Source organism: Streptomyces sp. S6, from assembly GCF_054880855.1.
Window position 1 is genome coordinate 1 of the sequence record NZ_JBTYMC010000005.1, and the last position, 54,223, is coordinate 54,223.

Annotated in this window: 57 protein-coding genes, 2 tRNA genes and 1 riboswitch (1 of these 60 cut by a window edge); of the genes, 21 read left to right on the forward strand and 38 right to left on the reverse strand. The window is 69.8% G+C overall.

All coding sequences use genetic code 11. From position 1 onward, the window contains the following. The first annotated feature begins 354 nt into the window (after positions 1 to 354). Both ACVNF4_RS01235 and ACVNF4_RS01240 read left to right on the forward strand, forming a co-directional pair. Positions 355 to 428, forward strand: a tRNA-Lys gene (locus ACVNF4_RS01235). 120 nt (positions 429 to 548) lie between these two features. Further along, on the forward strand, positions 549 to 1,340 hold the full coding sequence (locus ACVNF4_RS01240; RefSeq protein ID WP_461800726.1) for an ANTAR domain-containing protein: 792 nt from the start codon (positions 549 to 551) through the stop codon (positions 1,338 to 1,340). A gap of 443 nt (positions 1,341 to 1,783) precedes the next feature. Here ACVNF4_RS01240 and ACVNF4_RS01245 read toward each other — a convergent pair whose 3' ends face one another. The 5 genes from ACVNF4_RS01245 to ACVNF4_RS01265 all read right to left on the reverse strand — a co-directional run bounded on the left by ACVNF4_RS01245 (position 1,784) and on the right by ACVNF4_RS01265 (position 6,728). Next, positions 1,784 to 2,440: a class F sortase gene (locus ACVNF4_RS01245; RefSeq protein WP_461800727.1), complete on the reverse strand. Its 657-nt coding sequence runs from the start codon at positions 2,438 to 2,440 to the stop codon at positions 1,784 to 1,786. 3 nt (positions 2,441 to 2,443) lie between these two features. Then, complete coding sequence (locus ACVNF4_RS01250) at positions 2,444 to 3,163, reverse strand: hypothetical protein (protein WP_461800728.1); 720 nt, start codon at positions 3,161 to 3,163, stop codon at positions 2,444 to 2,446. Between the two features lie 191 nt (positions 3,164 to 3,354). After that, complete coding sequence (locus ACVNF4_RS01255) at positions 3,355 to 4,134, reverse strand: HAD-IIA family hydrolase (RefSeq protein ID WP_461800729.1); 780 nt, start codon at positions 4,132 to 4,134, stop codon at positions 3,355 to 3,357. Positions 4,135 to 4,318: 184 nt separating this feature from the next. After that, complete coding sequence (locus ACVNF4_RS01260) at positions 4,319 to 5,251, reverse strand: hypothetical protein (RefSeq protein ID WP_461800787.1); 933 nt, start codon at positions 5,249 to 5,251, stop codon at positions 4,319 to 4,321. A gap of 232 nt (positions 5,252 to 5,483) precedes the next feature. Then, positions 5,484 to 6,728: an ROK family transcriptional regulator gene (locus tag ACVNF4_RS01265; protein ID WP_461800788.1), complete on the reverse strand. Its 1,245-nt coding sequence runs from the start codon at positions 6,726 to 6,728 to the stop codon at positions 5,484 to 5,486. A gap of 113 nt (positions 6,729 to 6,841) precedes the next feature. Here ACVNF4_RS01265 and ACVNF4_RS01270 point away from each other — a divergent pair, with 113 nt between their 5' ends. Both ACVNF4_RS01270 and ACVNF4_RS01275 read left to right on the forward strand, forming a co-directional pair. Next, complete coding sequence (locus ACVNF4_RS01270; protein WP_461800730.1) at positions 6,842 to 7,921, forward strand: Gfo/Idh/MocA family oxidoreductase; 1,080 nt, start codon at positions 6,842 to 6,844, stop codon at positions 7,919 to 7,921. After that, positions 7,921 to 8,400: a heme-degrading domain-containing protein gene (locus ACVNF4_RS01275; protein ID WP_461800731.1), complete on the forward strand. Its 480-nt coding sequence runs from the start codon at positions 7,921 to 7,923 to the stop codon at positions 8,398 to 8,400. Before ACVNF4_RS01270 ends, ACVNF4_RS01275 begins: the two co-directional genes overlap by 1 nt. Before the next feature lie 81 nt (positions 8,401 to 8,481). On the opposite strand, the gene ACVNF4_RS01280 is transcribed toward ACVNF4_RS01275, so the two are convergent. From ACVNF4_RS01280 to ACVNF4_RS01295, 4 genes are all read right to left on the reverse strand, one after another. Then, complete coding sequence (locus ACVNF4_RS01280) at positions 8,482 to 9,339, reverse strand: fumarylacetoacetate hydrolase family protein (RefSeq protein ID WP_461800732.1); 858 nt, start codon at positions 9,337 to 9,339, stop codon at positions 8,482 to 8,484. 128 nt (positions 9,340 to 9,467) lie between these two features. Next, positions 9,468 to 10,175 carry a YidC/Oxa1 family membrane protein insertase gene (locus tag ACVNF4_RS01285; protein WP_461800733.1) on the reverse strand — a complete coding sequence of 236 codons (708 nt, stop codon included), beginning with the start codon at positions 10,173 to 10,175 and terminating at the stop codon, positions 9,468 to 9,470. A gap of 125 nt (positions 10,176 to 10,300) precedes the next feature. Continuing rightward, complete coding sequence (locus ACVNF4_RS01290) at positions 10,301 to 10,612, reverse strand: DUF6412 domain-containing protein (RefSeq protein ID WP_461800734.1); 312 nt, start codon at positions 10,610 to 10,612, stop codon at positions 10,301 to 10,303. Positions 10,613 to 10,775: 163 nt separating this feature from the next. Continuing rightward, positions 10,776 to 11,540, reverse strand: a complete 765-nt coding sequence (locus tag ACVNF4_RS01295) for a class E sortase (RefSeq protein WP_461800735.1) — start codon at positions 11,538 to 11,540, stop codon at positions 10,776 to 10,778. Positions 11,541 to 11,787: 247 nt separating this feature from the next. Here ACVNF4_RS01295 and ACVNF4_RS01300 point away from each other — a divergent pair, with 247 nt between their 5' ends. From ACVNF4_RS01300 to ACVNF4_RS01310, 3 genes are all read left to right on the forward strand, one after another. Further along, the gene (locus ACVNF4_RS01300; RefSeq protein ID WP_461800736.1) at positions 11,788 to 13,263 is read left to right on the forward strand and encodes a glycoside hydrolase; all 1,476 of its coding nucleotides are present in this window, start codon (positions 11,788 to 11,790) and stop codon (positions 13,261 to 13,263) included. 226 nt (positions 13,264 to 13,489) lie between these two features. After that, the gene (locus tag ACVNF4_RS01305) at positions 13,490 to 14,503 is read left to right on the forward strand and encodes an SEC-C metal-binding domain-containing protein (protein ID WP_461800737.1); all 1,014 of its coding nucleotides are present in this window, start codon (positions 13,490 to 13,492) and stop codon (positions 14,501 to 14,503) included. Between the two features lie 29 nt (positions 14,504 to 14,532). Beyond that, positions 14,533 to 14,997, forward strand: coding sequence for a very short patch repair endonuclease (locus ACVNF4_RS01310; RefSeq protein WP_461800738.1), 465 nt, complete (start codon positions 14,533 to 14,535; stop codon positions 14,995 to 14,997). Here ACVNF4_RS01310 and ACVNF4_RS01315 read toward each other — a convergent pair. The 4 genes from ACVNF4_RS01315 to ACVNF4_RS01330 all read right to left on the reverse strand — a co-directional run bounded on the left by ACVNF4_RS01315 (position 14,926) and on the right by ACVNF4_RS01330 (position 20,422). After that, complete coding sequence (locus ACVNF4_RS01315; protein WP_461800739.1) at positions 14,926 to 16,278, reverse strand: DNA cytosine methyltransferase; 1,353 nt, start codon at positions 16,276 to 16,278, stop codon at positions 14,926 to 14,928. The genes ACVNF4_RS01310 and ACVNF4_RS01315 overlap by 72 nt on opposite strands. 151 nt (positions 16,279 to 16,429) lie before the next feature. Continuing rightward, positions 16,430 to 18,235 carry a DEAD/DEAH box helicase gene (locus tag ACVNF4_RS01320; RefSeq protein WP_461800740.1) on the reverse strand — a complete coding sequence of 602 codons (1,806 nt, stop codon included), beginning with the start codon at positions 18,233 to 18,235 and terminating at the stop codon, positions 16,430 to 16,432. Further along, the gene (locus ACVNF4_RS01325; protein ID WP_461800741.1) at positions 18,232 to 19,677 is read right to left on the reverse strand and encodes a ParB N-terminal domain-containing protein; all 1,446 of its coding nucleotides are present in this window, start codon (positions 19,675 to 19,677) and stop codon (positions 18,232 to 18,234) included. The genes ACVNF4_RS01320 and ACVNF4_RS01325 overlap by 4 nt, the downstream gene beginning before the upstream one ends. A 46-nt stretch (positions 19,678 to 19,723) precedes the next feature. After that, positions 19,724 to 20,422: a hypothetical protein gene (locus ACVNF4_RS01330; protein ID WP_461800742.1), complete on the reverse strand. Its 699-nt coding sequence runs from the start codon at positions 20,420 to 20,422 to the stop codon at positions 19,724 to 19,726. 331 nt (positions 20,423 to 20,753) lie between these two features. Between ACVNF4_RS01330 and ACVNF4_RS01335 the strand changes: the two genes are divergently transcribed. After that, positions 20,754 to 21,770 carry a hypothetical protein gene (locus ACVNF4_RS01335; protein ID WP_461800743.1) on the forward strand — a complete coding sequence of 339 codons (1,017 nt, stop codon included), beginning with the start codon at positions 20,754 to 20,756 and terminating at the stop codon, positions 21,768 to 21,770. A 53-nt stretch (positions 21,771 to 21,823) separates the two neighbouring features. On the opposite strand, the gene ACVNF4_RS01340 is transcribed toward ACVNF4_RS01335, so the two are convergent. After that, a complete protein-coding gene (locus ACVNF4_RS01340; protein ID WP_461800744.1) occupies positions 21,824 to 22,672 on the reverse strand; it encodes an alpha/beta fold hydrolase in 849 nt (282 codons plus the stop codon). Positions 22,673 to 22,707: 35 nt separating this feature from the next. Further along, entirely contained in the window at positions 22,708 to 23,208 is a 501-nt protein-coding gene (locus tag ACVNF4_RS01345) for a DUF2267 domain-containing protein (protein ID WP_461800745.1), read from the reverse strand. Positions 23,209 to 23,367: 159 nt separating this feature from the next. Between ACVNF4_RS01345 and ACVNF4_RS01350 the strand changes: the two genes are divergently transcribed. Beyond that, positions 23,368 to 23,673, forward strand: a complete 306-nt coding sequence (locus tag ACVNF4_RS01350; RefSeq protein ID WP_461800746.1) for a hypothetical protein — start codon at positions 23,368 to 23,370, stop codon at positions 23,671 to 23,673. Positions 23,674 to 23,829: 156 nt separating this feature from the next. On the opposite strand, the gene ACVNF4_RS01355 is transcribed toward ACVNF4_RS01350, so the two are convergent. Next, entirely contained in the window at positions 23,830 to 24,810 is a 981-nt protein-coding gene (locus ACVNF4_RS01355) for a GlxA family transcriptional regulator (RefSeq protein WP_461800747.1), read from the reverse strand. A gap of 103 nt (positions 24,811 to 24,913) precedes the next feature. Further along, entirely contained in the window at positions 24,914 to 25,363 is a 450-nt protein-coding gene (locus tag ACVNF4_RS01360; protein WP_461800748.1) for a hypothetical protein, read from the reverse strand. 232 nt (positions 25,364 to 25,595) lie between these two features. Here ACVNF4_RS01360 and ACVNF4_RS01365 point away from each other — a divergent pair, with 232 nt between their 5' ends. Beyond that, positions 25,596 to 27,134, forward strand: coding sequence for an alginate lyase family protein (locus ACVNF4_RS01365; protein WP_461800749.1), 1,539 nt, complete (start codon positions 25,596 to 25,598; stop codon positions 27,132 to 27,134). On the opposite strand, the gene ACVNF4_RS01370 is transcribed toward ACVNF4_RS01365, so the two are convergent. The 5 genes from ACVNF4_RS01370 to ACVNF4_RS01390 all read right to left on the reverse strand — a co-directional run bounded on the left by ACVNF4_RS01370 (position 27,104) and on the right by ACVNF4_RS01390 (position 32,097). Continuing rightward, positions 27,104 to 28,534: a DUF445 domain-containing protein gene (locus ACVNF4_RS01370; RefSeq protein WP_461800750.1), complete on the reverse strand. Its 1,431-nt coding sequence runs from the start codon at positions 28,532 to 28,534 to the stop codon at positions 27,104 to 27,106. The genes ACVNF4_RS01365 and ACVNF4_RS01370 overlap by 31 nt on opposite strands. Positions 28,535 to 28,636: 102 nt before the next feature. Further along, positions 28,637 to 29,440, reverse strand: a complete 804-nt coding sequence (locus ACVNF4_RS01375) for a DUF1707 SHOCT-like domain-containing protein (protein ID WP_461800751.1) — start codon at positions 29,438 to 29,440, stop codon at positions 28,637 to 28,639. Between the two features lie 32 nt (positions 29,441 to 29,472). Continuing rightward, complete coding sequence (locus tag ACVNF4_RS01380) at positions 29,473 to 30,438, reverse strand: ABC transporter ATP-binding protein (RefSeq protein ID WP_461800752.1); 966 nt, start codon at positions 30,436 to 30,438, stop codon at positions 29,473 to 29,475. A gap of 2 nt (positions 30,439 to 30,440) precedes the next feature. Further along, positions 30,441 to 31,205 (reverse strand): ABC transporter permease, encoded by a 765-nt coding sequence (locus ACVNF4_RS01385; protein WP_461800789.1) that lies wholly within the window; start codon positions 31,203 to 31,205, stop codon positions 30,441 to 30,443. A gap of 91 nt (positions 31,206 to 31,296) precedes the next feature. Then, complete coding sequence (locus ACVNF4_RS01390) at positions 31,297 to 32,097, reverse strand: ABC transporter permease (RefSeq protein WP_461800753.1); 801 nt, start codon at positions 32,095 to 32,097, stop codon at positions 31,297 to 31,299. 308 nt (positions 32,098 to 32,405) lie between these two features. Here ACVNF4_RS01390 and ACVNF4_RS01395 point away from each other — a divergent pair, with 308 nt between their 5' ends. Then, positions 32,406 to 34,853: a transglycosylase domain-containing protein gene (locus ACVNF4_RS01395; RefSeq protein WP_461800754.1), complete on the forward strand. Its 2,448-nt coding sequence runs from the start codon at positions 32,406 to 32,408 to the stop codon at positions 34,851 to 34,853. Positions 34,854 to 34,930: 77 nt separating this feature from the next. Here the strand turns inward: ACVNF4_RS01395 and sugE are convergent, their stop codons facing one another. From sugE to ACVNF4_RS01410, 3 genes are all read right to left on the reverse strand, one after another. Further along, the gene (gene sugE, locus ACVNF4_RS01400) at positions 34,931 to 35,251 is read right to left on the reverse strand and encodes a quaternary ammonium compound efflux SMR transporter SugE (protein ID WP_461800755.1); all 321 of its coding nucleotides are present in this window, start codon (positions 35,249 to 35,251) and stop codon (positions 34,931 to 34,933) included. Positions 35,252 to 35,284: 33 nt separating this feature from the next. Continuing rightward, positions 35,285 to 35,362: riboswitch (guanidine-III (ykkC-III) riboswitch) on the reverse strand. 74 nt (positions 35,363 to 35,436) lie between these two features. After that, entirely contained in the window at positions 35,437 to 35,739 is a 303-nt protein-coding gene (locus ACVNF4_RS01405) for a GroES family chaperonin (protein WP_355873574.1), read from the reverse strand. A 98-nt stretch (positions 35,740 to 35,837) separates the two neighbouring features. Continuing rightward, positions 35,838 to 36,176, reverse strand: a complete 339-nt coding sequence (locus tag ACVNF4_RS01410; RefSeq protein ID WP_461800756.1) for a DUF3618 domain-containing protein — start codon at positions 36,174 to 36,176, stop codon at positions 35,838 to 35,840. A 126-nt stretch (positions 36,177 to 36,302) separates the two neighbouring features. Between ACVNF4_RS01410 and bcp the strand changes: the two genes are divergently transcribed. Together bcp and ACVNF4_RS01420 are read left to right on the forward strand one after the other, a co-directional pair. Beyond that, the gene (gene bcp / locus ACVNF4_RS01415; RefSeq protein ID WP_461800757.1) at positions 36,303 to 36,770 is read left to right on the forward strand and encodes a thioredoxin-dependent thiol peroxidase; all 468 of its coding nucleotides are present in this window, start codon (positions 36,303 to 36,305) and stop codon (positions 36,768 to 36,770) included. 133 nt (positions 36,771 to 36,903) lie between these two features. Next, positions 36,904 to 36,987: transfer RNA gene (locus ACVNF4_RS01420), tRNA-Leu, on the forward strand. A 48-nt stretch (positions 36,988 to 37,035) separates the two neighbouring features. Here ACVNF4_RS01420 and rdgB read toward each other — a convergent pair. The 4 genes from rdgB to ACVNF4_RS01440 all read right to left on the reverse strand — a co-directional run bounded on the left by rdgB (position 37,036) and on the right by ACVNF4_RS01440 (position 39,428). Further along, the gene (rdgB, locus tag ACVNF4_RS01425) at positions 37,036 to 37,638 is read right to left on the reverse strand and encodes an RdgB/HAM1 family non-canonical purine NTP pyrophosphatase (protein ID WP_461800758.1); all 603 of its coding nucleotides are present in this window, start codon (positions 37,636 to 37,638) and stop codon (positions 37,036 to 37,038) included. Positions 37,639 to 37,787: 149 nt separating this feature from the next. Continuing rightward, on the reverse strand, positions 37,788 to 38,195 hold the full coding sequence (locus tag ACVNF4_RS01430) for a hypothetical protein (protein WP_461800759.1): 408 nt from the start codon (positions 38,193 to 38,195) through the stop codon (positions 37,788 to 37,790). Positions 38,196 to 38,344: 149 nt separating this feature from the next. Next, positions 38,345 to 39,082, reverse strand: a complete 738-nt coding sequence (gene rph / locus ACVNF4_RS01435; protein ID WP_461800760.1) for a ribonuclease PH — start codon at positions 39,080 to 39,082, stop codon at positions 38,345 to 38,347. 112 nt (positions 39,083 to 39,194) lie between these two features. Beyond that, positions 39,195 to 39,428, reverse strand: a complete 234-nt coding sequence (locus ACVNF4_RS01440) for a glucose PTS transporter subunit EIIB (protein WP_461800761.1) — start codon at positions 39,426 to 39,428, stop codon at positions 39,195 to 39,197. A 127-nt stretch (positions 39,429 to 39,555) separates the two neighbouring features. Between ACVNF4_RS01440 and ACVNF4_RS01445 the strand changes: the two genes are divergently transcribed. After that, complete coding sequence (locus ACVNF4_RS01445; RefSeq protein ID WP_461800762.1) at positions 39,556 to 40,845, forward strand: PTS transporter subunit EIIC; 1,290 nt, start codon at positions 39,556 to 39,558, stop codon at positions 40,843 to 40,845. A 118-nt stretch (positions 40,846 to 40,963) separates the two neighbouring features. Beyond that, positions 40,964 to 42,220: a PTS transporter subunit EIIC gene (locus ACVNF4_RS01450; RefSeq protein WP_461800763.1), complete on the forward strand. Its 1,257-nt coding sequence runs from the start codon at positions 40,964 to 40,966 to the stop codon at positions 42,218 to 42,220. Between the two features lie 100 nt (positions 42,221 to 42,320). Here ACVNF4_RS01450 and ACVNF4_RS01455 read toward each other — a convergent pair whose 3' ends face one another. Further along, on the reverse strand, positions 42,321 to 43,073 hold the full coding sequence (locus ACVNF4_RS01455; protein WP_461800764.1) for an MBL fold metallo-hydrolase: 753 nt from the start codon (positions 43,071 to 43,073) through the stop codon (positions 42,321 to 42,323). A 348-nt stretch (positions 43,074 to 43,421) separates the two neighbouring features. Between ACVNF4_RS01455 and ACVNF4_RS01460 the strand changes: the two genes are divergently transcribed. Then, the gene (locus ACVNF4_RS01460) at positions 43,422 to 43,823 is read left to right on the forward strand and encodes a type II toxin-antitoxin system PemK/MazF family toxin (protein WP_461800765.1); all 402 of its coding nucleotides are present in this window, start codon (positions 43,422 to 43,424) and stop codon (positions 43,821 to 43,823) included. A gap of 30 nt (positions 43,824 to 43,853) precedes the next feature. On the opposite strand, the gene ACVNF4_RS01465 is transcribed toward ACVNF4_RS01460, so the two are convergent. The 8 genes from ACVNF4_RS01465 to clpS all read right to left on the reverse strand — a co-directional run bounded on the left by ACVNF4_RS01465 (position 43,854) and on the right by clpS (position 49,835). Beyond that, positions 43,854 to 44,804, reverse strand: coding sequence for a PLP-dependent cysteine synthase family protein (locus ACVNF4_RS01465; protein WP_461800766.1), 951 nt, complete (start codon positions 44,802 to 44,804; stop codon positions 43,854 to 43,856). Positions 44,805 to 44,811: 7 nt separating this feature from the next. After that, on the reverse strand, positions 44,812 to 45,090 hold the full coding sequence (locus ACVNF4_RS01470) for a MoaD/ThiS family protein (protein WP_461800767.1): 279 nt from the start codon (positions 45,088 to 45,090) through the stop codon (positions 44,812 to 44,814). 92 nt (positions 45,091 to 45,182) lie between these two features. After that, a complete protein-coding gene (locus tag ACVNF4_RS01475) occupies positions 45,183 to 45,278 on the reverse strand; it encodes a putative leader peptide (protein ID WP_355873262.1) in 96 nt (31 codons plus the stop codon). A 138-nt stretch (positions 45,279 to 45,416) separates the two neighbouring features. Continuing rightward, positions 45,417 to 46,448, reverse strand: a complete 1,032-nt coding sequence (locus tag ACVNF4_RS01480) for a LacI family DNA-binding transcriptional regulator (protein ID WP_461800768.1) — start codon at positions 46,446 to 46,448, stop codon at positions 45,417 to 45,419. 42 nt (positions 46,449 to 46,490) lie between these two features. After that, positions 46,491 to 46,913, reverse strand: a complete 423-nt coding sequence (locus ACVNF4_RS01485; RefSeq protein ID WP_461800769.1) for a M67 family metallopeptidase — start codon at positions 46,911 to 46,913, stop codon at positions 46,491 to 46,493. A gap of 140 nt (positions 46,914 to 47,053) precedes the next feature. Beyond that, on the reverse strand, positions 47,054 to 48,496 hold the full coding sequence (locus tag ACVNF4_RS01490) for an amino acid permease (protein ID WP_461800770.1): 1,443 nt from the start codon (positions 48,494 to 48,496) through the stop codon (positions 47,054 to 47,056). A 367-nt stretch (positions 48,497 to 48,863) separates the two neighbouring features. Then, positions 48,864 to 49,460: a DUF2017 domain-containing protein gene (locus ACVNF4_RS01495; protein WP_461800771.1), complete on the reverse strand. Its 597-nt coding sequence runs from the start codon at positions 49,458 to 49,460 to the stop codon at positions 48,864 to 48,866. 57 nt (positions 49,461 to 49,517) lie between these two features. Further along, on the reverse strand, positions 49,518 to 49,835 hold the full coding sequence (clpS, locus tag ACVNF4_RS01500) for an ATP-dependent Clp protease adapter ClpS (protein WP_187749401.1): 318 nt from the start codon (positions 49,833 to 49,835) through the stop codon (positions 49,518 to 49,520). A gap of 56 nt (positions 49,836 to 49,891) precedes the next feature. Between clpS and ACVNF4_RS01505 the strand changes: the two genes are divergently transcribed. The 5 genes from ACVNF4_RS01505 to ACVNF4_RS01525 all read left to right on the forward strand — a co-directional run. Continuing rightward, a complete protein-coding gene (locus ACVNF4_RS01505) occupies positions 49,892 to 51,238 on the forward strand; it encodes a nicotinate phosphoribosyltransferase (RefSeq protein WP_461800772.1) in 1,347 nt (448 codons plus the stop codon). Between the two features lie 69 nt (positions 51,239 to 51,307). Next, on the forward strand, positions 51,308 to 51,895 hold the full coding sequence (locus ACVNF4_RS01510; protein WP_461800773.1) for an isochorismatase family protein: 588 nt from the start codon (positions 51,308 to 51,310) through the stop codon (positions 51,893 to 51,895). A gap of 497 nt (positions 51,896 to 52,392) precedes the next feature. Continuing rightward, entirely contained in the window at positions 52,393 to 52,599 is a 207-nt protein-coding gene (locus ACVNF4_RS01515) for a cold-shock protein (protein WP_461800774.1), read from the forward strand. Between the two features lie 133 nt (positions 52,600 to 52,732). After that, complete coding sequence (locus ACVNF4_RS01520; protein WP_461800775.1) at positions 52,733 to 53,380, forward strand: dihydrofolate reductase family protein; 648 nt, start codon at positions 52,733 to 52,735, stop codon at positions 53,378 to 53,380. Between the two features lie 210 nt (positions 53,381 to 53,590). Then, on the forward strand, positions 53,591 to 54,223 hold the beginning of the coding sequence (locus ACVNF4_RS01525; RefSeq protein WP_461800776.1) for a WXG100 family type VII secretion target. The gene runs 864 nt beyond the window's last position; the window shows 633 of its 1,497 coding nt (coding positions 1-633); the start codon lies at positions 53,591 to 53,593; its stop codon lies off the right edge, out of view.

Below are 54,223 nucleotides of genomic sequence, written 5' to 3' on the forward strand. Positions count from 1 at the left end.
CGAGAGCGGCGGTGGCCGCCGACGCGGTGGCCACGACGATCACCGCGCGGGGGGTGACGGCGAGTGCCGGGCGGGCGGGGCCGCCGAGCCGCCGTCGTACGCAGCCCGTGCAGCCGCAGTCGCTCTCGGGATCGATCTCCTCGAACTCCGGAGTCTCCATGAGACGCCCCTCACACTCCGCCGGACATATCCAAACCTGTGCACATTCGTCAGTTTCTCAACTGTCGTCCCGGCTCGCATGTTGACGGTCCGAATGATGTACCCGCGAGGTATCACCCCGCCCCGCCGGTTCGGACGACAGTTCGGCCGGTCGGAAGCACCCTCCGTGGTCCTGTAGAGTTACGACGTCAGCAGGCGCCGCTAGCTCAGTTGGTTAGAGCAGCTGACTCTTAATCAGCGGGTCCGGGGTTCGAGTCCCTGGCGGCGCACAGACGAGAGAAGCCCTCCGAGCGATCGGGGGGCTTCTTCTTGTTCGGCGAAAGATTGCTGTTACGGCTGGCTCCGCCGGGGTAAGTGCCGCGCCAAAGAGCGGCCGAAGGGGAGCGCGCATGCAACACACCACCCGGGAAGGCCGGTTGACGGCAGCGTTGCTGGAGGCCGCCGACACCCTCACGGACGGCTTCGACACCACCGCCCATCTGCGACGCGTCTGCGGCCGGTGCGCGGAGCTGCTCACAGCTCGGGCCGTGGGCATCATGCTGTTCGACGACGCCGGGGAGACCGTCACGTCCACCGGCAGCGACCTGCCCGCACTCCTGGAGGCCCAGCGGGGCGGGGGCCCCTGCCCGGAGAGCCACCGCACCGGCCGGCCGGTACCGCCCGTCTCGCTGGACGACCCCGAAGTCGCCGCCCGCTGGCCCGAGTTCACCGCGTGCGCGCTGCGGCACCGGGTCGGTACGGTCTTCGCCGTGCCCTTACGGCGCGGCGGCGTCTCCCTCGGGGCGCTCGCCGTCTTCGACGCCGACCGGCAAGGCTCCGACGGGAGTTCGGCCTCGGTCGGGACGGCCCGGTCGCTCGCCGACGCCGCCGCGCTCGGCTTGCACAACCATCGCGTCCACGACCGGTTCCGCATCCTCTCCGGGCAGTTGCAGCACGCGCTGACGAGCCGGGTACGCATCGAGCAGGCGAAGGGGATGCTGGCCGAACGCCGGGGCATCGGCGTGGACGAGGCGTTCGACACCCTGCGCCGCTACGCCCGCCGCAACCGGCTGCCGCTCGACTCCGTCGCCCTCTCCATCGTCGAACAGGGCATGGACGGCGTGGAGTTGGGCCGCGACGAGGCGCGTCCGCCGCTCGGGCCCTCGCTCACCTGGCGGGACACCTGCGGAAGTGACGGATAGTCACCCACCGGGGACTTGGCGTCAAAAGGGCCTAGGCCCGAGGACCCCGCCCGCTCTACAGTCTTTCTCGGAACCGCCGCCTCTTCGGCTCTACAGCCTTGCGGCCCGGCTCCGTTACTCTTCTCAGACGGCCCCAGCCCCCGGCCGGAACACAACCCACCGAGGTTTCCACGAGCCTCCCGCGCCCGTCGCCGGGTTTCTCCCGCAGCCCGTGCGCGCGCGGTCGAGGACCTGCCCGGTCGGCGGTTTCGGGGGAGCGGGCCGCCGGCCGGGACAGGTGTGTTCTTCGGAGGGTCTCCGGGGCGTGCGGGGTGGCTGGGGACGAGAGGCGTGGGGCCGGGACAGGAGCGACTTCGGGGCCCGGCTCGCCGGTGACCAATTCGCCTGTTCCAGGGCCGTGTTCGTCGGCATCGGAACCCAATTCGCCGACGTCGCCGCCCTTTTCAAGGCCCTGTTCCCGTGAGGTACGCCGAGACGATCACGTTCGCCGTGTAGCTGCGGCTGACTCGGTCGAACGTGCCGCCGCAGGTGATCAGCCGCAGTTCCGCGCGATCCGACTTCCTTGTGCCGTAGGCGCGTTGGGCGTCGAAGTGGTCGCGCTGGACGACCTCGACGTCGTCCACCGTGAACTCGGCGACCTTTCCGTCGCCGCGCGTCACCCGGACCGTCTCGCCCGCCTTCACCGTACTGAGCTTGTAGAAGACGGCCGGACGGGTCTCCGTGTCGACGTGCCCCACCAGCAGCGCGGTGCCGCGGGCGCCGGGGGTGACGCCGGCCGCGTACCAGCCGACGACGCCGGCCTGGTCGTAGGGCGGGGGGTCGATCGCACCCCGGGGGTCGAGGCCGCGGGCCACCACGGGGGCCTGGACGCCGAGTTCGGGGATGTCGACGCGTTGTGGGAGAGCCGTTCCCAACGGGCTTGCGGCAGGCGGGAGTTGCCGGTCCGGTGGGCGGCCCACCGCAGCCATGTCGCCGGTTGCCGGGGACGATATGCCGTGGCGGACCTCGGTGACCTCCCGTCCCCAGAGCCAGAGTCCGAGCAGGAGGACCGCCCAGGCTACGCCGGTGAGGAGACGGCCGGAGTGGGGGTGGTCGGACACGGGTCAGTTCTTTTCCGGGGTGGGGGTGGAGGCCGGGGTGGAGGTGGGTGGAGGCGCGGGCGGAGTGTCGGAGCGGGCGCTCAGGGTCGCCGTGCCGATGCCGGTGGCGGTGCGGGCGCCGGTGCCTGCGCTCAGGGCCGCCGTGTTCCGTCTCCGCAGGACGCCCCGGAGGGCCAGGACCGCGAGGGCGGCCAGGCCGGCGAGGGTGAGGCCGGTGACGGTGTGGGCGGTGTTGGGGGCGGTGGCCTCGGGCTGGGCCAGCGTTCGGGTTCCGGGGGCGGGCCGCGCGTCCACCCTGCCCTCCGCCGCCAGCAGATCCGCCGCTCCGCCGCCGCCCGCGTGGACGGGGGCGACCGGGGTGGCGTGCGGGCTCGCGCCGGGACCGGCGACCGTGATCCGGCCCTTGATCTCGAAGTCCGCGCAGGTGATCGTCACGTCGTAGGCGCGCGGCTCGGCCGTCGAGCGGATCTTCGTCTCACCGGCGAGGGTGCCGTCCGTGCCGATCAGGCGGGCGTCCGAGACGAAAGCGTCGGACATCGCCTTCGCCGTCTTGCCGGTGCAGCCGCTGACCTTCAGGGCGACCTCGCCGCCGGCCACCGGCGTGGACGGGATCACCGAGACGCCCCGGCCTCCGTCCGCCGCGTGCGCCGCGTGCGCCGCCGGTGCGAGCAGGAGAGCGGCGGTCAGGACGCCGGTACAGAGTGTGAAGCGTGGTGAACCCATCGTGAAACCTCCAGTATCTGGAGGCTCTCTCACGGGGTCGGCTCGTGCACCCTCAGTAGGGGTGGGCTACGCCGTACGGGTGGATACCTGAGGGGGAGGAAGCGGGGCAGTTCCGGGCGCCAGGCGGGGCGGGGTGGTTGCCCAGCCCCGCTCGGCCACACCGTGCGGCAGCTCACTGCTCAGTTCGGTGTTCAGATCAACGCGACGAGGTCGGCGATCGAGTCGACGATCTCCGAGGGGCGGTACGGGAAGTCCTCCACCTGCTCGGGCTGGGTCAGCCCGGTGAGGACCAGGTACGTCCGCATGCCCGCCTCGATGCCGGCCAGGACGTCCGTGTCCATCCGGTCGCCGATCATCGCGCTGCTCTCGGAGTGCGCGCCGATCGCGTTCAGCCCGGTCCGCATCATCAGGGGGTTCGGCTTGCCCGCGAAGTACGGCTTCTTGCCGGTCGCCTTGGTGATCAGCGCGGCCACGGCGCCGGTCGCGGGGAGGGGTCCCTCTGTGGAGGGACCGGTCTCATCGGGGTTGGTGCAGATGAAACGGGCACCGTCGTTGATGAGCCGGACCGCCTTGGTCATCGCCTCGAAGGAATAGGTACGGGTCTCGCCGAGGACGACGTAGTCCGGCTCGTGGTCGGTCAGGACGTACCCGATGTCGTGCAGCGCGGTCGTCAGGCCGGCCTCGCCGATCACGTACGCGGTGCCGCCGGGCCGCTGGTCGTCCAGGAACTTCGCGGTCGCCAGCGCCGAGGTCCAGATGTTGTCGACCGGTACGTCCAGGCCCATCCGCTGAAGCCTGGCGTGCAGGTCACGGGGCGTGTAGATCGAGTTGTTCGTCAGCACCAGGAACGGCTTGCCCGACTCCCGCAGCTTCTTCAGGAACGCGTCGGCCCCCGGGATCGGGACACCCTCGTGAATCAGCACACCGTCCATGTCGGTGAGCCATGACTCGATGGGCTTGCGGTCTGCCATGTGCGGGGTCTCCTGCCGTGCCGTACGCGAACGCACCGTGAGTGCGGCGTGGGGCCAGACTAAGCACAGGTCGGATCTTGAGGGAATGGGTGGATTTTCCGGAGGTGGCCGGGGTGCGGGGAAGGGTGGGGTGAGGGGTAGGCCGCAGGGAGGGGGTACCGGAGAGGGAGGAGCCCTTGAGCCCCTACCCGTAGTACTTCCTGCGTACGACCATCAGGGCAACCCCCGCCGCGACGAGGCAGCCCGCGACCGCCGTCACCCCCGCGACGCCCGGCCGAAGCCCCGTACCGGCGAGTTCGTGAACCTCGGCGACGGGCGAACCGGTCTCGTGCGGGGAGGCGGGCGCGGTGGCGCCGGAAGCCGCCTGGACGGTGAAGCGGTACGCGTTGGACTGGCCGACCCAATCGCCGTCGTCGCCCCTCTTCTGGACGACTGCGGCGCGGGCGGTGATGTCGTTGGCGACGGCGTCGGAGGTGAGGGAGAGACGGAGCTTCACGGTGAGGGTGCGGTGGGCGGGGACGGAGAAGCCGGTGAACGCGGTGTCGAGGGGGACTCCGGCGGGGGTGCTGTCAGGGGTGTCGGCGGGAGTGCCGTTGGAGGTGCCGGCCTCGCGGGGTGTGCCGTCCTCACGGGTGCCTTGCCCGCTCCCGGTGCCTTCGCCACGGCCGGCGTCTCCGGTACCCCCCGCGTCTTCGCCGAACGGTCCCACCAGTTCGTCCGCGTCGGTCTCCTCGAACCGTACCGCGCGGGCCAGTTGACCGTCGTAGAACTCCAGTCGGGCCTGTCCCGCCTTCAACTCCCGTCGCCCGTCGACCAGTACGACCACGGGGTGTACGCCGGTGCAGTCCCGTCCGGTGGTGTTGACGAGGTCCAGGTACCAGACCCCGTACCCGCCGCCGGCCTCGTAGCTCTCAGGTCCACCCCGAAGCCTGGCGGTGAGGGGGAAGACGCGGGCGTCGGGGGCGGCGCAGGAGGGTGCCTCGGCCGCCTGCGCGGGGAGGGCGCCGGGGCCCAGGAGGAGGGCGAGGGCGGGGGTGCCCAGGAAGGCGGGGGCCAGGAGGGCGGGGCCGAGGAGGGGCCCGGCGAGTCGGCGGGCGAGGGGCGGGCGGGGTCGCATGGTCACGTGAGCCTGCCGCAAGGGGGGCCGGGTTTCCGCCGTGGCGCTCCGGTGCGAGGCCGGAGTCCATCCGTTCAGCTCATACGACGTACACATGATCGGCGTACGGGGCCGCAGAGGCGCGGAGTCCGGGGGCTCGGGCGCCCGGGGTGCGGCGGGGCGCGGGGGCGTCGTCGGAGGGGTACGTCAGCCCCGTACCCCTCCGGAGCCACACCCCTTACCCCTCAAGGCCCTACCCCCTCCCGAACACCGGCCCCAGCCACAACTGCGCCGCCCCTGCCGCGACGGCCCACGCGCCACCCCCGGCGACCCGCACCGGTACCTCCTCCCCCACCACGGCGGACACCCCTGCCACGAACTCCTCCGGCGCCTGCGCGATCCGTCGCCCGCCCAGCAGCACCTGGTCGATGTCGAGCAGCCCGACGAGGTTCGCGGCGCCCACCCCCAGCACCCGGGCCGCCTCTCCCAGGTCCCCCCGGCCGAGGGCGGCAAGGCACAGGACCTCGACGCAGCCGGACTTTCCGCAGGGACAGAGGGGGCCGTCGAGCAGAACCACCTGGTGGCCGAACTCCCCCGCCCCGGTCCGCGCGCCCCGGTGCACACGGCCGTCGACGACCAGCCCGGCGCCGAGGCCGGTACCGAGGTGGAGATAGGCGAAGGAGCCCCGCTCGCGCTCCCTGACAGACCCCGGCTCCCCCGCAGACCACCGCTTCTCGGCAGACCCCCGCCCCAGGGCAGCCCGCCTCTCCCCGGCGGAGTCTCCCTCTCCGGCGAAACCCCGTTCCGCATCAGCCCCGCCAGCCCCCGCAGCAGCCCCCTCCCCCGCGAGAGCCAGTCCGAGCGCTGCGGCATTGGTGTCCTTGTCCACCACGACCGGAACCCCCAGCTCACGCGCGAGGACATCCCGTAGGGGAAACCCCTCCCAGTCCGGAAACCCGGTGACCCGCCCCAGCACCCCGCGCGCATGGTCGAGCGGCCCCGGAAGGGCGATCCCCACCCCCAGAAGTCCTACGACCCCGCCCCCGAGCACCCCTCGCACCGTACGCACCACGCCCCCTACGACCTCGGAGGTACCCGCCCCCAGGTCCAGCGGGGTACACCTCTCGGCGACGACCCACCCGTCCAGCCGGACGAGCACCACCCTCAGCTCGTCCCGGTCGAGGTGCACCCCCACCGCGTGCCCGGCCTCGGGGACGAGCCGCAGGACGGTGCGGGGCTTGCCGCCGGTGGACGCCCGGTGCCCGGCCTCCGCAGCGAGCCCCTCCTCCCGCAGCCGTGCCGTGATCTTGCTGACGGCCTGCGGGGTGAGCCCGGTCCGCTCGGCGAGTTCGAGGCGGCTGATCCCGTCGGCGCCGGCCGTGCGCAGCAGGTCGAGCACGAGCGCGGTGTTGTGCCCGCGCAGGGCCAGGAGATTGGCGCCGGCCGCGCGGCTCACCGCGCTGTTCCCCGCCGTCCGGCTCGCCGCGCTCCCGTCCACCGGTCGGCCCGCCCTGTGAGCCCCCGTAGTACTCCCGGGGTCGTTCGTCCTGTTCACGTCTCCATTCTCGCCCGTACTTGCACTTTGGCAACAGCGTTGCGAAAGTGGACGGCATGAGTACTGGCGCTGCTGCGAACCCCCTCCGCGTGGGCCTGGTCGGCTACGGCCTCGCGGGCTCCGTCTTCCACGCCCCGTTGATCGCCGCGACGAAGGGCCTGGCCCTCGACACGGTCGTCACCTCGAATCCGGAACGCCAGGCGCAGGCGAGCGCCGAGCACCCGGGCGTCCGGATCGCGGCGACGCCGGACGAACTGTTCGCGCGGGCAGGCGAGTTGGACCTGGTGGTGATCGCCTCCCCGAACAAGACCCATGTCCCGCTGGCCACCGCCGCCCTCGACGCGGGGCTTCCGGTCGTCGTCGACAAGCCGATCGCGGGCACCGCCGAGGAGGCCCGCACGCTGGCCGCGCTCGCCGACGAACGCGGTCTGCTGCTGTCCGTCTTCCAGAACCGCCGCTGGGACAACGACTTCCTGACCCTCAGGGGGCTCCTCGCCGACGGCGCGCTGGGGGACGTCTGGCGGTTCGAGTCCCGCTTCGAGCGCTGGCGTCCACTGCCGAAGGGCGGCTGGCGCGAGTCGGGCGACCCGGCAGAGATCGGAGGTCTGCTGTACGACCTCGGCAGCCACGTCGTCGACCAGGCGCTGGTCCTCTTCGGCCCCGTGGAGTCCGTGTACGCCGAGTCCGACATCCGCCGGCCGGGCGCCGAGGCCGACGACGACACGTTCATCGCCCTGACGCACGCGAACGGCGTCCGCTCGCACCTGTTCATGACCGCGACGACCGCTCAACTGGGCCCGCGGTTCAGGGTGTTGGGGTCGAAGGCCGGGTATGTGAAGTACGGGCTCGATCCGCAGGAGGCGGCCCTGCGGGAGGGGGCGCGGCCGGGTGACGGCTGGGGCGTGGAGCCCGAGGAGCTGTGGGGGCGGATCGGCGCCGGGGAATCGCCGGTGACCGGGGGCGGCGAGGCCGTGCCGACCCTACCCGGGGACTACCCCGCCTACTACTCTGCGGTGACCGAGGCACTGGTCGGCGACGGTCCGAACCCGGTGCCCGGGATCGAGGCGGCTGCCGCCCTCGACGTCCTGGAGGCGGCCCGCCGTTCGGCACGAGAAGGATTGACGGTGACCCTGTGATGGCGACCCCCGAGATCACCCCGAGCCTGGCGGAGCTGGAGGCGCAGGAACGCCGCCTGGTCTTCCGGCAGTTCACCCATGACGACGCCTGGGCGCTGGGCTCGCTGCTGGTGGAGCTGGCCCGTGAGCGCCAGGCACCGGTGGCGATCGACATCCACCGCGCGGGGCAGCAGCTCTTCCACGCCGCCCTGCCCGGCTCGGCCCCCGACAACGACGCGTGGATCGCGCGCAAGCGCCGGGTCGTCGAGCGGTACGGGTCGGCGTCATACCTGGTGGGTATGCGGTTCAGGGTGAAGGGATCGAGCTTCGAGGAGTCCTCGCGGCTGGACCCCGACGAGTACGCGGCGCACGGCGGGTCGTTCCCGATCAACGTGGAGGGCGTCGGCGTGATCGGGGCCGTGACGGTGTCGGGGCTGCCTCAACTGGAGGACCACAGGTTCGTGGTGGAGGCGCTGGAGGAATTCCTGAACAAGGGCTGAAACGCTCTCAGCAATTCAGGGGCGCCTTCATTTCACGAGGGCGCCCTTTCCTGGAAGCCTCTTTTTCCGGGATCCGCCTCCTCACGCGTCCTTGAATTCCTGCCGCTGCCGCCCGAGCCCTTCGATCTCCAGTTCCACAACGTCCCCGGAACGCAGATAGGGCTTGGGCTCGGGCTCCCCCAGAGCCACCCCGGCGGGCGTCCCGGTATTGATGACGTCCCCGGGATAAAGGGTCATGAACTGACTCACGTACCGCACGACCTCGCCCACCGGGAAGATCTGCTCGGCCGTGGTCCCGTCCTGCTTCAGCTCGCCGTTGACCCATAGCTTGAGGGCGAGGTCCTGCGGGTCGGGGACCTCGTCGGCGGTCACCAGCCACGGCCCGAGCGGGTTGAACGTCTCGCAGTTCTTCCCCTTGTCCCAGGTCCCGCCCCGCTCGATCTGGAATTCCCGCTCCGACACGTCGTGCGCCACCGCATAACCGCCGACATGCGCGAGTCCGTCCTCGGCGGATTCCAGATAACGTGCGGTGCGCCCGATGACGACCGCCAATTCGACCTCCCAGTCCGTTTTCACGGAACCGCGCGGCACGAGAACGGTGTCATAAGGCCCTACGACAGTGTCCGCGGCCTTGAAGAAAATCACCGGCTCGGCGGGCGGTTCGGCACCGGTCTCCCGGGCGTGGTCGTGGTAGTTGAGCCCGATGCAGACGATCTTCCCGATCCGTGCGAGCGGCGGCCCGACCCGTTCCGCGCCGGCGTCGAGCGCGGGCAACTCGCCGCCGGCCAGGGCGTCCCGGACCCGGGTCAGGGCCGCGGCGTCCGCGAGGAGGGCGCCGTCGACGTCGTCCACGATCCCTGAGAGATCCCGTAGCACTCCGGCGGTGTCCAGCACCGCGGGGCGCTCCGCTCCCGGCTCGCCGACTCGCAGCAGTTTCATGGCCGTGCCTCTCCCTCACTGGCGGCGCGTGTCCCCGGCAGCACCAGTCATCCGATGTCTGCTCGATCCTCCGATCTCGCCGTTCAGTGCGCAATACCCCGTTCATCCACTGGACCGGAGCATCGGGGTCACCTGTGGAGCAGCACCCGCTCCGCCGTCCCCCACGCCGTGCTCGTCACGATGTACAGCGCGGCGGCCAGCGGTACGACGGCGACGCTCACCAGCGTGAAGAACGACATGAACGGCATCACCCGGGTGATGGCGCCGAGCGCCGGCACCGCGCCGTCCGGGTCCAGCGGCATGCTCGCGCTCATGGTGCGCCGGGTCTGCCGGTACCCGAACCAGGCGACGACCGCGACGAGGGCGAACAGCCCGAGGTAGACGAGGCCCGCCGGACCGAACAGCCCGCCGTCGCCCAGCGCGTCGGTCCATCGGTCGCCCAAGGGGGCGGCCAGCAGCTCGTGTTGGAGCAGGCCGTTGGTCTCGCCGCCGATCTCGCGGCGGGAGAAAAGGTAGAACAGAAGGAAGAACACGGGGAGTTGGAACAGTTGCGGCAGGAAGCCGGCGAACGGGGAGACCCGTTCCTTCGTGTGCAGCTCCAGCACCGCGCGCTTGAGTCGCTCCGGGTCCTTGGCGTGCCTCTTGTTCAGTTCGGCAATCTTCGGCCGGAGTGCCTTCTGCGCCTTCTGGCCTCGCGCGGACGCCCGGGACAGGGGGTGGACCAGGAGTCGTACGAGCAGGGTCAGCAGGATGATCGCGGCTGCTGCGGCGGAGGTGCGGAAGAGCGGTTCGAGCAGGTCGGCGAGCCGCTCGACCAGGGATGCGAGAACGGACAAGGTGAGCCCTCCGGGGGTCTCGTCGTGCCGGGGGTGGGGGTGGTGCGGCATGACGAACCCACGCGGGGCGTGCGGAGACTACTCGGTGACTCGGCCGATGGCCTCGCCCGTGATCTGTGCGCGCCCTACGCGGATGTCGTCCGGAGGGCGTGGCCGGGTGCTCGGGGGCGGGAGCGGCCCGAGGCGTCGGGGTCGCGCTGGGGCAGGAAGGCCGTACGGCGGGCCCGGTCCCGTATCGCCGTGCGGACGCGGGTGCCCGGGACAGGTGGGGCGCAGCGGGCGGCGAGGAGACAGCAGACGGCGAACGCCGAGCCGATCGCGGCGGCGACCGCGAGGGCGGTGAACAGGGTGCCGGTGTCGAGGAGGAGAGCGCCGGTGAAGAGGACGAGGAGGGCGGCGAGCGCCCGTACCGGGGGCCGGCCCTGGAGACGCTCCATCGTTCACTCCCTCCGCTGTCGCCCGGCCCTTCTCGGTGCCGGTCTGATCACTTCCTGTGCCCTGAAGACGAACGGGGCCGGCGAGTGGTTCCCGCGCCGGGACGATCTTTTTCGGCTCCGGGGAGGGCTCTCCTCACCCTCGGCTCCGAGGCTCGCCTCCCCCTCAGCTCCGGGTCTCGCTGGAGACCAGCTTCCCCCACACCACCAGCCGGTACCGGGACGTGTACTCCGGTGTGCAGGTCGTCAGGGTCACGTACGCCCCAGGTATGTCGTACCCGTACCCCGGGTGGACGGTGGAGCGGGGTACGACCCGTAGTACTCCGGAGTCACGGGCGGAGGTCTGTGGCAAGACGCGGTCGACGGTGTAGGTGTACCGCACGGCCGCCGTCTCCACCCGGACCGTGTCCCCGCGCCGGAGCCGGTCGAGCCGGCGGAAGGGCTCGCCGTGGGTGTTGCGGTGGGCGGCGAGGGCGAAGTTTCCCTGTGCGCCGGGCTGTTGGGTGCCTGGATAGTGACCGGCGTACCCCTTGTCGAGGACGTCCCGCTTCTCGATGCCCTCGGCGATCGGGACGCGGACGCCGATACGGGGGAGGACGAGGACGGCGTACGCCTGGGAGCGGCGGGGCGCCGACGTCGTACGCGGTGAAGTGCCGCTGCCGGAAGGGGAGTTGCCGGACGGTTCCTGGAGAGGCTCCGTACCGGGGGAGCCGCTCCAGTCCACCCCTCCGCTCCCCCACTGCCGCTCCAGCGCCCGGACCTCGCGTTCGGCGCCCGCTCGGGCCTCCTGGTTGGTCCACCACAGCTGGTGGACGACGAGCAGCAGACCCAACACGCCTGCGGTGACGAGGAGTTCGGCGCCGGTCCACAGGAATCGCCGGCACCGGGCACGGGGGCGCGCGACGCGGCGCCGTACGGCGGAATCCGGCACCCGGGATCACCTCCGCCACTTCCGGGTCCACGGACGATAAGGGCTGCGGGCGGAAGTCTCCAGACCCGAATGCGCACGGTGTCGCGTTCGCCCTGTCGAACCCTTCTTCCATGGGTTTGCGAAAGTAGTGTCAAAACTCTCGACAACACGCACGCCGCATCCGATGCTTCCTGTCACACCCCCACGGGGCCGGTCCGACCAGCCCTCCCCACCACCGTCGATCGACGACGATCGAAGCGGAGTAGCCATGATCCGACGCAGAACCCTGCTCGCCGCCACGGGCGGCGCCTTCCTCGGCAGCGCCCTGGCCACCGGCACGGCCCACGCCGACGCGACGATTGCCGTCAACCCCTCGACGACGTACGGCACTTGGGAGGGCTGGGGGACGTCCCTGGCCTGGTGGGCGAACGTCTTCGGCGGGCGGGACGACTTCGCGGACATCTTCTTCACGACCAAGTCGACGACGTACAACGGCACTTCGCTCCCCGGCCTGGGCCTGAACATCGCCCGCTACAACCTGGGCGCGTGCAGCTCGAACTCGGTGGGCGGCGAGTCGATGACGGCCTCGCCCAACATCCCCGCGTTCAAGCAGATCGAGGGCTACTGGCAGGACTGGAACAACGAGGACCCCGCCTCCTCGTCGTGGAAGTGGACGGCGGACGCCACCCAGCGGGCGATGCTCCAGAAGGCGGTCTCGCGCGGTGCGACGACCGAGCTGTTCGCCAACTCCCCCATGTGGTGGATGTGTTCGAACCACAACCCGTCCGGCGCGGCGGGCGGCGGCAACAACCTCCAGACCTGGAACTACCGCCAGCACGCCTCCCACCTCGCGGCGGTCGCCCTGCGCGCCAAGAACGAGTGGGGGGTGAACTTCGCGACCGTCGAGCCGTTCAACGAGCCGGCGTCGTCGTGGTGGACGTCGACCGGGACGCAGGAGGGCTGCCACATGGACGCGAGCGTCCAGGCCGCCGTACTCCCCTTCATGCGCAGCGAGTTGGACAAGCGCGGGCTGACCGGCACGAAGATCGCCGCATCGGACGAGAACAGCTACGACCTGGCCCGCACCACGTGGGGTTCCTTCTCCGGCACGGCCAAGGGGCTCGTCGACCAGGTCAACGTCCACGGCTACCAGGGCTCGGGCGGCCGGCGCGACCTGCTGTACACGGACGTGGTGACCACGGCCGGCAAGAAGCTGTGGAACTCCGAGACCGGCGACAACGACGGCACCGGCCTGACCATGGCGAGCAACCTGCTCACCGACCTCCGCTGGCTGCACCCCACCGCCTGGGTCTACTGGCAGGTGATGGACCCGTCGCCGAACTGGGCCATGATCGCGTACGACGCGAACACCCTCACGGCGGGCGCCGTACAGACGAAGTACTACGTGATGGCCCAGTTCAGCCGGCACATCCGCCCGGGTATGACGATCCTCGACACGGGGGTGGGCTACGCCGCCGCGGCTCTCGACAGGTCGGCGGGGCGTCTCGTGATCGTCGCGGCGAACACGTCCACGTCGGCGCAGACGCTGACCTTCGACCTGTCCCGCTTCACCTCCGTCTCCGGCGGCTCCGGGGGCGTCGTCCCCCGCTGGAACACGGTCACCACCGGCGGCGGCGACCTCTACACGGCCCGCTCCGACATCCGTCTCTCCGGCAAGACGGTCGCGGTGCCGTTCGCGGCGAAGTCGGTGCAGACGCTACAGATCGACGGGGTGGCGGTGTAGCGCGGAGGTATTACGGGTTGCAGGGGGCGGCCGAGGGTGGGTTCACGTCCGGCCGAGGGTTGGGCGTACGCCACGGCCAGGGGCTGGGCTCGCGTACGGCCGGCCACCCGCACTCCCTGCAACCCGTACACCGGGCGGCGTAGTCCCGTAGGTGGCCGGGCCGAGGAACCCACCCCGGCCTGCGGATACCTCACCTTTGTCACCAACGGGCAGTACCGTGTCGTCCATGCGCCCCGACACGCCCGCCGAGAACGTCGACCACACCGCCGAAGCCGCCCGCCTGGAACGCACCGTCGGCCTCCACCCGGAGGACGCGGAACCGCTCCTGCTGCGAGCGGCGGCCCATCTGGAACTGGCCGGCGACCGCCCCGCGGCAACCGCTCTCTACGACCGCCTGCTGGCGACCCCGGACACCCTGGACGCCCCGCACCTCACCCGCGCCCTGAAGGCGGCCAACCTCTGGGAGTACGGCCACGAGGCCGAGGCCCGCGCGATCATCGACGGCATCCGCGCGGCGGCTCCGCGCGACCCGGCGCCGTGGGTGATCGTCGCCGAGGCCCTGGAGTCGCACGACGAACTGGAGCAGGCGGAGGCGACGTTCACGGAAGCGGCCCGCATCCTCGTCCCGGACGGCTCCGAACCCCCGTACTCCGCCCACCCGTTGCTCTTCGGCCGGCACCGCGTACGCCGCATGCTGGGCGCCGGCCACGACGACTGGGACCGCCTCGCCGACACCCTCCACACCTCCCCGGTCACCCTCGACGAACTCCACGACCCCAAGCGGGTCTGGTCGTTGGGCTCGGAGAACCCCGCGGAGCTGGCGGCCGAGATCTCCCGCCTGCGCGCCGAACTCGGCGCCTACCGCGAGGAGTTGTCCCGTCCGTTCCCGGTCGCGATCCTCCACTGGCCCGCACCCGAACTGACGGAACTCCTCGCGGCGTACCCCGACCTCTCCGCCGAATACCCCTCCCACACCGCCCACTTGTCGACCATAGAGTCCTCCCTCCGCGAACTCTCCACCTCCGGCACCCCCAACCTCGGCATCGTCACCGGCACAGTCCCGTCGTACGAGGCGTTCGCGGCGTCCGAGGGGGCGTCCCCCTCCGACCCGACGCTCCTGCCGCAGTACGCGACGACCCTCGCGGCGAGGGGGCGGGCGGTGGCTTGGCCGCCGCAGCGGGGGGCGGAGTGCTGGTGCGGGTCGGGGAGCACTTATGGGGAGTGTCACGGGGCGGCCTGACAGCGATCGGCTGGCACTAGGCTCTGAGCGTGCCCGATGAACCACAGTGGGAAGCGCCGGAAGGCTCCTGGGCTTCGTCTGCGGCCCGGCGTCGCAATATGCAGGCGATCCGCAGCCGTGACACGAAGCCGGAGAGGCTGATCCGGCGGCTCGTGCACGCCCAGGGGCTGCGGTACCGCGTGGCGGCCCGCCCTCTGCCAGACCTTCGCCGGACGGCCGATATGGTGTTCCGTCCGGTGAAAGTCGCCGTATTCGTTGACGGCTGCTATTGGCACGGCTGCCCTGAGCACTACGTTCCGCCCAAAACCAATTCCGGCTACTGGTCGGAGAAAGTCCTTCGTAACGTCGCGCGGGATCGTGATACCGATCAGCGGCTCGAAGAAGCCGGGTGGCTCGTGCTCCGTTTCTGGGAGCACGAGCCATCAGATGCCTGTGCGGACCAGATCACCTCGGCGGTTAGCCGACGGCGTGCCGCCCGTACGCGACCCGGCTGAAACCGGTACCGGCAGTGCCATTTGCTCTGACTTCTCATCGTCTGCGGCAGAACCGTCGAGATCCAGTTCGTAGCCCTTGAGGAGTTCCTCACGCTGCTCGGGCCGGAGCACTGCGGAAATTGCCCGGCCTACCGCTTCGGCTACTGGGGGCGGGAAGGCGTTGCCTACTTGGCGATACTGGGCGGTCTTCTTCCCCTGGAATTTCCAGTCAGCCGGGAAACCCTGAATAATCGCCGCCTGCTCAACTGTCAGCATGGGGCCAGCAGGACGGAAAAGGTCACGCTCCGGATCGCAGTTCTCGGAGTCGTTGGCAACGCCCATCCCATCAACGCCCAGAGCAGCCCAGGCCCGCTTGGCGCGGGTAGGCCCAAGATCCGCTCCGCCGTGCTTCTTCGAGCCGCCCACGAGCGTGGGAGCCACACCCTTGCCCAGCGCTGCCGCTTCTGAAGCTTTGCGCAGCCATTCCTTGTAGATGTCTTCTCCGGTGAGTTCTCCTTGACTGGCACGCTCCCCGTGCACGTTCTTCGTCCAGTACTTCCGGCAGCGCGCCTTCATGCTGGGGGCAAGCTTCTCAGCTACCGTCGCCTGATTCCCTATCGCCCGGACCGGCCATACGAATTCAGCGCCCTTGAAGGCACTTTCATGGATCACGACCAAGATTGCACGCGGGCGGAGCTGCGGGACCCCGAAGTTGCTCGCGTCAATACGACGCCACACCTTCCGCATGACGCGGTCCTGCTGGACAGCCGACCAGCTCTTCTTGATCTCCGGGACCACATACCCTAGGTCCCGCAGGTCGCCAAGAATCTGCCTGCGGTAGTCGATGAAAACCTCCGGAGGCTCCAGAATCCCCCGGACGTTTTCGATCATTACCGCCTTGGGCAGAAAGTCCCCAATGATATCCAGAGCCGCCGGAAAGAGGTCACGCTCGTCGTCCTGCCCGAGCTGCTTTCCCGCGAGCGAGAAAGGCGGGCAAGGGACGCCTCCAGCCAGCAGATCAAGCCCGTCGTCGCCAACCTCAAGGTCGCGACGCACATCGGATTTGAGGAACTCCTTCACGTCCATGGGCTCAAGCGCTCCAGCGCGCGCTTTGTCCCACCCTGGCCAGCCGCCCACATTCGCCCGGAGAGTGTTCACCGCGTGCGGGTCCCACTCAACGAGACCCAGGTGGTCGAACCCCGCGTTATGCAGCCCGACGGCTTGTCCGCCCGCCCCAGCACAGATCTCAAGAGAGGTCAGTGGCAGGGTGAACTGCGGACGCTCGCGGCCGCTGGGACTCATTGGTGTTCCTTCCGGGCTTGACTCAAAACCGGCCCCAAGTGTTCCAGAGCCCTTGATCGCTTGCTGGCTCTTGGCACTCACGACACCACGAGTCTCCCACCTGCCTCACGAGGGACCTAACAGGGCCAGAGACAGGAAACCCCTGGCCAGGTCAGCCCCTGAAATGTCGCAACAGTGCCTCAACATCGCCAGGCGCGAGCCCCGCCGCCACAGACGGCTCCTCCTCCAGATCCGCCAGTTGCTGAACCGTGGGGTCGTCGAGGATCTTCCCCATGAACTCCAGCTTCTGGTCCAGCCTCACCTCAACCACCTCGTCGATCGTGTCGCGCGCCGCGAGCACCGTGACCCTCGTCTCAGTGTCCGGGGCGAGTCCCAGGCGGTGGATGCGGTCAAGGCTCTGGAGATAGCGGCCGGCCATGAAGTCCCGGTCCACGTACACGGCGTCGTGGCAGACGTGGTGGAGGCTGATCCCCTCGCCCAGTGTCGCCGGGTTGGAGACCAGCACCATGCAGCTGGGGTCCTCGCGGAACCGGCGGAGCTGTTCCTCCCGGTCGGGCGTCCCCCCGTACACGACTGCCGGACTGTACTTCTCCAGCATCTGCGCCAACGTCGTCAGGCTGCGCACGAAGGTCGTCCAGAGCAGGGTCTTGCGGCCCTGCGCGGCGTTCTCCGCGACAATCGCCAGTGCTTCCTTGTACTTGGGCGACAGCTCATAGTCGGGGAGGTTCTGCACCAGCGAGTACAGCGAACTGCCGGCCGGAATCTCCAGCGGGGGCAACTGGTAAGCCAGCGGCTCGTACTTGGTGGCGCCCTCCAGCAGCAGAGCCGGGCTGGTCGCCGCCATGAGCAGCCGCAGCGCCGTCTTGCCGAGCGCGCTGAGATCCTCCCGGGCGGTGCCGGCTGCCATGCCGCCGACCAGGGAGCTGTAGATCTCGGCGTGCAGGGCGGGCATGTCGACGTAGCGCATCCGCAGGGTCATCGGCGGCAGGCCGAGTTCCTGTTTCGTCGTACGGGTGAACAGGGGCCGCAGGACCGTGCTCGCGTAGGCGAGGTCGCCGCCGGCCACCGCGCGGGTCACCGTGCGCTGGCCGTGGCCCGGCCAGACGAAGCCCAGCAGGTTCTCCAGGTCCTTGGCACCGTTCGGAGCGGGCGTTCCCGTAAGGATCAGGCGGCGTTCCGCGAGGGGGCCCAGCGCCATGCACGCGGCGCCATATGTTCCCCGCGCTCCGAGTTTCATCCGGTGCGCCTCGTCGAGGATGATCATCGAGGGCGCGGACTTCAGCCAGTTCGCGAGCAGGGGCAGCGAGCGGTCCAGCCGTTCGTAGTTGACGATGAGGACCTCCGCCCATTCATCGAGCGAACCGTCCAGCACATGGGTGCGCAGCGGGTAGCTGAAGCAGACGGCGGTCTCGTAACGCCAGGACTCGTAGGCCGACTTGGGGCAGACGACGAGCAGCCTGGTGGCACTCCCCCGGGCCCGCTGCGCCGCGTACACGGCGAGTGCCACGCGTGTCTTGCCGGCGCCGGGCACGCTGAAGTTCGCCCCGTGCCCCAAGGAGAGCAGCTTGGCGATGTCCCGGCACTGGAAGGTGTTGAGGTCGGCCCCCCAGGTATCCCCGAGCAGGCCCAGCACCTCATCAGCGGTGACCTCCGGAGGAGCAGCCTCAGAGCCGGCGAGCCGCTCCTCGACCAGCCTGGAGTCCTTGACGACGCCGGATACCAGGTTGCGCAGTTCCGGCGCCCACTCGACGCCGGCATGGTCCGGCCAGGTACCGAGGAGGCTCAGGTCCGCGAGGAGTTCGTCGAGCGCGACCGAGGCGGAGAGCGGGCCCAGCTGGCCGCCGGTGCGGAACCGGCCGGCCAGCTGAACGAGGTTCTGGCGGTACTGCTCGGTGGTCCGCAGGACCACACGGGTCCGGGTGCCGTCGAACCCCAGGTGCAGAGACGTTTCCGTCACCGGGTGCCCTCCGCCGTGGCAGCGGCGATCAGCCAGGAGACGCCGTCGCCGGGGTTGGGGATGGCACGCCCGGCCTGCTGGGCAAGCTTGCGCAGGCTGGTCTGGAGCTTGAGGACGGCCTCGTCGAAGGCTTCCTCATCCAGGCTGTTGGAGGTACGGGACTGGACCAGCTCGATGACACACTGGTCGATGCTGGCGCAGGCGTCCGCGAGACGGGCGGGGGCCAGCTGCTTGCGTTTGCGCAGCCGGGCCTGGCGGCCGGCACTCTCGATCGCCTGGTCAAAGGCGTCCTTGGCCTGGTCAAAGACCGACTGGGCCGACGCCTTCTCGCTGTCGGGCACTCCCGACCTGGTGTTGCGTACCGTGGCCGTCGCCCGGAGGATGCGGTCGTTCAGGGCCCGTGCCGCCGACACAGCCGACGGCGCCGCCGGAACGTCAAGGCCGAGCCCGGGGATGGACACCGACGCGGCCTCCGGTGCCGTCCCGCCGTCCGCCAGCTCCGCCGGCAGCTCCTTCCCCAAGTACCCCTCCCTGAGGAAGTCCTCGTCGATGTGGCGAACGTCCGTCTTCGAAAAGCCGAGCAGGATCGCCGCCAGACGCCACTCCTTCAGGACCTCGGCCTGGTCCCGGTCAAGGGTCTCCAGCTTCACGTAGAGCCGCTGGAGCTCCTTCAGCCGCTCCTGCGCCCCCTCCCAGTCAACCAGCCTCAGCGCGGCCCCCCCACCGGCCGCACTGCGGTCGTTCAGCTCCTTGATGACGCTCAGGATCCACCGTTCCTGGTGGTACGTCGCCGGCTTGATCCGGAAGTCCCTGGCGATCTGCTCAGGCGTACGACCCCGCCCCGCCTGTTCCTCCATGGCGAGCAGCCGGTTGATGTATGAGTAGTCGCGCCGCTGGTCCTGACGGAGCTGCAGGGCCAGTTCGACGGCGTCGATGTCGTCCTGGGTGAACGACGCCGGGAGCACACCGACCCGCATCGACGGCTTGCCGAGCTCCCGCAGGGCCACAGCACGGGTGTTGCCGTTGACCAGCACGCCATGGTGGGTGACCAGCCCAGGATCGTTCTGGCCGAACTTCTTCAGATCCTCCATGAGCTTGTCGAAGTCAGGGTCCCTCGACTCCGGGTTGGCCGGCAGAGACCGGAGCAGTTCCGTCAAGTAATCCTGGCCGGCCTCCCCGAAGGGGTCCTGGTCCAGGTTCCGGTCCTGGTCTGGCCGGTGGCTCCGCTGGGCGCGGATGCGATGCGTGCCCGGGTTCAGATAGAGGTCGGCCAGCGGAAGATCGACCACATCGACGTGGATCTGCTGCCCGTTCCAGTCGACCGTGGCCGTCTCCCGGGTGCCCCCGGAGGACCTCACGTCCGCCAGCCTCTTCTTGATCAGGTCGCTGTTGTGCTCCGCGCGCGGCGGCGGCGGGAACTCCCGCACCATGGTCTTCCCCATACCTTTCTGTCGCCGGTCCTGCCAGTCTCCGTTGCCGGTCGCGGAATCAGTCGTCCATGTCCTCGATGGCCTGCTCCACCGCGTCACGCGAATCCTGGGGCAGCGTCCGGTAGATACCCCAGGTCTTCTCGATCGGGCTGAACGAACGCTGGTCGGCGGCCATCCACTTGACGAAGAGACGCCGTTCCATCGGGGAGAGGTTCTCCACCAGTTCCAGGAAGGCCCCGAGGTCGACCTCACGGTCAGCCCCGGCCCCCGTCCCGCACCTCTTGCACTCGGTGACGAGCTGGAACTCCTCGGTTCCGTCGGAGTGAAGCACCTTACGCCGGGAGACGTTGAGCTTCGACAGCTCGATACCGCCCTCCTCATACGTCTCGCCGGCCCCGATGCCACACGAGCGGCACAGGTGGTTGTCGTCCTGGAGAGCCTTCGTGCGCTGGGCGCCGGTGAGGCCGTTCTTGTGCTTCGGCGCCTTCGACTTGCCGGGAATCCAGACGTCAGCACCCCGGGTCACGAACCGCTGCTCCTGCTGGAGCAGGGTGGGGTCGTCTCGGCTCGTGTCAATCCGCCAGCCGTGATCCCGCAGGTCCCGCGCCCGGCGGTCGATCTGCGCGATGTCCGGGATCGCCTCACGGAGCTGGGCCTTGGTGAAGATTTCCCCCTCCCCCACCTTGGTGATCAGCCACAGCGCGGCCCGCACCATGCTGCCGAGCTGCTTGTCCTGATACGACGGGACGTTTTCCATGAGCGCCTCCTGAACTCGTGCCGACGGCACGCCAATTACTTCGGAGAGTGCCGCGACAACGACTGACTGTGCACGACAGATGAACTCCGTGTTCCCCCGCTCCTCAGCGGCTTATCCAGCTGACATCACACCCCGGGCGAAAGTCCAGGGGGATTCCCGCTTGCGCGGGTAAAGCAATTCACGGGGGCTGGACTTGCTCGCTGCGAGCAAGTCCAGCCCCCGCAGGAAATGCGAGAAAACGCAGACGCGAGAACGCCACATCTGGGGCACAATTGGCAGATCACTGGCAGGACTTGGGACAGCAGTCAGGCCCCCAGGAAGGCGCAACCGCATGCCATCAGCAAGAAGCGGCCTGGTCAGAGGCGGCTGGCTGAACCCCGAGAAGGGGTTCCATCACGACGTAGGGCCCAGGAAGCAGCGACTCGCGCTCGCCCTGCGGGCTCTGTGCCGCCTCCTGGGATCGGCAGACCCGGATAAACCAGGAGATACGCCGTACCTCCTAAGAGAGGCGGCGAAGCGGCTCGACTGCCGTCCGGATTCGCTGTCGCGGTACTTGAACCACACGAGGATTCCGCGCCAGGAATTCGTGGAGCGCCTGTACAAGGAGGCGTGCACCGATGCCGCCACCAGCGGGCAGGACATCGGCATCACTCTCGAAGCCCTGCTCGTTCTCCACACCAGCGCCCTGGATGAACAGCGGGGGCGCAACCGCCCTGACCTGGATGCCCAGATCGACGCGCTCACCCAGCAGGTCAAGGCCCCATGTGCGGAGTGCGCAGCCCTCCGGCGGAAGCAGGAACGGAACGCCTCGCGGCTGAGATCCGTCAGCAGGGAAGCCACAAGGCTGCGCGGGGAAGTAGCGGAGCTGAAGGTGGAAGTAGCAGAGCTGAAGGTTGAGCGGTCCGAGCTGCGAGCCATCGAGGCCGGCCTGCGGGAACTTCTGGCGGCATCAGACACCGGCGCTCTGCTGCCGGTCCCCCGCCCCCCGCGGGACCGGCAGCAGAGCACGCGGCAGCGGAGCTCGAAAGAGATCTTGGCGGCACGGCAGCTAGTGGCTCAGGCAACGAAGCTGAACGACACCGGGCGGGAAGACCTGGCGTCCACCCTGATCAGGCAGAGCACGGCCGAGGTCATGACCCCGGCCGAGACCGCGCTGGTCGTGGTAGGGCTGCGACAGCAGCCCGGGGGAAACCAGCTGGCCGACGACCTGATCCACGTGTACGGCCGGGATCAGGAGAAGGAGGACGTCATGGCGGTGGCCCTCGGACTCCACGAAGAAGGGGCGCCCGATGACGCCGGCGCGATACTGCGCGCCTCGCTCGGCCAGCGCGCCGGCGGCGCGTCCTGAGACCTGGCGACGGCGTTGTCGAGGCGAGGGCCGGGGGTTGGTCTCCAACGCCCTTACATGTCAGGGAAGTACACGCTGAGGAACCCCGAGATCGCCCCGAACAACCCCGCAGGGCGGTCCAGATGGGCGTCGTGGCCGGCGTTCGGGAGTGTGGTGATCACGGTGTCGTGCGGGCGGCGCTCACGCATCGCCGCCGCTTCCGGTGGCGGCATCGTGCCCTGTGCACCCCGTACGACCAGGGTGGGACAGCGGAGGCCGGCCCATTCGGGCCAGCGGTCGTGGGTGGTGAGGTCTTGGACGGCCGCGAGCATGGCGGTGGGGTCGATGCGGGGGTGGCCGGTGCCGTCGGGGTGCCAGTGGAGGCTGTCGGCCCAGGAGGGGTGGCCGAAGAAGGTGACGGCCTCGGCGTAGGAGGGGAAGGGGGTGGGCCAGGTGTTCAGCCAGGTGGTGATCTGGGTGGGGAGGTCGGGGGAAGCTTGGGCGGGGCCTGCTTCTATGAGGATCAGGGCCTGGACGAGGGTGGGGTGGGCGGCGGCGGTGAGCAAAGCTGTTACGCCGCCCAGGGATTGGCCCACCAGGATCGCGGGGCCGGTGTTCAGGGTGGTCAGGAGGGTTGCCGCGTCCGATGCCGCTGCTGTGCGGGACATGTCGGGTGCGGTGCGGGTGCTGGCGCCGTGGCCGGCGGCGTCGTAGCGGACGACTCGGTGGCCGGCAGTGAGGAGGCGGGTGGTGAGGTCGGTCCACTCGCCCAAGTGGCCTGCCAGGCCGTGGAGCAGCAGGAACGGGGGGAGCTGTTCGGGGTGGGGCGGGTGTTCGTCGCGGTAGGCGATTCGGGTGCCGGTGGGGGTGGTCAGGGAGGCGGTGGGGAGGGGGGAGGGCGGAAGCAAGGCAGGGGTGGACATGGGGGGTTATTTTTCCCTCCTCCGCTCCCGTCCTCTCACTTTTTTCGCAGCAGTTCCGGCCTTCCGAACAACAACGCGTAGCCCTGCGGGAGTTGGGTGATGATGCGGTCCGTCAGGGTGGGGCCCGCCAGGTGGGCGAGGGTGGTCAGGACCGAGCTGACGTGCCAACGGGCCTTGTCCCGCGTCGTGTTGTCCAGTCTGGTGGCGACCGTGGCGACGAACTCGGCTGCGGGGGAAGGGGGATGGGAGGGGGTGCCGGCCGCCAGGAGGGTGGCCGCCTCCGGGGGGAGGGTGCGGGTCAGGGCTGTGCGTTCCGGGGTGGGGAGGTGTGGGGCCAGGGCCGTGAGGGTGGTGCGGGTGATCTTCTCCGCTTCCGCCGTGGTGGGGTACTGGCCCGTTCGTTTGACCCTGGCGATCAGGTGGGGCCAGGTCTCGGGGGTGCGGATCAGGGAGTGCCTCGGTGACGGGATCGCCCTCGCCGGGGTGTCGTCGGACGGTTTCGGGCCGGTCGTCGTATCGGGCTCCGTCTTGGTCATCTTCTCGTTTCCGCTCGGGTTTCCCGCTGTTCCCCTTCTGTCGCTCCTGCCCCGGATTTCCGCGTCGACACCTCCGGGAAGTTGACAGGGGGGTACTCAGGTTCGCGGGCGCGGGGGGTGTCGGAGTTAGCCTCGGGGTGATCCCCTAGGAGGTACTCCATGGCCAAGGTTCCCAGTTCGCTCGTCGCCGCCGGTGGGCTCGTCGGTGGGTACGGTGTCGCCCGCTGGACGAAGAAGCGGCAGCTCGGCGGGGTCGTGCTCGCCGCTGCGGGGGCCGCTGCCGCGTGGCAGTGGAAGGAGCGGGCCGGCGGGAAGGCCGCGGGGGCGCTGGGGGTCGCGTACGTCGCCGCGTTCGCCGGGTCGCATCCGCTGGCGAAGAAGGTCGGGGCCTGGCCGTCCGTGTTCGGGGTCGCGGGGGCCGTGGGGCTCGCGTCGTGGGTGGTGGCCGACCGCAAGGGGGAGTGACGGGGGCCGGTCCGGGCACAAGGGGGCTGACAGGGGCGAGGAGTACTGAAGTACTACGGGTACCCCCCTGGCTCCCAGGGACGAGTGCGGTCTCTGGCTCTCAGGAGTCAGGGGTGGGCCGAGGGTCGTACGGGTACAACAGCACCCCCGCCGCCTCTACGACTCCCCGTCCCCTTCCCCTCCCCTGAACGCCCTCCGATACCCCTGCGGACTCGTCCCCACCACGCTCCGGAACCGCTCCCGGAACGCCGTCGGCGACCCGAACCCCACCTGCGCCGCGATCCGCTCGACGGGATACGGCGTCGTCTCCAGCAGGTACTGGGCCCGCCGCACCCGCGCCCGGTGCAGCCACCGCAGCGGCGTCGTCCCGGTCTGCTCCCGGAACCGCCGGTTGAGGGTCCGCGTGCTCATCCCGGCCCGCGCGGCGATCTGATCCAGCGTCAACTCTCGTGCGCATTCGGCCTCAAGCCACTCCAGTAAGGGTTCCAGTGCGGCGCCCGACGGCGCCGGGGGCAGGTCGTGGACGATGAACTGCGCCTGGCCGCCCTCGCGTTCGAGGGGCATGACGCACATGCGGGCGGTGTGCGCGGCGACGGCGGAGCCGTGGTCGGTGCGGACCATGTGCAGGCACATGTCCATCGCCGCCGCGGCCCCCGCCGACGTCAGGAACTGACCGTTGTCGACGTACAACACCTCGGGATCCACGGCGACTCGGGGATAGCGTGCGGCCAGGTCGGACGCCGCTGCCCAGTGGGTCGTCACGCGCAGCCCGTCCAGCAGACCGGTCGCCGCGAAGAGGAACGCGCCCACGCAGACGGACGCGATCCGGGTGCCGTTCGCCGCCGCCGCGCGCAGTGCCTCGGCGACTCCGGGAGGCAGTTCGGACGGCGGCTCCTCCACCCCGGGCAGGATGATCGTGTCGGCCTCGGCGAGGAGTTCGAGCCCGTTCGTCGGCCGCATCGTGAACGCCTGTGTCCGCATCGCGACACGGACGTCGTCCCTCGCCCGCACCCCGCACACCTTCACGTCGTACGGCGCACGCCCGTCCGGCAGCCGCGCCCAGCCGAAGACGTCGATCGGGAGGGAGAGGTCGAAGGGGATGACTCCGTCCAGCGCGAGCACGGCAACCGTATGCATGGCGGGATCCTAGGCGGTCACCGGCTTTGCGCCACCCCCTGCGAACGCCCCACACGCCGAGAACACCTCGCACGCCGAGAACACCTCACCCGCCGAGGCCGCCTCACGCACCGGTCGTCGACCCCGGCCGCACGATCATCAGGACCGTCACCGTCGCCCACAGCAGGTTGAACACCCCCGTGAACATGCCGAGTCGGACGGTCGTCCGGACGTTCCCCCCGCCCTCGACGAGCACCTCCTGCCGCGGCAGCACGAGGACGACCAGCACGAGCGCGGCGGCGACCGTCAGCGCCGTCGAGACGATCAGCCACGTGTCCCCCATCACCCCCATCGCGCTCGCCGTGGCGAACCCGAGCACCGGCACCGCGATGCCGATCCCCGCGTACACGCGGCAGATCCGGTGCAGGAGCCGTACGGAGGACCGCGCCTGTTCGTCCTCCGGTGCGGTCAGCGCCTTGCGGGCGGCGGGCGGGAACATGCTGGCGGCGACGGTGACCGGACCGACGGCGACGATCGCGGCGAGGACGTGCAGGGCGAGGAGGAGCTTGGTCATAGGGCGACCGTAGGAGGGGCACCGATCTTGCAGAAGTGGCGGAACTGACAGGGGTCGACGGATTTCCGCCAAACCGCCCCCACCGAACCGGAGGGCCTTGAGCCGGAGAGCCCTCAAGCAGCCGGAGAGCTCCCAAGTAGTACGGGTACTACGGGCCCCGCCCTTCACCCCTCCCCTCCCCTCCCCTCCCCACTTTTCGTTATCGCCCCCACCCCCACCCCGTCTCCCCCACATGCACCTCACCCGACGCACCCTCCTCAAGACCACCGCCCTCACCGCGACCACCCTCACCGGAGCCACCGCCCTCACCCTCCCCACCGTCACCCCGGCGACCGCCGCCCCCACCGCCTACGCGCACCCCGGCCTCCTGCACACCACCGCCGACCTCACCCGCATGGCCGCCAAGGTCAAGGCGGGCAAGGCCCCCTACACCGCCGGCTACGCGAAGCTCACCGAGAACCGCCACTCCCAGACCACCTGGAACCCCAACCCCCAGCAGACGGTGTACCGGGGCGAAGGCCACCCGCAGAACTACAGCATCCTCTACAACGACCTCCACGCCGCCTACCAGAACGCCCTGCGCCACCACGTCAGCGGCGAGGAGGAGCACGCCGCGACAGCGGTGCGCATCCTCAACGCCTGGTCGGGCACGCTCACTTCACTCAAGGGCTCCGCCGACCGCTTCCTCGCCGCCGGTCTCTACGGCTACCAGGCCGCGAACGCCGCCGAACTGGTCCGCGACCACCCGGACTTCGAGCTGGACCGGTTCCGCACGATGCTCACCGAGATCTTCGCGCCGATCAGCGACAACTTCCTGGCCCAGCACAACGGCGCCGTCCTCACGAACTACTGGCCCAACTGGGACCTGACCGCCATGGCCTGCGTCCTCGCGACCGGCATCTTCTGCGACGACAAGGCCCAAGTCGCCCGCGCCGTCGACTACTTCAAGAACGGCGCCGGACTCGGCGCCGTCCGCAACGCGATCCCGGTCGTGCGCGACGACGGCCTCGCCGAATGGCTGGAGGCCGGCCGCGACCAGGGCCACTCCCTGCTGGGCGTCGGCCTCATGGGGACCGTCTGCGAGATGGCCTGGAACCAGGGCATCGACCTGTACGGGTACGACGACAACCGGTTCCTGAAGGGCGCCCAGTACGTCGCGAAGTGGTGCCTGGGCGAGTCCGTCCCGTACACCCCCAACACCCGCGCGAAGGGCGCGATCGGCGGCTGGTCCGGCAAGGAGACCGTGTCCGCCGCAGCCGGCATCAACCCCGACATGACCCGCCCGGTCTGGGCGATGATCGCCAACCACTACACGAAGCGCCGCGGCCTCGACGCCTCGTACGTCACCCGCATCGCCGCGAAGTCGGCCCCCGAGGGCGGCGGCGGTGACTACGGCCCCAACAGCGGCGGCTTCGACCAGCTCGGCTTCGGCACCCTGACGTTCACCCGCGACAAGGCCACGGGCCGAGAGGCAGCGGGTGCGGGCGGTCGGCAGCCGCAGACCGACGCCGCGAGCCCGGCCCCCGCGCCGGCCTCAGCCGACACCAGCACCCAGGGCACCGGCACGAACACCGGCGCCCGATCCGACTCCACCGGCCTCGCCGCCACCGGCTCCGCCTCCGACCTCACCGCCTGGGCCGCCGCCACCGGCGTCACCGCCCTGGCTGGCGGCTTCCTCCTCCTGCGCCGCCGCACCAGGAACCGCACCCTCCAGACGGCCACCTCGCAGCCCGGCACCCCTCAGCCCCCCACCGCCCGCGACACCGTGTAGATCAGCACCCCGGCGAGCGCCCCCACCACCGTCCCGTTGATCCGGATGAACTGAAGGTCCCGCCCGATGTGCGCCTCGATCTTCCGCGTCGTGTGCTCCGCGTCCCATCCGGCCACGGTGTCCGTGATCAGGGACGTGATCTCCTTGCGGTACGTCGTCACGACGTGCACGGCCGCCCCCTCGACCCACCCGTCCACCTTCCCCTGGACGGACGGTTCGGCAGCCATCCGCGTGCCGAGCGACAGCAGCGCGGCCCGCACCCGCAGCCGCAGCTCGCTGCGCTCGTCCTCGGCGGCGGCGACGATCATGGAGCGGACGGCGGTCCAGGCGGAGGCGATGAGGTCCTGGACCTCGCCCCGGCCGAGCACCTCGGTCTTGAGCCGCTCGACCCGCGCGCGGGTGTCCGTGTCGGACTGGAGGTCGGCCGCGAAGTCGGCGAGGAAGCGGTCGAGGGCGCCGCGCGCGGGGTGCGAGGGCATGTCCCGCATCTCGGTGACGAACCGCAGCAGCTCCTTGTAGACGCGCTCACCGATCCGCTTGTCGACGAACCGGGGCGTCCAGCCGGGCGCCCCGCCCTCGACGGCGTCCATCACGGAGTCGGCGTGCAGCACCAGCCAGTCGTGCGCCCGCGCCACCACCAGGTCCACGGCGCGTCTGTGGCCGCCGTCGGCGACGATCTTCTCCAGCATCTTCCCGATGCCGGGGGCGATCTCCTGGGCGTCCGCGCGGCGCGTGATCGCCTCGCCGACGACCGCCTGGACGTCGGAGTCGCGCAGGACGGCGAGCGCGCCGCGCAGGGCGGTGGCCAGCTCGGCGGTGACGCGGTCGGCGTTCTGCGGTTCGGCGAGCCAGTCGCCGAGGCGGCTGCCGATGCCGACGGAGCGCAGCCGCTCCCGTACGACGTCCTCGGAGAGGAAGTTCTCGCCGACGAACTCGCCCAGGGACACGCCGAGGGCGTCCTTCTTGGTGGGGATGATCGCCGTGTGCGGGATGGGCAGGCCCATGGGGTGGCGGAAGAGGGCGGTGACGGCGAACCAGTCGGCGAGCGCGCCGACCATGCCGGCCTCGGCGGCGGCGGCGACGTAACCGGCCCAGGCGCCCGCGCCCTCGTGGGAGGCCCACTTCGCGAGCACGTAGACGACGGCCACGAACAGCAGCAGCCCGGTCGCGGTGAGCTTCATCCGCCGCACCCCGCGCCGCCGCTCCTCGTCGGCCTCGGTGAAGGCGGTCATGGTGCGGTACGACGGCGCGGAACGCCAGGAACCGCCCGCACCCCCAGCCCTCTCCCCACGCCCAGAAACCCCCGCACCCCCGGCCCCGTCAGGCCCCCGCACACCCTCGGCCTCTTCGACGCCTCCCACCCGCTCAGCGTCCCCCGCGTCCACTCCGCTGCGTTCCATAGGCTCCACCCGCTCGGCGATCTCCTCCCCATTGTCCTTCTTGCGTCCTTCTTGCCACTCGAACGGAAGAGGAGTCCCCGATGGTTCCCACCACCCCCGCGATCACTCGCGCGGGTGACCCTCCCGCCGGTCCCGCCGCTCCCGGTGGTCCCCCAGCAGGTCGCGCATCGGGTCGCGGTGTCCCTCCAGCATCCGGTGATGCCCGCCCCCACGCCGCTCTTCCCGCCGCTCCGCCCTCAACTGCCGCCGCTCCTCGCGCCGCTCCAGCTTCTCCTGCCGCAGCGCCGCCTTCGTCCGCTTGCGCTCGATGTCGACGGCGCCCCAGAACGCGAACCCGTTGACCACGACACGCGGCGCACCCGGTCCGGCGGGTGCGCCGCTCTCCTTGTGGCTGAAGTCCCCCATGACCCCGATCCCCTTGGAGACGATCTCCACCCCGGGCGGCACGGTGATCTCGATGCCGCCCATGATCGCGACGCAGTTGATCTCGACCTCCCCGGCCGAGAAGTCCGCCTCGCGCAGGTCGATGTCCCCGCCGCCCCAGAAGACGAAGCAGTTCAGCCGCCGGGGCACGGTCCACCGCCCCTTGCGATCGAAGCCCGACATGACGGCGACGGCCCAACTCGGCTTGTCGTGCCCGCCGCCGATCACCTGCCCCGTCCAACTCCCGTCGACGGGCGGCTCCTTGACGAGGTTCACCGGAGCCTGCGGCACCCCGCCGGGGGTCGGCAGATCACGGGTGATCGGCGCCAACTCGCCGTACGTGCGCGCCTTGTAGGTCGTCTCCAGGCGTTCCTCGAACTCCTCCATGTCGAGGCGGCCCTCCGCGAGGGCGTCCCGCAGGACCTCCGCGACGCGTTCGCGGTCGGCGTCCGATGCACGCAGTTCCGGGGCGTTGTCGCTCATACGGCCAGCCTACGAGGAACAGACGTACGGCACTATGCGGTGGCCCTGTCGGCATACATTTTCGCGATCACCGCCTCGATGTCCGGCTCCCTCACCGACAGGTCCACCAGCGGATACTCCCCCGCGATCCGCGCGACCAACGGCGCGGCCGATGCGGACGCCGGGAACGCGAGCCACTGCCGTACGCCGTCCACGCGGACGACGCGGGCGGACGGTCCGGCGTCGAGGGGCGGGAGTTCGCGTTCCAGGTCGACGACGAGGACGCGTTCGCTCTCCCCCGCCTCGTGCAGGCCGGTGAGGGGACCGTCGTACATCATGCGGCCGTGGTCGATGACCATCACGCGCTTGCAGAGCTGCTCGATGTCCTGGAGGTCATGGGTGGTGAGCAGCACCGTCGTCCCGCGTTCGGTGTTCAACTCCCGCAGGAACTCCCGGACTTTCGCCTTGGAGACGACGTCGAGGCCGATGGTCGGCTCGTCGAGGTAGAGGACGTCGGGGTCGTGCAGAAGGGCCGCCGCGATGTCGCCGCGCATCCGCTGGCCGAGGGAGAGTTGGCGGACCGGGCGGTCCAACAGGTCGCCGAGGTCGAGGAGTTGGACAAGGCGGTCGAGGTTGTCGGCGTAACGGGCGTCCGGGATGCGGTACATGCGGTGCATCAGGCGGTACGAGTCGATGAGGGGGAGGTCCCACCAGAGCGTCGTGCGCTGGCCGAAGACCACGCCGATGCGGTGGGCGAGGCGGGTGCGTTCGCGGGACGGGTCGATGCCGGCGACGCGCAGCCGGCCGCCGCTCGGGGTGAGGATGCCGGTCAGCATCTTGATGGTCGTCGACTTCCCGGCGCCGTTCGGGCCGATGTAACCGACCATCTCGCCGCGCGCGACGGTGAACGTCAGCGAGTCGACCGCGCGGACCTGGGAGCGTTCGCGCCGCAGGAAGCCGGTCTTCCTGCGGACGTCGAACACCTTCTCCACGCCGTCGACTTGGATGAATTCGGTCACGGTCAGCTCCCTGTGCTCCGGTACGTCCGCAGGCCCGCGCGCCACACGGCTCCGGCCGCGGCGCAGCACAGCGCGGCGACCAACGGCGGTGCCCACGCGGCCCCTTCGGGCAGCCCCAGCGGGTAGGGGCGGCCCAACACATGTGACGCGGGCACCCAGTTGACGAACGCCAGCGGGAGGACGAACGTCACCCCGCGCACCAGGTCCTTGGCGAACACGGTCGGCGGGTACTGGAGCATCGTCCCCCCGCCGTAGGTGAACGCCGCCTGCACCTCGGACGCGTCCTCCGCGACGAACTGGAAGGCGCCGCCCGCGACGAACACCGCCGAGAAGATCGCCCCGCCGGACAGGATCGTCACCGGCACGAGGAGGAGCTTCTCCAGGGTCCAGTCGATGTCGAGCGCGGTAAGCGCGTACACAAAGATCAGCGCGCCCTGCGTGATCCGGCTGAGCCGGCGCAGCGCGAACCGGTCCGCCGCGACCTGCGCGAGGACGGGGGCGGGCCGGACGAGGAGGGTGTCGAGGGAGCCGTCGCGCACCCGGCTGCCGAGGCGGGCGACCGAGCCGATCGCGAGGTCCGCGATGCCGAACGACATGCCCGCGAGGCCGTAGATGAAGGCCACCTCGGGCAGCGTCCAGCCGCCGAGGGAGTCGACCTGCGAGAACATCAGGACGATCCCGACGAAGTCGAGGCCGGTCAGCAGCAGGCCGCTGACCAGCGTCATCGCGAAGGACGCGCGGTAGGCGAGGGTGGAGCGCACCCACATGCCGGCGATCAGGAGGTAGGCCCGCACGCCCTCCGTGAACCGGTTGCCGACGCGCGCGCCGGCGTCGTCCGCCGTCCGGATCCGAAGCCGGTCAGCCACCTTGGACCACCACCCTGCGGGTCGCGGCGCCGACCAGGAGGCGGCCGGCGGTCAGGAGGACCAGGGCCCAGGCCGCCTGGAAGGCGAAGACGTGGAGGGCGGGGGTCTTGCCCATGAGGAGGTCGGCGGGCATCTGGAGCTGGGCGGCCCAGGGGAGGGCCTGGACGACGTCGCCGAGGGCGCCCGGGAAGGCGTTGAGCGGGAGGGTCATGCCGGAGCAGAACAGGCCGGTGATCATCATCACCTGGATCGCGCCGGTGCCGTCCATGAGCCAGAAGCCGGTGAGGGCGACCAGAAAGCGGATGCTGAAACTCACCAGCGCCGCCAGGAACAGCGCGACCAGGAACAGCAGCCAGCGCAGCGGGTCGGTGGGCAGGGCCGTCGGGAAGAGCAGGGCACCCACCCCGAACGGGATGACACCCCGGCCGATCAGCTGGAACGCCGCGCGGCCGAGGTCGGCGGCGAGCCACCAGAGCTGGAGGTCGACCGGCCGGTACAGGTCGACGGCGACGTCGCCGGAGCGGATGCGCTCCATCAGGTCCATCTCGATGCCGCCGCTCTGCAAAGCCAGGGTCGCGAACAGGGCCTGGCCGAGCCAGACGTACGTCACGGCCTCCGCCTGGTCGTACCCTCCGAGGTGGGGACGCTCGTCCCACAGCGCGAGATAGGTGTAGACCAGGATCAGGCCGAAAACCGTGTTCGTGAACACCCCTGCGGCAGTCGCCACCCGGTACGTCGCGTACCTTCGGAAACCCCCCGCCACGACGGCCGCGTACAACCGTGCCGGACCCACGGCAACCGGCCTCCTGCTCCTCGTGTTTCCCTGCGTCTGCCTGTGACATTCCTCGCACGGCACCGAAGCGCAGGAGCTTAGTGCGCAGGATCGGTGACGTGCCACGCGTTTTCTTCACCAAAGCGTGCCGATTGCCGGGAACGGTTCGCATGGTGCGAGAGTCTTCAACCCGGGGGCGCGCGAAAATCGAGCACAGCAGGCAGTACGGCAACAGCAGGTAGTACCGCAGCGGTAGTACCTCTGCGGTACTACCGAGAACACGACAGTCCCGCCAGAGCACCAGGCACGCACAGGAGTCCGAGCAACACATGAGCGACGAGCCGCAGCCGCAGCGACCGACCCAGGGGTGGGCACCGAGAGAGCCCCTCGGCGACGCCACGGGCGTCCCGGACTCCCCTGAGGACGGCAAGAAGGCCAAGCGGCCGAAGCGGACCGGGTGGCGACGGCTGATCCCCACCTGGCGCATAGTGCTCGGCACCTTCATCGTCGGCGTCCTCGCCCTCGTCGGCCTGTTCTACCTCGGCTACTCGATGGTCAAGATCCCCCCGGCCAACGCGCTCGCCACCAAGCAGTCCAACCTCTACCTCTACGCGGACGGCACCGAGATCGCCCGCGACGGCGAGATCAACCGCGAGAACGTCACCCTCGCGCAGATCTCCAAGGACGCCCAGCACGCCGTGCTCGCCGCCGAGGACCGCGACTTCTACAGCGAGTCCGCCATCGACCCCAAGGCGATGCTGCGCGCCGGCATCAACACCGCGATGGGCAAGGGCAAGCAGTCCGGCTCCACCATCACCCAGCAGTACGTGAAGAACTACTACCTCGCGCAGGAGCAGACCGTCACCCGCAAGGTGAAGGAGTTCTTCATCTCCATCAAGCTGGACCAGGAGCAGAGCAAGGACAAGATCCTTGAGGGCTACCTGAACACGTCGTACTTCGGGCGTAACGCCTACGGCATCCAGGCCGCGGCCCAGGCGTACTACGGGGTCGACGCGACGGCCCTGACCCCGGCCCAGGGCGCCTACCTCGCCGCGCTGCTGAACGCCCCCAGCGAGTACGACGTCATCGCGCACCCCGAGAACAAGTCGGCGGCGCTGGCCCGCTGGAACTACGTCCTCGACGGCATGGTCAAGAAGGGCTGGCTGGAGCAGTCGAAGCGGACCGGGACGCAGTTCCCGACCCCGCTGGAGTCCAGCGGCGCCGCGACCGGCATGTCCGGGCAGCGGGGTTACATCGTCACCGCCATCAAGGACTACCTCAAGGACAACAAGATCCTCACCGAGGAGCAGCTCGACGGCGGCGGCTACCGCATCACCACCACGCTGGAGAAGGCCAAGCAGGACGCCTTCGTGAAGTCCGTCAACGACAACCTGATGGCCAAGCTCGACAAGAAGAACCGCAAGGTCGACAAGTACGTCCGCGCGGGCGGCGCCGCCGTCGACCCCAAGACCGGCAAGGTCCTCGCGATGTACGGCGGCATCGACTACGTCAAGCAGTACACGAACAACGCGACCCGCCAGGACTTCCAGGTCGGCTCCACCTTCAAGCCGTTCGTCTTCACCTCCGCGGTCGACAACAAGTCCGAGACGCAGGACGGCCGCCTCATCACCCCGAACACGGTGTACGACGGCACCAACAAACGCCCCGTGCAGGGCTGGAGCGGCGGCAGCTACAGCCCGGCCAACGAGGACGACGTCAACTACGGCAACGTCACCGTCCGCACCGCCACCGACAAGTCGATCAACTCGGTGTACGCGCAGATGGCCGTGGACGTCGGCTCCGACAAGGTCAAGGACACCGCGATCGCCCTGGGGCTGCCCCGTAGTACTCCGGAGCTCACCGCCTCCCCCTCGATCGCGCTCGGCGTCGCCACCGGCAGCGTCCTGGACATGGCCGAGGCGTACGCCACCCTCGCCAACCACGGCAAGCACGGCACGTACACCCTGATCGACAAGATCACCAAGGACGGCAGCACCACCATCGACCTGCCCGCCCAGAAGTCCACCCAGGCCGTCAGCCGCGAGGCCGCCGACACCACCACCGCGATCCTTCAGAGCGTCGTCGACAACGGCACCGCCACCGCCGCGCAGGCCGTCGGCCGGCCCGCCGCGGGCAAGACCGGCACCGCCGAGGAGGACCAGGCCGCCTGGTTCGCCGGCTACACGCCCGACCTCGCGACCGTCGTCTCCGTCATGGGCCAGGACCCCGAGACCGCCGCGCACAAGTCGCTGTACGGCGCGATGGGGCTGCCGCGCATCAACGGCGGTGGGGCACCGACCGAGATCTGGGCGCAGTTCATGAAGGACGCGCTGAAGGGGAAGCCGGTCGCCGACTTCGACCTCCAGCTCCAGGACGGGGCGGACGTCGTGCAGGACGTGCCGTCGACGCCGTCGGGCCAGGAGAGCACCGGGCCGGAGAACGGCGGCGAGACGCCGCCCGGCGGGACCACCGGCGGGGGCGCCGACCAGGGCCAGACCCAGGGGGCCGCGCAGGGCGCCGCTCAGGGGGCGGCCAACGGGGGTACTACGGGTGGCGCTGCCACCGGCGGGGGTGCGGCAACCGGAGGTACTCCGGGCGGCGCCACGGGCGGAGACACCTCCACCGGAGCCACCGGGGGTGCGGCGACCGGGGGTACTCCGGGTGGGGCCACGGGCGGAGACACCTCCGCCGGGGCCGGCGGGGATACGTCCACCGGCCCCGGCGGCTCGGCCGGGCCGACGGGTGGCGGGGGTGCCGGCGGGACGCCGGGGACGTAGAGCGGCTGCCGGGTAGTACGGGTATGACGGGGCCGGTCGGCGAGTGCCGGCCGGCCCCGAGGTATTACGGGTGGGGCTCAGTGACCGGAGGTCGCTCTGAGCCCCACCACCGCTATGAGGAGCAGGGCGACGAAGAAGACCCGGGCGGCCGTGGCGGGCTCGCCCAGCGCCGTCATCCCGACGACCGCGGCGCCGGCCGCGCCGATGCCGACCCAGACGCCGTAGGCGGTGCCGATGGGGAGCGTGCGGGCCGCGTAGGACAGCAGGAGCATGCTGGCGGCGATACCGGCGACGGTGAGCAGGCTGGGGACGAGGCGGGTGAAGCCTTCTGTGTACTTCATGCCGATCGCCCAGGCGACTTCGAGCAGACCGGCGAGGACGAGCAGGAACCAGGCCATGACGGCACCTCCGGAGACGTGACTCGGTACGGGGGTGCGTCGTCTTTTCCGCGGTGCTTCTCGGGGTTCCCGGTACGGCGCGTCTCGTCGGGGGTGTTCTCCACGCTAGCAAAGGAACGGCAAAAGGGGCCGGTGACGATGGTCACCGGCCCCTGCCGCTCAGGTACTACGGGGATGCGGTGGGCCTACAGGTACAGCCCCGTGGAGTCCTCCGACCCCTCGAAGCGGTCCGCGGCGACGGCGTGCAGGTCGCGCTCGCGCATCAGGACGTACGCCACGCCCCGCACCTCGACCTCGGCACGGTCCTCGGGGTCGTACAGGACCCGGTCGCCGGGCTCCACGGTCCGGACGTTCTGCCCGACCGCCACGACCTCGGCCCAGGCCAGCCGACGGCCCACCGCCGCCGTCGCCGGGATCAGGATCCCGCCGCCCGAACGCCGCTCGCCCTCACTGCTGTCCTGCCGTACCAGCACCCGGTCGTGCAGCATCCGGATCGGAAGCTTGTCGTGCTGGGTACCGCGCTCGTTACTGTTGCCGCTCACGTATCGAACCTACCTGCCTCGGGGAGACCCGTAAGCCTCAGGTCCTAGTCCTTGCGACGCCGGGTGCCCAGGACGAGGAGGCCGACGACGCCGACGGCCAGGAGGGCGACGGGGACGATGCGGTCGACGCGGGGGGCGCCGTCGTCGTCCGTGAACTTGCTCGTGACGTCGCTCACGACCCGGTTGACCTGGACGTACGCACGTCCGAGGGTGTGGTCGACGTTGGCGACGACCTTGGCCTTGGCGTCCCCGACGACGGTCTTGGGGTGAACCCGTACACCGATCTCGTCGAGCGTCTCGGCCAGCGTCTCGCGGCGGCGCTTGATGTCCGCCTCGATCTGCGCCGGGGATCTGGTGTCCGGCGTGTCCGCAGTGTCCGCCACCGTACGGCCTCCGAAGTCTGCTGATGCGTTGTTCCGCACAGTCTGTCAGTTTCCCGGCCGGGTGCACGGGCAGGGGGCACCCTTGTCGCGTGCCCGTCTCGTCGCGCACCCGGATACGCTGGCCGGATGAGCGAGCGACTCCAGCCCGGCGAACCGGCCCCCGCGTTCACCCTTTCCGACGCCGACGGCAACGAGGTGTCCCTTGCGGACCACAAGGGCCGCAAGGTCATCGTCTACTTCTACCCGGCGGCCCTGACGCCCGGCTGCACCAAGCAGGCGTGCGACTTCACCGACAACCTCTCCCTGCTGGCCGACGCCGGCTACGACGTCATCGGCATCTCCCCCGACAAGCCCGAGAAGCTCGCCAAGTTCCGCGAGCAGGAGTCCCTCCGGGTGACCCTCCTCGCCGACCCCGACAAGGCCGTACTTGAGGCCTACGGGGCGTACGGGGAGAAGAAGCTGTACGGCAAGACCGTCGTCGGCGTCATCCGCTCCACGGTCGTCGTCGACGAGGCGGGGAACGTCGAGCGGGCGCTGTACAACGTGAAGGCCACGGGGCACGTCGCGAAGATCATCAAGGATCTCGGGGTCTGAGGCGTCGAGTCGGCAACTTCCGGCCCGCAGGCCCGCATCGGGGTTCGCCCGGTGCGGGCCGCCGCACGTCCGGCGCATGCCACAAAGGCAGGAGAAGGCGGCGGGCATCTGCCGGTACGATGACGGAGAGCTAGCGGCGGTGGTGCAATGGCGACACAGCAGACTTAGGATCTGTGGCCCTTGATCGGGCTTGAGGGTTCGAATCCCTTCCGCCGCACTCCAACGGCCTGCGAATCGAAGGAATGATTCGCAGGCCGTTTCCGTGCTAGCCGAGCAGCTCCCGCACGACGGGAACGAGCCCCCGAAACGCCTCCCCCCGATGACTGATCGCGTTCTTCTCCGCAGCCGTCAGCTCCGCGCAGCTCCTGTTCTCGCCGTCCGGCTGGAGGATCGGGTCGTAGCCGAAGCCGTTGGTGCCGGTGGGGGTGTGGCGGAGGGTGCCGCGGAGCCGCCCCTCGACGACGCGTTCCGTGCCGTCGGGGAGGGCGAGGGCCGCCGCGCAGGCGAAGTGGGCGCCTCGGTGTTCGTCGGCGATGTCGGCGAGCTGGGCGAGGAGGAGCTCCAGGTTGGCGCGGTCGTCGCCGTGGGTGCCGGACCAGCGGGCGGAGAAGATGCCGGGGGCGCCGTTCAGGACGTCGACGCAGAGGCCGGAGTCGTCGGCGACGGCGGGGAGGCCGGTGGCCTGCGCGAGGGCGTGGGCCTTGAGGAGCGCGTTCTCGGCGAACGTCACGCCTGTCTCCTTGACGTCGGGGACGTCGGGGTAGGCGTCGGCGCCGACCAGTTCGTGCGGCAGTCCGGCTTCGGCGAGGATCGCGTGGAGTTCGGTGATTTTGCCGGTGTTGCGGGTGGCGAGGATAAGGCGGGTCATGGGGGTCAGTATTACGGGGGCCGGGACTTGAGGGTTACGGGGTGCCGGGGCGAGGGCGGGGTGGTGCTCGACGCACCGCGCGCCCTGGAAACCCCGTCCCCCTCAAGTCACCCCCGCCTCAGGTCCCCCCACCTGAAGTCACCCCCGCCTCAGGGCGTGCACACCTTCGTCAGCTCCCCCGCCGCATCCGTCAGCGGACTCAGATCCGGCGTCCTGTCCCCGCTGTCGACCGCCTTGCGGACGTTCGTGACCGCGTCCCGGAGGCTGTCGACGGCCTTGTTGACGTCGGTGTCGTCGGTCTTGTCGCCGAGGCTGTCGAGGTTCTTGTCGATGCCGGCGAGGGATTCGTCGAGCCGGGTGGGGTCGGTGGCGGCGTTCTCCACGGCCTGCTGGAGGTCGGTGACGCTGTCGGCGACGGTCTCGGCGGTCTGGACGCAGTCGAGCGCCTTGTTGACGGCGTCGCACCCCGTCATCGTGAACCCTGTGGTGAGGGCGATCGCCGCGGTGGCGGCGGCAGTGGCGATTCGGCGACCTCGGCGTCGTCGGAGCGCGGCCATGGCGGTGGTTCCTCCCGTGCGTACAGCCTCCGGCTCCTGCCGCGAGGCCCCCGTGTCGGGCTTCCGGTCAGAAGCCCCCTCTGTACTGCCCAAGACGCGAGGAAAAGCGGCACAGTTGCTCCACCGTACCGCCTTCCTTGGTTTCTCCTTTACCTTTCCAGGGCCTGCTCCAGTGCGGCCTTCTGGAGTGCCGCGAGGTCCGCGCAGCCGGAAACGGCCAGATCCAGCAGGGAGTTGAGCTCGTCGCGGGCGAACGGCTCGGCCTCGGCGGTGCCTTGGACCTCGACGAAGCGGCCGTCGCCGGTGCAGACGACGTTCATGTCGGTGTCCGCGCGGACGTCCTCCTCGTAGCAGAGGTCGAGGAGCGGCACACCGCCGACGATGCCGACGGACACGGCGGAGACGGTGCCGACGAGGGGCTGGCGGCCCGCCTTGATCAGCTTGCGGCCCTGCGCCCAGCCGATCGCGTCGGCGAGGGCGACGTACGCGCCGGTGATGGCGGCGGTCCGGGTGCCGCCGTCCGCCTGGAGGACGTCGCAGTCGAGGACGATCGTGTTCTCGCCGAGCGCCTTGTAGTCGATGACGGCGCGCAGGGAGCGGCCGATGAGGCGGCTGATCTCGTGGGTGCGTCCGCCGATCTTGCCGCGGACGGACTCGCGGTCGCCGCGGCTGTTGGTGGCGCGGGGGAGCATGGAGTACTCGGCGGTGACCCAGCCCTCTCCGCTGCCCTTGCGCCAGCGGGGGACGCCTTCGGTGACGGAGGCCGTGCAGAAGACCTTCGTGTCGCCGAAGGAGACGAGGACGGAGCCCTCGGCGTGCTTGCTCCAGCCGCGTTCCAGGGTGACCGGGCGGAGCTGTTCAGGGGTGCGGCCGTCGATTCGAGACATGGTGACGAGCCTATCGGCACCGGCGAAAGGGGCTCCTCCCGGCGTGGGAGAAGCCCCTGGGGGAGCCCCGTAGTACCTGGGGGCGACCCGTAGTACCCGTAGTACCCGAGGCCTACATCATGTCCTCGATGTCCGACGCGATCGGGTCCGCGTCGGTGCCGATGACGACCTGGACGGCCGTCCCCATCTTGACGACGCCGTGCGCGCCGGCGGCCTTGAGGGCGGCCTCGTCGACGAGGTCGGGGTTGATCACCTCGGTGCGCAGCCGGGTGATGCAGCCCTCGACCTCCTCGATGTTCTCGATGCCCCCGAGCCCGGCGACGATCTTCTCTGCCTTGGTGGCCATGTCGGTCTCCTCACGCACAGTTGGCCCAACTTCGCGAGCGATTGTGGCGTGTGTACCGAATGATGGCGTCACAGCTTCCCAATCGTCGAGAACTGGTCTACACCACCTGACAGGCGGTCGCCAATCCATGAGTGCCGACAGTGCAGTGAGCCCGGTCCGCGCCCGCTGGGGCGCGCTGTTCCAGGGCCTTCAGAAAATGGGCCGCAGCCTCCAGTTGCCGATCGCCGTGCTGCCGGCGGCGGGCATCCTCAACCGGCTGGGCCAGCCGGACGTGTTCGGCGACGACGGGCTGGGCTGGACGAACGTCTCGAAGGTGATGGACAGCGCGGGCGGCGCGCTGCTCAACGCGGACCTCGGGCTGCCGCTGCTGTTCTGCGTGGGCGTCGCGATCGGCATGGCGAAGAAGGCTGACGGGTCGACGGCGCTGGCGGCGGTCGTCGGATTCCTCGTCTACCACAACGTGTTGCACAAGTTCCCGAAGGACTGTGCGGCCGGGGCGAAGGCGCTCCCCGACATCGGCTGCCAGGCGGCGGACGGCGGCGTAACCGCTTTCACCTTCCAGAACCCGGGGGTGTTCGGCGGCATCGTGATGGGGCTGCTGGCCGCGTTCTTCTGGCAGCGCTACCACCGGACGAAGCTGGTGGACTGGCTGGGCTTCTTCAACGGGCGCCGGCTGGTGCCGATCATCATGGCGTTCGTGGCGATCGCGGTCGCCGCGCTGTGCCTGTGGGTCTGGCCGCCGATCGGTGACGGTCTGGAGAACTTCAGCGACTGGCTGAACGGGCTGGGCGCGTGGGGTGCCGGGGTGTTCGGGATCGCCAACAGGGCTTTGCTGGTGGTGGGGTTGCACCAGTTCCTGAACGTGCCGATCTGGTTCCAGTTCGGGTCGTACACGAAGCCGGACGGCACGGTCGTGCACGGCGACATCAACATGTTCCTCCAAGGGGACCCGCACGCGGGGCTGTTCACCTCGGGGTTCTTCCCCATCATGATGTTCGCCTTGCCTGCGGCGGCACTTGCGATCGCGCACACCGCAAGACCAGCGCGCCGTAAGGAGGTCGGCGGTCTGATGCTGTCGGTGGCGCTGACGTCGTTCGTCACCGGCATCACGGAGCCGATCGAGTACTCGTTCCTGTTCATCGCGCCGGCGCTGTACGCGGTGCACGCGGTGCTGACCGGTGTCTCGATGGCGGTGACGTGGGGGCTCGGGGTGCATGACGGGTTCAGTTTCTCGGCGGGGCTCATCGACTACGTCATCAACTGGAATCTGGCGACGATGCCCTGGGCGATCATTCCGATCGGGCTCTGTTTCGCCGTCGTCTACTACGTGGTGTTCCGGTTCGCAATCGTCCGGTTCGACCTGAAGACGCCGGGGAGGGAGCCGGAGGAGGAGCGGGAGGACGTCACCAAAGCGTGACCGCGGGTGCCTTAACAGGGGGCTTAACTCATACCTCTCCCCATGCTAGAAAAGGTCTACACCACACACTGGTGTAGACCTTTTTCGCGTCCTCCCCCACCCCTGAAGGAACCTCTCTATGAGCACGGCCGGTGCCGCTCCCACGGCAGAGAAACAAGCCTCGAAAGGCGCGGCCGTGATGGCCGTCATGCAGCGCATCGGCCGCAGCCTGATGCTGCCGGTGGCGGTGCTGCCGGCCGCCGCGCTGCTGGTGCGCCTCGGCAACACCGACATGCTCGGCGACCCCTCATTCCCCGGCTTCCTGACGAAGATCGCCTCCTTCATGGCGGCCGGCGGCAACGCGATCCTCGACAACATGGCGCTGCTGTTCGCGGTCGGGATCGCGATCGGCTTCGCGAAGAAGTCGGACGGCTCGACCGCGCTCGCGGCGGTCACCGGCTACCTGGTCTTCAAGAACGTCCTCGGCACGTTCACGGACAAGAACCTGCCGAAGGTCGCGACGGCCGTGGACGGCAAGGTCGTGATGGTGGACGCGCCCGTCGACGCGAAGGTGCTCGGCGGGGTCGTGATGGGGATCGTCGTGGCGCTGCTCTATCAGCGCTTCCACCGCACCAAACTCCCGGACTGGGCAGGGTTCTTCGGCGGCCGGCGGCTGGTGCCGATCCTCTCCGCGTTCGCGGGTCTGCTGATAGGCATCGTCTTCGGTTACATCTGGCCGGTGTTGGGCGCCGGGCTGCACAACTTCGGTGAGTGGCTGGTGGGTTCGGGCGCGGTCGGGGCCGGGATCTTCGGGGTGATGAACCGGGCGCTGATCCCGATCGGCATGCACCACCTGCTGAACTCGTTCCCGTGGTTCCAGGCGGGCGAGTACCACGGCAAGAGCGGTGACATCGGGCGCTTCCTGGCCGGGGACCCGTCCGCGGGGCAGTTCATGACCGGCTTCTTCCCGATCATGATGTTCGCGCTGCCGGCCGCCTGCCTCGCGATCGTGCACTGCGCGCGGCCGGAGCGGCGCAAGACCGTCGGCGGCATGATGTTCTCGCTCGCGCTGACCTCGTTCGTCACCGGCGTCACCGAGCCGATCGAGTTCACGTTCATGTTCATCGCCCCGGTGCTGTACGCGATCCACGCGGTCCTCACCGGTGTCTCCATGGCGCTGACCTGGGCGCTCGGCATGAAGGACGGGTTCGGCTTCTCGGCGGGTGTGGTCGACTTCGGCCTCAACCTGGGGATCGCCACCAACCCGTGGGGGCTGGTGCTGGTGGGCCTGTGCTTCGGCGCGCTCTACTACGTCGTCTTCCGCTTCGCGATCACGAAGTGGAACCTGCCGACCCCGGGCCGCGAGCCGGAGGGCGAGGACCTGACCAAGGGGTAGTACCTGAGAGGGACAAGAAAGCACCCGGGGCCCTGAACTGCCCCGGGTGCCTCCATGTTCGTCCCCGTAATACCCGTAGAACCCGTACTACCCGTAGTACTCAGATCTCGTACGACGCTCTCGCCGCTGCCAGTTCCACCGGGCCGTCGTACACCGCGCGGGCGTCGGCCAGGTTGACCTGGGGGTCGGTCCACGGAGGGATGTGGGTGAGGACGAGGCGGCGGACGCCCGCCCTGGTGGCCGTCTCCCCCGCCTCCCGGCCGTTGAGGTGCAGGTCGGGGATGTTCTCCTTGCCGTGCGTGAAGGCGGCCTCGCACAGGAACAGGTCGGCGCCTCGGGCGAGTTCGTCGAGCACAGGGGTGACACCGGTGTCGCCGGAGTAGGCGAGCGCCTTGCCCCCGTGCTCCACGCGGATGCCGTACGCCTCGACCGGGTGGGCGACGCGTTCGGTGTGGACCGTGAAGGGGCCGATGTCGAAGGTGGACGGCTTGACCGTGTGGAAGTCGAAGACCTCGCTCATCGAGGACGCCGACGGCGTGTCCGCGTACGCCGTGGTCAGCCGGTGTTCGGTGCCTTCGGGGCCGTAGACCGGGATCGGGTCGCACCGGCCGCCGTCGTGCCGGTAGTAACGGGCCACGAAGTAGGCGCACATGTCGATGCAGTGGTCGGCGTGCAGATGGGTCAGGAAGACCGCGTCGAGGTCGTAGAGACCGCAGTGGCGCTGCAACTCGCCCAGGGCGCCGTTGCCCATGTCGAGAAGCAACCGGAAGCCGTCGGCCTCGACGAGGTAGCTCGAACAGGCCGAATCCGCGGACGGGAACGACCCCGAGCAGCCGACGACGGTGAGCTTCATGATGCAGAAACCTCCGCTGGCGGGAACCGAGGGGACACCGGCGGTCGCCGATGGCGCCGGGGGACCGGATGCCACCGGCTCTGCCGGGTAGTGCCGGCGCCGCCGGACCTCACGAAGGAACCGGAAGGCCGGGAGTGCCGGTGGACCGGGCCCGAAGAGTGCGTGGGAAACGGGCGTCGGGGGTCGTGCGGTCCGTAGAGCGTAAGGCGCAAAACCCCCCTTCGCGCCGTTGCCAGGGGCCGTTGTGGGCGAACTCACCTGCGGTGTCACCGGTTCGGCTGGAAGTGGGGCGCGTGGGGATCGCGAGAGGGCGCGCGGCGGGTGGCGCGCGCCGGTAACGTCGTCCTCATGGACACGTCCTGGTGGCTGGCGCTCGCGGCGGTGGTGCTGCTCGCGCTGGTCGCCACGCTCGTCGACGGGTGGGGTCGGGTGCCCCGGCGGCGGGGCGGCCGTCAGGTGCGGCAGGCGCACGCCGGTCCGCAGCCCTCGGAGATCTGGTGGGCGGACGGGCATCCGTGTCTCGTCCTGACGTCGCACGGGGAGTACGTGACCGTCGCGAGGATCAGCGGGAAGTTCCACGACGGGCGGTCAGGGGTGATTCCGCTGCCACCGGGGGCCGTGGGGGACGCGCAGGGGCGGCCGAGTTTCCTGGAGACCGACGAGTTGCTGGAGGTACCCGTAGGGGATCTGCGGCGCCGGGTCGGGGTGGTGGACCCGGCCCTGTGGGACCAGGTCCGGCACCTGACCTGAGCACTACGGGTATTACGGGTATTACGGGTACTACGCCCAGAGTTGGCCCTGAAGCGTCTCGATCGCTTCTTCCGTCGTCGCCGCCGTGTACACCCCAGTGGAGAGGTACTTCCAGCCGCCGTCCGCGACGACGAAGACGATGTCGGCGGACTCCCCCGCCGCCACGGCCTTGCGGCCGACGCCGATCGCCGCGTGCAGGGCGGCGCCGGTGGAGACGCCCGCGAAGATGCCTTCCTGCTGGAGGAGTTCACGGGTGCGGGTCACCGCGTCGGCGGAGCCCACGGAGAAGCGGGTGGTGAGGACGGAGGCGTCGTACAGCTCGGGGACGAAGCCCTCGTCGAGGTTGCGCAGGCCGTACACGAGGTCGTCGTACCGCGGCTCGGCGGCGACGATCCTGACGTCCGGCTTGTGCTCGCGCAGGTAGCGGCCGACCCCCATCAGGGTTCCCGTAGTACCGAGGCCGGCGACGAAGTGGGTGATCGAGGGGAGGTCCGTGAGGATCTCGGGGCCGGTGGTGGCGTAGTGGGCGCCCGCGTTGTCGGGGTTCCCGTACTGGTACAGCATCACCCAGTCGGGGTGCTCGGCCGCGAGTTCCTTCGCGACGCGGACGGCGGTGTTGGAGCCGCCGGCGGCCGGGGAGGGGATGATCTCGGCGCCCCACATCGCGAGCAGTTCGCGGCGCTCCTGCGAGGTGTTCTCGGGCATCACGCAGACCATGCGGTAGCCCTTGAGCTTGGCCGCCATGGCGAGCGAGATGCCGGTGTTGCCGCTGGTGGGCTCCAGGATCGTGCAGCCCGGGGTGAGCCGGCCGGCTTTCTCCGCCTGCTCGATCATGTGCAGCGCGGGGCGGTCCTTGACGGAGCCGGTGGGGTTGCGGTCCTCCAGCTTGGCCCAGATCGAGACCTCGGGGGACGGCGACAGCCGCGGCAGGCGCACCAGGGGGGTGTTGCCCACCGCGGCCAGCGGGGAGTCGTAGCGCATACCGGTATCAGGCCATGCCGCCGGCGACGGCCGGCAGGATCGTCACCGTGTCGCCGTCGGCCAGCTTGGTGTTGATGCCGTCCACGAAGCGGACGTCCTCGTCGTTGAGGTAGACGTTGACGAAGCGGCGCAGCTTGCCCTCGTCCACGATCCGGGCGTGGATGCCCGCGTGCCGCGTCTCCAGGTCGGAGAACAGGTCGGCGAGGGTCTCCCCGGCGCCCTCGACGGCCTTCGCGCCGTCGGTGTACTGGCGGAGGATGGTGGGGATGCGGACCTCGATGGCCATGGCTCAGGGCTCCTGTCGGAAGGTGGGCGGCGCAGGGACGTGCGAGTGGGCGCCGAAGCCTTACGGGGCGTACGGCGCGGGCAGGGCCGGCGTCAACAGATGGCGGCGGCGCACCTGCACAGGTCGACGTGCAGCCGCGCCACGAGCAGCTCGCCCGGCGTCCTCGTGCTCACGTCGTTCACAACCATGGGCTCATCGTATCGATTCCCGTCCCGCCTTCCGGAAGATGCTTCCACATGGCGGACTCGATACGACCGAGGTATGAGACAGGGAGTACCTGGGAGGCAGGGGGTGTCCAGGGGTACCTGGGAGGTACGGGGTTCCCCTTAGGCGGAGTCCCGTACGACCAGCCGCGTCGGCACCACCACCGACGCCGCCCGCCTCCCCTCGTACACCGGCCCGCACACCAGCTCCGCCATCAGCCGTCCCATGCCCTCGACGTCCTGGTGGACGGTCGTCAGGGGCGGGTCGGTGGCCTCGGCGATGCGGGTGAGGTCGTCGAAGCCGACGAGGGCGACGTCCTCGGGGACGCGGCGGCCTCGTTCGCGCAGGGCCTGGAGGGCGCCGGAGGCCATCAGGTCGGAGGCGGCGAAGACGGCGTCGAGGCCGGGGCGGCGGTCGAGGAGGGCCCGCATCGCACGGGCCGCGCCGTCGCGGGTGTAGTCCGCGCGTTCCGTGAGGGCGGGGTCGGCGTCCGGGAGGACGTCGCGGTAGCCGGCGAGGCGGTCGGCGGCGGAGGGCTCCTGGTCGTAGGGGCCGGTGACGGTGGCGACGCGGGTGCGGCCGAGCGCGGTGAGGTGGGCGACCGCCTGCCGGGCGCCGCCGCGGTTGTCGCAGTCGACGTGGACGTACGCGGTGTCGTCGGCGCCCACGCGGGACCGGCCGCCGAAGACGGCGGGCAGGCCGGTGCGGGCGATCAGCGCGCCGAGGTGGTCGTCGGGGCGCAGCGAGAAGAGGATCGCGCCGTCGACATGGCCGCCGGCGAGGTAGTCGGCGATGCGCGCGTGGTCGTCCGGCTCGTCGAGGAACAGCAGGACGGCCTGGGCGCCGTGCCGGGTGAGTTCGCGGCGGATGCCGCGCAGGAGGATGTCGAAGAAGGGGTCCATGAACAGGCGGTCCTGGGGCTGCGTCGCCACCACGGCGACGGCTCCGGTGCGCCGGGTGACGAGCTGGCGGGCGGCCTGGTTCGGGACGTAGCCGAGGTCCGCGATCACCTCGCGGACCTTCTCGATCACCTCGGCGCGGACCTTGGGCGCACCGTTGAGGACCCTCGACACCGTTGTCCTGGAGACTCCGGACCGGCGTGCCACGTCCTCGATCGTGGGGCGTTTTGCCTGCGTCAACACCGTCTCCGTCACGTCGAGTTGGGCTCCGTACGGCTCAACTCGGGCCGTACGGGGTCAGTATGCCGCGACGACCCTGACCTCTTCCTCCGTGATTTCGCCGTCGACGATGCGGAACGAGCGGAACTGGAAAGGGCCGTTGCCGTCGGTGTCGGCGGTGGAGACGAGGACGTAGTGGGCGCCGGGTTCGTTGGCATAGGTGACGTCCGTGCGGGAGGGGTAGGCCTCGGTCGCGGTGTGGGAGTGGTAGATGACGACCGGTTCCTCGTCGCGGTCGTCCATCTCCCGGTACAGCTTCAGCAGGTCGCCGGAGTCGAACTCGTAGAACGTGGGGGACATCGCCGCGTTCAGCATGGGGACGAACCGCTCCGGGCGGTCCGAGCCCGCCGGGCCCGCGACGACTCCGCACGCCTCGTCGGGGTGGTCCTTGCGGGCGTGGGCGACGATCTGGTCGTGGAGGGCCTGGGTGATGGTCAGCATGGTCGCCAGGATAAGCAGCGGGCCCCGTAGTACCGAGGGTCGGTACTACGGGGCCCGGATGCCGGACAGGGCGGCTCGACGGCGGAGGGCGGCGCGGGTACTACGGGTACTACGGGGCCCGCCGGCGTCGTCCGGCCGGGTCAGCCGACCTTGTCGTAAGCCTCGCGGCCGTCCCGCTCCGTGAGCTCGGGGTTCGACTTCTTCAGCACGGCCCATCCGATGGCGAGGGCGGCGACCCAGCCGGCCATGACGTACAGGCAGGTGCGCGCCTCGGAGTCGTAGGCGATGAGCCCCGTCACGAACAGCAGGAAGACTATGGCGATCCAGCTGCACACCGAGCCGCCCGGGGCCGGGAAGGACGAGGCCGGGAGGCGGCCCGCGACCACGGCACGCCGGTACAGGACGTGGCTGATCAGGATCATCAGCCAGGTCCAGATGCCCGCGGCGGTCGCGATGGAGGTGACGTACCCGAACGCCTTGTCGGGGACGATGTAGTTGAGGACGACGCCGATGCCCATGAAGAGGACGGAGACGGTGATGCCGAAGGCCGGGGTCTTCGTGGCGGACAGCCGCTTGAAGGCGGCCGGGGCCTCGCCGTTGTCCGCGAGGGTACGCAGCATGCGACCTGTGGAGTACATACCCGAGTTGCACGAGGACAGGGCGGCCGTGAGGACCACGAAGTTGACGATGCCGGCGCCGGCCGGGATGCCGATCTTCGCGAACGCCTCGACGAACGGCGAGACGCCGGGCTGGAACTCGGTCCACTTGACGATGCACAGGATCACGGTGAGCGCGCCGATGTAGAAGAGCGCGATGCGCCAGGGCAGCGTGTTGATCGCCTTGGGCAGGGTCTTCTCGGGGTTCTCGGACTCACCCGCGGTGACGCCGACCAGCTCGACGGCGAGGTAGGCGAACATGACACCCTGAAGGGTCATCAGGGACGAGCCGATGCCCTTGGGGAAGAAGCCGTCGAAGGCCCAGAGGTTGGAGACGGCGGCGGTGTCGCCCGCGCTGCTGAAGCCGAAGGTCAGCACGCCGAGGCCGATGACGATCATGCCGATCAGGGCGGTGACCTTGACCATCGAGAACCAGAACTCCAGCTCGCCGAAGAGCTTCACGGAGATCAGGTTGACGCCGAAGAGGATCACCAGGAACACCAGCGCCGTCACCCATCGGGGGATCGCCGGGAACCAGTAGTTGACGTAGATCGCGGCGGCGGTCAGCTCGGCCATGCCGGTGACCACCCACATCAGCCAGTACGTCCAGCCGGTGAGATAGCCGAAGAACGGGCCGAGGAACTCCCGGGAGTACTCCGCGAAGGAGCCCGAGACCGGCCGGTAGAGCAGCAGCTCACCGAGCGCGCGCATGATGAAGAAGATGATCACGCCGGCGAGGGCGTACATCAGGATGAGGCTGGGGCCGGCCTTGGCGATGTTGGCCCCGGCGCCGAGGAAGAGGCCGACGCCGATGGCGCCGCCGATGGCGATCATCTGCACCTGGCGGCTGCCGAGCCCGCGCTCGTAGCCCTCCTCGGGTGCTTTGTCCGTGCCGCCGTTCTCTGTGTCGACCTGAGCGGAGGTCATGTTGGTGGTGCGCCTTTCTCCATGCCGATCCGGGCCCTGGTCGACCACGGATCGGGTTTCAATCCCCCGGAACTGCTGGAGCGGGCACCCCTGGGGGGATGCCCTTGCCTGGCCGGCGATCAACCGGCTCGGTGGCGCACCCGGCGGCGCATACGGATGGTGCTCGCCGGGCGGTCGTGAAGATTTATCACGACTGGAATATCAGTCGCCCGGAGCTGATGTGATGGAGCACACAGGAAGAAGCGGACAAACGGCCCATCCAGCGATCAAAACCGACCGCCCCTTTGACGGGATCGTTATGTCGATTTGAGCGCCGTCTGAGCAACGGCACTCAGGGTCGGATCAGGGTCGGGCGGTGGGGGCCGGATCAGGGCATAAGGGTGCCGACCAGGGTCTCCTGGAGACCTCCGAGCCACAGGTACGCCATGACCATGGGCTTACGGGGGTCGTCGTCCGGGAGGTGGTAGAGGAGGTCGGTGTCGTCCTCGGCGGTGATGTCGAGGCGGGAGCCGATCGCGAGGCGCAGATCGTTCAGGGCGCCGAGCCATTTGCGGGAGGCGTCGGTCGTCAACTGGAGGACGGCGCCGCCGACGCCGTCCGAGTCCAGCTCGTCCAGGGAGCGGATCACGGCGAGGGCGTTCTCGCGCTTGCCGGCGCGCAGGTCGTTCTCGGTGAAACGGCGGAACTCGGCGGAGTGCGCCCGCTGTTCGTCCTTCTGACGGGGTGTCGCCTCGGGGTCGGTGTAGCCGTCCGGGAAGAGCCGCAGGAGCACCGGGTCGGACGGCGGTTCGCTCGGGCCCTCGGCGAAGAGTCCGGCGAGCGGGTCGGCGGAGGCGTCCTCGGCGGGCCCGGGGCCGATCAGCTCCAGGAGCTGGACCGCCAGCGAGCGGATGATCGAGATCTCGACGTCGTCGAGTGCGACGGCCGCGCCGCCGCCGGGGAGCGGTTCGAAGATGCCTGGCATGAAACCGGTCGTAGCACTTTCGGTGTAGGGGACGCGGGGACGGGGGAGCTACGGGGACTACTTGCGGTCCTGCTGGAGCGTGGCCCACAGCCCGTAGCCGTGCATCGCCTGCACATCCCGCTCCATCTCCTCACGGGTGCCGTTGGAGACGACCGCGCGGCCCTTGTGATGGACGTCGAGCATGAGCTTGGTGGCTTTGTCCTTGCTGTAGCCGAAGTACGTCTGGAACACATACGAGACATAGCTCATGAGGTTGACGGGGTCGTTGTGCACGATCGTGACCCAGGGGACGTCGGGCTCCGCCACGGCGAAGACCTCCTCCACCGTCTCGGTGCGTTCGATCTCTGCGGGAGCGGGTGACGTCACACGTCCCATGCTGCCACGCGAACTCGAAATCGTCACACTGACGAAATGGGAGTACGATCCGCTGCATGAACCCTGCGGACCTTGGGCTGCCGGTCGACGTCCCGTCCACGGCGCTCTTCACCGACCAGTACGAGCTGACGATGCTGCGGGCCGCCCTGAAGGCGGGCACGGCCGAGCGGCGCAGCGTGTTCGAGGTCTTCACCCGGCGCCTCCCGGAGGGCCGCCGCTACGGCGTCGTAGCGGGCACCGGCCGAGTGCTGGACGCCGTCGAGAACTTCCGCTTCGACGCCGGGGTGATCGGCTTCCTGCGGGAGCGGAACATCGTCGACGACGAGACGCTGGACTGGCTGGCGTCGTACCGCTTCTCCGGGGACATCTGGGGGTACCCCGAAGGTCAGGTGTACTTCCCTGGCTCTCCGGTACTACGGGTCGAGGGCTCGTTCGCGGAGTGCGTGCTCCTGGAGACCGTGATCCTCTCCATCCTCAACCACGACTCCGCGATCGCCGCCGCCGCGTCCCGGATGTCCTCGGCGGCGGGCGAGCGCCCCCTGATCGAGATGGGCGCCCGCCGCACGCACGAGCTGGCCGCCGTCGCCGCCGCCCGCGCCGCGTACGTCGGCGGCTTCGCCACCACCTCCGACCTCGCCGCCGGCTTCCGCTACGGCATCCCCACGGTGGGCACCAGCGCCCACGCGTTCACCCTGCTGCACGACACCGAGCGCGACGCCTTCCACGCCCAGGTCGACTCCCTCGGCAGGGGTACGACCCTCCTCGTCGACACGTACGACGTCGCCGAGGCCGTCCGTACCGCCGTGGAGGTAGCCGGACCCGAGCTCGGCGCCGTCCGCATCGACTCGGGTGACCTGCTCCTCGTGGCCCATCGCGTACGACAGCAACTGGACGCGCTGGGCGCGACCGATACGCGGATCATCGTCACCTCCGACCTCGACGAGTACGCCATCGCGTCGCTCGCGGCGGCGCCGGTGGACGCGTACGGCGTCGGCACCCAGCTCGTCACGGGGTCGGGGCACCCCACCTGCTCGATGGTCTACAAGCTGGTCGCGCGGGCGGAGTCGGCGGACCCGAAGGCGCCCCTGGTGCCCGTGGCCAAGAAGTCGTCCGGGGGGAAGACCTCCCTGGGGGGACGCAAGTGGGCGGCCCGCCGACCCGACCCCTACGGGATCGCCGAGGCAGAGGTCGTCGGCACCGGGCCCGTACCCGTAGAACTCTCGGACCACCAGCTCCACGTGGAGCTGGTGAAGGGCGGCGAGGTCGTCGGGCGTGAACCTCTGGACGTAGTACGTGAGAGGCACATCGCCGTACGTTCCCGGCTGCCGCTGTCGGCCACGCAGCTCTCGCGAGGGGAACCGGTTCTTCCGACGGAGTACCTCGTGGGGAGGTCGGGTAGTTAGGGCGGTGTGCCGCCCCCGCACACAGAGGTACCCCACAGCCGCTCCCCCCATGACCGAAGGACACCGACCATGCGCCGCGCACTGATCGTCGTAGACGTGCAGAACGACTTCTGCGAGGGGGGCAGCCTCGCGGTCGCCGGCGGCGCGGACGTCGCCGCCGCGATCACCGAACTCATCGGGCAGGCCGCCGGTACCGGCTACCGGCACGTCGTCGCCACCCGCGACCACCACATCGCCCCCGGCGGGCACTTCGCCGACGACCCCGACTTCGTCCACTCCTGGCCCGCGCACTGCGTCGCCGGCACCGAAGGGGTCGGTTTCCACCCCAACTTCGCCCCCGCCGTCGCCTCCGGCGCGGTCGACGCCGTCTTCGACAAGGGGACGTACTCGGCCGCGTACAGCGGGTTCGAGGGGGTCGACGAGAACGGGGTGGCACTCGCGGAGTGGCTGCGGGAGCGGGGGGTCGACGAGGTCGACGTCGTCGGGATCGCCACGGATCACTGCGTGCGGGCCACCGCGTTGGACTCGGCTCGGGAGGGGTTTCGGACGCAGGTGCTGCTGGATCTGACGGCGGGGGTGGCGAAGGGGACGACTGAGCGGGCGATCGAGGAGATGCGGGGGGCGGGAGTGGAGTTGTCGGGGAAGGCGGTGGTTTGAGGGGGTGTTGGGGGTGTCGGGCGGGGGCTGCGGGTGGGGGTCTCGTCGCCGGGTGAGGTGCGAGTGCCGTCGGGGGAGGCGTGCACGCCGTCGGGGCAATTCCCTTACGCCATCGGGAAGTTCGGGCGTGGGGGCAGGCGGGCGAGGTGTGCATGCCGTCGGCGTACGGGGGCGGGGCTGCGGGTAGGGCCTCGTCGCCGGGCGAGGCGTGAGTGTCGTCGGGAGAGGCGTGCACGCCGTCGAGGTAATTCCCTTACACCGTCGGGCAGTTCGGGCGTGGCGGCTGTCAGGTGAGTCGCGTCGGCGCCGAGTTGTTTCGTCGAGGTGCCGGATCTGGGGGCAACTGGCCCATGTCGTCAGCCGCTTTCCGCGCTCTGCCTTACAACTCCCTTGCTCCACTTTCCAGTTGACCCGCCTCAGCTCGTTCGGTTTCTTCCGTGGTGCGGCGGGGCAGGATCGGCTCGCATGTCATCCGCATGATCAGGAAGGGGCCGGAGATGGCGCAGCAGGGGACCGTCAAGTGGTTCAACGGGGAGAAGGGGTTCGGGTTCATCTCTCCGGACGGCGGCGGCGCGGACGTCTTCGTGCACTACTCCGCGATCGTGGGGACGGGCTTCCGGAACCTGGAGGAGAACCAGCGGGTCGAGTTCGAGACGACGCAGGGGCAGCGGGGTCCGCAGGCCGCGGACGTTCGCGGGGTCTGAGCCTCCCCTCCCCCAAGGCTCCCGCGTTCTTTCCGCAGGGCCTTCCGGTTCCTCTTGTGCCGGCCGGTGAGTTTTCGCCGGGCGGCGAGTCCCATCTGTGTCATGGTCGTGGCCACCGGCACAGGAGGAACCCATGCCCCAACTTCTGCGGGTCCAGAACTTCAACGTCTCCAGCGACTGGATCGGCGCGAGCGAGAACCAGTCACTCGAACGCCCGTTCGGCGACGCGGTCGACCCGGGCCGACTCTTCGCCTGGGCCGGTGCGACGGCAAGTTGGCCGAACCGTACGGATCCGGGTGGCAGCCGGGGGCTGGACGACTACCTCACCCGGGACTTCTCCAACAACATCGGCGCCGAGATCATGGGCCGCAACAAGTTCGGCCCCCAGCGCGGGCCTTGGGCCGACCACGAGTGGCAGGGCTGGTGGGGTGACGAACCCCCCTTCCACACACCGGTGTTCGTGATGACCCACCACTCGCGCCCCTCCATCACCCTCTCCGACACGACGTTCCACTTCGTCGACGGCACCCCCGCCGACATCCTCACGGAGGCGAAGCAGGCCGCCCAGGGCAAGGACGTCCGCCTCGGCGGCGGTGTCTCCACGATCCGCCAGTTCCTCGCCGCCGACCTCGTCGACACCCTCCATGTCGCCGTCTCCCCCTTCGAGTTGGGCACGGGGCTGCGGCTGTGGGAGTCGCCGGACGAGTTGCTCGACCGGTTCCATGTCGACGTGGTGCCGAGTCCGAGCGGGGTGACGCATCACTTGTTCTGGCGGAAGTGAGGGGTGGGGTTCATCGGGTAACGGGGCTTCCTGAACGGAAAGTTGGGAGCCGTCGCGCATGGGGACCGGCTTCGCCTCCGCGAGGTCGGTCGCTCGGCCGTCGGAGAGGGCGGTTCAGGAGGGGCGCACCGGTGGGGTCACTCTGAGTAGCTACCCATACGATGGAGGTACCTGCTCGTCGGTGGGGCAGTATGCCGGGAGGGGGAATCGGTGCGTGACGCGGAGAGTTCGGGCGGGACGTTCTTCGACGGGATGAGTCACGAGCAGATGCTGGCGTGGCTGGACCAGGCGAACTCGGGGGTGGTGTCGGGTGCCGCTGAGCGGCTGAAGACCGCGGCCGAGGAGATCGCGAGCATCGCCGGTGAGCTGAAGGTCCGGCCGCAGCGAGTCTCCTGGAAGGGCGACGGCGCCGACGCGTTCCGTACCTGGGCCGCCGACCTCGCGAACGCGACCCTCCGCCTCAGCAAGTTCAGCCACGACTCCGGGACGTGGCTCGACCACGCGTCCGACTCCATCGCGCTGGCGCAGGCCGCCATCCCCCGCGACATCCCCGGGGCCACGGCCAACCTTGCCGCCGCGCGATCCGCCCACAACGATCCCGACGCGGCCGTCATCGCGTCCAAGTCGTCCGGTGAGTTGGCGGCGCTGAAGGCGGACCGGGAGAAGGTGCGGCTGGAGGCGGCTGCGCAGATGAACAAGCTGGCGCAGTCGTATGCGTGGTCAGCCACTCAGATGAACGGACTGGAGAGGCCGAAACTGCCGCCACCGCCGAAGGCGGTCATGCCTCAAGACGCCCGGAAAACCGATGGCGAAACCATGAACAAGTCCGCGCCCGTTGGTTCT

Bases quoted from the DNA above. Each gene is read 5' to 3' on its own strand.
- ACVNF4_RS01495 (WP_461800771.1), bottom strand. From the start codon at position 49,460: ATGCCAGGCATCTTCGAACCGCTCCCCGGCGGCGGCGCGGCCGTCGCA.
- ACVNF4_RS01240 (WP_461800726.1), top strand. From the start codon at position 549: ATGCAACACACCACCCGGGAAGGCCGGTTGACGGCAGCGTTGCTGGAG.
- ACVNF4_RS01515 (WP_461800774.1), top strand. From the start codon at position 52,393: ATGGCGCAGCAGGGGACCGTCAAGTGGTTCAACGGGGAGAAGGGGTTC.
- ACVNF4_RS01475 (WP_355873262.1), bottom strand. From the start codon at position 45,278: ATGGTTGTGAACGACGTGAGCACGAGGACGCCGGGCGAGCTGCTCGTG.
- ACVNF4_RS01505 (WP_461800772.1), top strand. From the start codon at position 49,892: ATGAACCCTGCGGACCTTGGGCTGCCGGTCGACGTCCCGTCCACGGCG.
- ACVNF4_RS01275 (WP_461800731.1), top strand. From the start codon at position 7,921: ATGGCGACCCCCGAGATCACCCCGAGCCTGGCGGAGCTGGAGGCGCAG.
- ACVNF4_RS01300 (WP_461800736.1), top strand. From the start codon at position 11,788: ATGATCCGACGCAGAACCCTGCTCGCCGCCACGGGCGGCGCCTTCCTC.
- ACVNF4_RS01510 (WP_461800773.1), top strand. From the start codon at position 51,308: ATGCGCCGCGCACTGATCGTCGTAGACGTGCAGAACGACTTCTGCGAG.
- ACVNF4_RS01520 (WP_461800775.1), top strand. From the start codon at position 52,733: ATGCCCCAACTTCTGCGGGTCCAGAACTTCAACGTCTCCAGCGACTGG.
- ACVNF4_RS01305 (WP_461800737.1), top strand. From the start codon at position 13,490: ATGCGCCCCGACACGCCCGCCGAGAACGTCGACCACACCGCCGAAGCC.
- ACVNF4_RS01270 (WP_461800730.1), top strand. From the start codon at position 6,842: ATGAGTACTGGCGCTGCTGCGAACCCCCTCCGCGTGGGCCTGGTCGGC.
- ACVNF4_RS01460 (WP_461800765.1), top strand. From the start codon at position 43,422: ATGGACACGTCCTGGTGGCTGGCGCTCGCGGCGGTGGTGCTGCTCGCG.
- ACVNF4_RS01345 (WP_461800745.1), bottom strand. From the start codon at position 23,208: ATGACCAAGACGGAGCCCGATACGACGACCGGCCCGAAACCGTCCGAC.
- ACVNF4_RS01355 (WP_461800747.1), bottom strand. From the start codon at position 24,810: ATGCATACGGTTGCCGTGCTCGCGCTGGACGGAGTCATCCCCTTCGAC.
- clpS (WP_187749401.1), bottom strand. From the start codon at position 49,835: ATGGGACGTGTGACGTCACCCGCTCCCGCAGAGATCGAACGCACCGAG.
- ACVNF4_RS01325 (WP_461800741.1), bottom strand. From the start codon at position 19,677: ATGGGGAAGACCATGGTGCGGGAGTTCCCGCCGCCGCCGCGCGCGGAG.
- ACVNF4_RS01395 (WP_461800754.1), top strand. From the start codon at position 32,406: ATGAGCGACGAGCCGCAGCCGCAGCGACCGACCCAGGGGTGGGCACCG.
- ACVNF4_RS01290 (WP_461800734.1), bottom strand. From the start codon at position 10,612: ATGGAGCGTCTCCAGGGCCGGCCCCCGGTACGGGCGCTCGCCGCCCTC.
- sugE (WP_461800755.1), bottom strand. From the start codon at position 35,251: ATGGCCTGGTTCCTGCTCGTCCTCGCCGGTCTGCTCGAAGTCGCCTGG.
- ACVNF4_RS01375 (WP_461800751.1), bottom strand. From the start codon at position 29,440: ATGAGCGACAACGCCCCGGAACTGCGTGCATCGGACGCCGACCGCGAA.
- ACVNF4_RS01340 (WP_461800744.1), bottom strand. From the start codon at position 22,672: ATGTCCACCCCTGCCTTGCTTCCGCCCTCCCCCCTCCCCACCGCCTCC.
- ACVNF4_RS01260 (WP_461800787.1), bottom strand. From the start codon at position 5,251: ATGCGACCCCGCCCGCCCCTCGCCCGCCGACTCGCCGGGCCCCTCCTC.
- ACVNF4_RS01405 (WP_355873574.1), bottom strand. From the start codon at position 35,739: ATGCTGCACGACCGGGTGCTGGTACGGCAGGACAGCAGTGAGGGCGAG.
- ACVNF4_RS01490 (WP_461800770.1), bottom strand. From the start codon at position 48,496: ATGACCTCCGCTCAGGTCGACACAGAGAACGGCGGCACGGACAAAGCA.
- ACVNF4_RS01485 (WP_461800769.1), bottom strand. From the start codon at position 46,913: ATGCTGACCATCACCCAGGCCCTCCACGACCAGATCGTCGCCCACGCC.
- rph (WP_461800760.1), bottom strand. From the start codon at position 39,082: ATGTCTCGAATCGACGGCCGCACCCCTGAACAGCTCCGCCCGGTCACC.
- ACVNF4_RS01255 (WP_461800729.1), bottom strand. From the start codon at position 4,134: ATGGCAGACCGCAAGCCCATCGAGTCATGGCTCACCGACATGGACGGT.
- ACVNF4_RS01250 (WP_461800728.1), bottom strand. From the start codon at position 3,163: ATGGGTTCACCACGCTTCACACTCTGTACCGGCGTCCTGACCGCCGCT.
- ACVNF4_RS01315 (WP_461800739.1), bottom strand. From the start codon at position 16,278: ATGAGTCCCAGCGGCCGCGAGCGTCCGCAGTTCACCCTGCCACTGACC.
- ACVNF4_RS01465 (WP_461800766.1), bottom strand. From the start codon at position 44,804: ATGCGCTACGACTCCCCGCTGGCCGCGGTGGGCAACACCCCCCTGGTG.
- ACVNF4_RS01280 (WP_461800732.1), bottom strand. From the start codon at position 9,339: ATGAAACTGCTGCGAGTCGGCGAGCCGGGAGCGGAGCGCCCCGCGGTG.
- bcp (WP_461800757.1), top strand. From the start codon at position 36,303: ATGAGCGAGCGACTCCAGCCCGGCGAACCGGCCCCCGCGTTCACCCTT.
- ACVNF4_RS01385 (WP_461800789.1), bottom strand. From the start codon at position 31,205: ATGTGGGTGCGCTCCACCCTCGCCTACCGCGCGTCCTTCGCGATGACG.
- ACVNF4_RS01360 (WP_461800748.1), bottom strand. From the start codon at position 25,363: ATGACCAAGCTCCTCCTCGCCCTGCACGTCCTCGCCGCGATCGTCGCC.
- ACVNF4_RS01430 (WP_461800759.1), bottom strand. From the start codon at position 38,195: ATGGCCGCGCTCCGACGACGCCGAGGTCGCCGAATCGCCACTGCCGCC.
- ACVNF4_RS01440 (WP_461800761.1), bottom strand. From the start codon at position 39,428: ATGGCCACCAAGGCAGAGAAGATCGTCGCCGGGCTCGGGGGCATCGAG.
- ACVNF4_RS01350 (WP_461800746.1), top strand. From the start codon at position 23,368: ATGGCCAAGGTTCCCAGTTCGCTCGTCGCCGCCGGTGGGCTCGTCGGT.
- ACVNF4_RS01450 (WP_461800763.1), top strand. From the start codon at position 40,964: ATGAGCACGGCCGGTGCCGCTCCCACGGCAGAGAAACAAGCCTCGAAA.
- rdgB (WP_461800758.1), bottom strand. From the start codon at position 37,638: ATGACCCGCCTTATCCTCGCCACCCGCAACACCGGCAAAATCACCGAA.
- ACVNF4_RS01365 (WP_461800749.1), top strand. From the start codon at position 25,596: ATGCACCTCACCCGACGCACCCTCCTCAAGACCACCGCCCTCACCGCG.
- ACVNF4_RS01445 (WP_461800762.1), top strand. From the start codon at position 39,556: ATGAGTGCCGACAGTGCAGTGAGCCCGGTCCGCGCCCGCTGGGGCGCG.
- ACVNF4_RS01470 (WP_461800767.1), bottom strand. From the start codon at position 45,090: ATGGCCATCGAGGTCCGCATCCCCACCATCCTCCGCCAGTACACCGAC.
- ACVNF4_RS01335 (WP_461800743.1), top strand. From the start codon at position 20,754: ATGCCATCAGCAAGAAGCGGCCTGGTCAGAGGCGGCTGGCTGAACCCC.
- ACVNF4_RS01455 (WP_461800764.1), bottom strand. From the start codon at position 43,073: ATGAAGCTCACCGTCGTCGGCTGCTCGGGGTCGTTCCCGTCCGCGGAT.
- ACVNF4_RS01370 (WP_461800750.1), bottom strand. From the start codon at position 28,534: ATGGAACGCAGCGGAGTGGACGCGGGGGACGCTGAGCGGGTGGGAGGC.
- ACVNF4_RS01330 (WP_461800742.1), bottom strand. From the start codon at position 20,422: ATGGAAAACGTCCCGTCGTATCAGGACAAGCAGCTCGGCAGCATGGTG.